Here is a 57,671-nt window from a genome sequence, read left to right as displayed (position 1 = left end):
AAATCGCGAAAATCTCATCGAATTTATGCGAAATAAACAGGATGGCTTTCCCCTCGCGTTTCAGCCGTTCGACAATCTGATAAAACTCGACAATCTCATGCTGCGACAGCGCCGCCGTGGGTTCATCCAGAATCACCACCTGCGCCTCAAACGACAGCGCCCGCGCAATCGCCACCATATGCCGCTGGGCGATGCTCAGGGTTTTCAGCGTCACGCGCGGGTCAATCTGCACGTCAAGGCGGGTGAGGATCTCACGCGCCTGCTGGTGCATGGCGGGCCAGTCGAGCTTTTTGAAAAAACCGCGATAACGGTAGTGGCCGACAAAAATGTTTTCCGTCACCGTGAGCTCATCGAACAACACGGTTTCCTGGTGGATGGCGGTAATGCCGACTTTGTGCGCCGCCTCGGGCGTGGGCAACGTAATCGGAATCGCCTTGTAGAGCAGTTCACCCTCATCGGGCTGATAGATGCCGGTCATCACTTTGACCAGCGTCGATTTCCCGGCCCCGTTTTCACCAATTAACGCGGTGACTTTGCCGGGCCACAGATCCAGTTGTACGTTTTCAAGTGCGCGCACGCCGGGGAAGGTTTTGGTGATCCCCTTAAGCGACAGCAGCGGTGTGGCGATGGTCATGGTGATATTCCCCAGCCAAAAAGCAAAAAGGGCGGCGGCGCACGCCAACCGCCGGTTTCGTTATCAGAAAATTTTGGAGAATTTATCGATGTTGGCAGCGTCGTACACGAACGGTTCCGCCATGGCGCCGCTGCCGTCGGCATCCAGTTTCACTTTGCCGAGTTTGCCCATGCTGGCCTCAGTTTTGGTGGCAGTGCCTTTTACCAGATCGTCAGCCAGATAGGTGGCCGCATAGCCGAGATCAATCGGGTTCCAGATGGCGAAGCTTTTCGATGCGCCGGATTTCACCGCGCCCGCCATTTCCGACGGCAGCCCCAGCCCGGTGACATAGACCTGGCCAATTTTGCCCTGATCTTTTACCGCCTGCGCGGCAGCCACGATCCCGACAGAAGAAGGCGAGACGATCACTTTCAGGTCAGGGTAGGACTTCAGCAGCCCCACGGTTTCACGGTAACTTTTATCAGACAGGTCATCACCATAGGCCACCGTTACCAGGTTCACCGACGGGTATTTCGGCAGCACCTTTTTCATCTCCTCAATCCAGATGTTCTGGTTGGTGGAGGTGGGCGTGGCGCTCAGCACTGCCACATCGCCTTTTTCCAGCTTCAGTGCTTTCAGCGCGTCTGCGGCCAACTTCACGTTGGTTTCGCCGATCAGGGCGTTGTTGGAGGGGTTAAGGTGGATCTGGCGACCCGCTTTCGCTACGCCGGAATCCCAGGAGACCACTTTAATACCGCGCTGCATCGCTTTTTTCAGCACCGGCACCACGGCGTCCGGGTCGTTGGCGGAGATGGCGATGGCATCCACGCCCTGGGCGATCAGCCCGTTGAGCACTTCGATCTGGGCCTCGGCGGTGGTGGTCGTTGGGCCGGTGTAGATGACTTTCACATCCCCGATCTCTTTGGCGGCCTGCTGCGCACCGACGTTGGCCGCTTCAAAAAAGCCATTCCCTAAGGATTTCGCCACCAGGGCAATTTTTACTTCAGCCAGGGCAGAAGCGGATAACGCCAGCGCGGCAAGGGTGAGTGTGCAACCTGCTATTGTTTTCATTTTCATTGTTGGTACTCCACATGTAGGGTCTCGGATTGCAGGGGATATGTTGAGAATTTTTATAGGTAGTTAACGATCTACAGCAGTGGCAAGAGGATTCACGCCGAACGTTTACCGGGGGCGATAAAACCGTAACGCGTTGGCGAAGAGTCAGTATAGAACCCTTCTGAAAATAGTTATCTCCACTCTAGAAAGTAACTGCGCCCGCGACCTTCACGCCAATGACAGCCCCTTTCGGCCACTGGCAAAGAAGTAAAGGTGGGCGTGAGTGAAGTCACAATTTGCTGTTTTGAGAAGGGGAACCAGAGGAACAGGCGAAAACTTTCTGATAAACAGGGCGGGCTGAGTTTGCATCAGGCGGGCGGGCATTTCAGGCAATAAAAAAGCCTGACGCCGGGACAAACCGGCGTCAGGCGGGGTTATCTGTGTCGCTTAGGTTGAGAAAGGCTGCGTCATAAGAGGCGGGGCTACAACTTAAAGCCGTTCACCACGCTCTCCAGTTGCTGCGTCTGCTCCTGCATCGCCTGGGCGGCGGCGGAAACCTGTTCCACCAGCGCGGCGTTCTGCTGGGTGGTGCCGTCGAGCTGGTTAATCGCCAGGTTGACCTGCTCAATGCCGAGGCTCTGCTCCTGGCTGGAGGAGAGGATCTCATTCATCAGCGTGGCCACGTTGTTCACGCCCTGCCGCAGATCCTGCATGGTGTGCCCGGCGGTCGCCACCAGTTCGGTGCCGATGGTGATGTCCGCTACCGAGTCTTCAATCAGTTTCTTAATCTCTCGGGCCGAGGTGGCCGACCGCTGCGCCAGGCTGCGCACTTCCGCCGCAACCACGGCAAAACCGCGCCCCTGTTCACCGGCGCGCGCCGCTTCCACCGCCGCATTCAGTGCCAGGATGTTGGTCTGGAACGCGATGCTGTCAATCACGCTGATGATATCCACAATCTTTTTCGACGAGCGGTTGATCGAGCCCATGGTATCCACCACCTGGCTCACCACGTTGCTGCCTTTTTCCGCCACGCCGGAGGCGTCACGCGCCAGCTGGTTGGCGTGTTCCGCATTACCGGCATTCTGCTTCACGGTGCTGGTAAGCTGCTCCATGGATGCCGCCGTTTCTTCAATCGAGCTGGCCTGATCTTCGGTACGCGCGGACAAATCCATGTTACCGCCGGCAATCTCACGCGCGGCGGAAGCGATGGTCAGGCTGCTTTCCCCCACCTGCCGCAGGATCTGTTGCAGGTGCGCCAGGAAGCCATTGAAGCTGTGGTTGATGGCGTTGAATTCCGGGCTGGTACTCTCCGGCAACCGCTGGGTTAAGTCTGCGCCGCCCGCCGAAAGTGCCGTGATGTTGTCGCGCAAGGCGGCCAGCCGGCGCATAAACAGCCGCAGGGTGATAATCAGAAACGCCAGCAAAATCAGCATTACCGGCACCTGCACCGCGGCCAGGCTCAACAGCACGCTGTTGCTCTGTTTCACCAGCAGGCGGGTGGGCAGGTCGGTGGCAATAAACCATGGGCTGTGTTCAATATTGCGCAGGAACAGGGTGTGCGACTCGCCGTCTGCCTCAAATTCCGCCTCTGTCTGGCGGCGATCGCCGATGTCAGCCAGCATCTGCTTCACCTGGCGGGCCATGGGTGAACTGAGGTCGGCCAGGTTTTTCAGGCCGCCGGACTGCGCCGGGTCACTGCTGCCGACAATTTTGCCGTCCTGCTCCACAATCAGGATGCGGCCGTTAATCACCTGCTCCTGCTCTTTCACCAGGCTGTTAAAGAAGCCGAGCGTGACGTCGATGGTGGAGACGCCCCACGCTTTATCACCTTTATAGATCGCCATCGCGCAGTTGGTACGCGGCTGCGGGCTGGCGCTGTCCTGATACGCTTTTGCCCAGGCGCAGACGCCACGTGAGGCTTTCATGCCGTCGCGGAACCAGGCCTGATCGTAATAATTAGGGGATTTCCCGGCGTTCCAGGTTTCATTGAACACCAGCTTATTATCCGTGCCACGGGCATAAAAGGTGCTGAACTTGTCACGCACCGCATCGCGCATGTAGGGCAGCGGCCAGACACCGCCGCCAAACACATTGCTGTCGCCATACTGGTCAATCAGCCCCGGCAGCAGGGCGTCAATGGAGACGCTGTCCATCAGGGTGGCGGTCTGGGTGATGCTGCGGGCCTGGGTTTCGACCCGGTTCATCCGGTCATTGACCACTGTCGCGATGCGCTCAACATTGCCGGACACCAGCACGCTTTCGCTGTGCTTGAGTTTGGGGGCAATAAAAATCTGGATAACCAACAGCGTAATGATCAGCAATGCGGCAAAAAGCACGCTGATTAACAGAGTAAACCGGGCCTGCGTTGTTTTTAACATGTTCGCGATACTCACCGACAAAGAGCCAAATAGCTGTTCAACGGATATCGGCGGGAATATGCACAACTTTATTTTTGATAGTAAATACTCACTTTCTCTGTAAGCTACTGTAATCAAGGAGATGAGAAGAAAGTGCCAGCAACCTGTTCAGATTTAATTATAATTATGCGAACCCCGTCACCTTTGCCGTGACCCCGCAGGCAGCCGCCGGAGGTAACGTGGTGTTTTTCCTTCTCCGTGGAAATCACCCTGGGTGTTGCCGCGAAACAGTTGGTGATATTCTCGGTCGGATAAAAATTCATGTGCGAACCATTATCAGGGAGTGAACAATGGCGTGCCATTATGCGAAATGGACTCTGTCCGATACCCTGCCGGACCTCCGGCGACTGCCCCCGGAGCTGGTGGATGCCGCAGCGGCTTTCTCGGTGAAACGCCGGCAGCGATACCTGCACGGCCGCGTGTTGCTGGCGGAAATGATGGCCTATTTTTACGGCATTCCCCTGCTGCCGAAAATGATTACCCCGCCCAGTGGACGCCCCTGTTTTGCGGATACCAACCTGCCCGATTTCAGCCTGGCTTACGCCGGTAATACGCTGGGCGTGATGCTGAGCAGCGAGGGAAAGGTCGGGCTGGATATGGAGGTCATCCGGGCGCGCAGCAGCCGCATTTTGCAACTGCACCATACGCACCTCAGCTCGGCGGAACAGGCCTGGGTAGCGGAACAAAACGAGCCGATGGAAGCCTCTACCCAGCTTTGGTGCATCCGCCAGAGCATTCTGAAACTCTCCGGGCTGGGCAACAGCGGGCTGGATACCGTGCGGCTGCATCCGGCGTCTGCCCGGCTGCGCTCCAGTGTGCTGCCCGATGTGCAGGTCGCCAGTGACAGTGACTCCCTGTTTGCCTGGGCGTGCGCGCAATCCCCGACGCTGGGCCGGATGGTGCAGTGGCGCTACCACCCTGACACCGGCTTCAGCCAGATCCAGGAGGGTCTGCCCGCCCAGCAGACGCTCTCCTCGCACTTTATGAAATTGCTCAGCCTGCCCCCTACCCGCTGACCCCGCCTGACCGCCGGAGCCGTTCCTGCTTTCTGCTACGCTTAATCAGGAAACTTCCCCGGCGTGCCGGCTTCGGCCCGCCCTCTTTTCTTTTTATAAGGAGTCCCGGATGTCAGCTCAACCCCTGCATATCGTTACCCTGCTTGGCAGCCTGCGCAAAGGTTCATATAACGCGATGGTGGCGCGCACCCTGCCGAAACTGGCCCCGGAGGGCATGACCATCAGCGCGCTGCCCTCGATTGGCGCGATCCCGGTTTATGATGCTGATTTCCAACAGGAAGAGGGCTTCCCGCAACGGGTTGAGGAGATTGCAGCACAGATCCAGAAAGCGGATGGCGTGATCATTGTGACGCCGGAGTACAACTACTCGGTGCCGGGCGGCCTGAAAAATGCGATCGACTGGATTTCACGCCTGCCGCAACAGCCGCTGGCGAAAAAACCGGTGGCGATCCAGACCAGCTCCATGGGGGCGATTGGCGGGGCGCGCTGCCAGTACCATCTGCGCCAGATTCTGGTCTATCTCGATGCGCTGGTAATGAACAAGCCGGAGTTTATGGGCGGGGTGATTCAGAACAAAGTGGATGAGCAGACTGGTGAAGTCGTTGACCAGAACACGCTCGATTTCCTCAGCGGCCAGCTCACGGCGTTCGGCCAGTATATTCAGAAAGTCAGCGGCTGAGCGCCGTTCACCCGTGATAAAAAAGGCCGATCTGACGATCGGCCTTTTTTATTTCCTCCGCACACGAAAATTGGAGGTAAGGTCACACTGACTTACATTCCACTGCCAGTTCATCGTAATGACTTGTCATTAATAATACGCTCTAATAAACCGTATTAATGGTAATGATTATTGCCAGGAGCACCGGTAAATGGATATTAAATTGAGTCAGGATTTTTTCCTGTCGGACGCCCATGCCTTTTGTCTTTTTAAATTAAATAATCAGGCAATGGCAGATATTCACGGGCATGAGTTTGATGAGCTGGTTATTGTTTGTGGTGGATGTGGCTTTCATGTTGTTAACGATCAGGTTGAACTCATCCATCAGGGCGACTTTTTTTACGTATCGGCCAATGACGTGCATTACTATAATCAGACCAGTCAGTTATCACTTATCAATATATTGATCCACAAACAAAGAACTTTTTATTTTATCTATCATATTGACGACCTGCTGGCTTCGGTAAAAAAATACACCTCTCCCTCTACGCATTATTATCCGTCACTTGATGAAAATGAACTCAATCAGGTGATTGCGGATGCGGCAGCGGTTAGTGAGCGGCGCGATGATTGCTACGATCGCGCCTATTTTGCTCACACGGAATCTCGTCTGCTGAGTATTTTTACCACGTTGTACCAGAGCGTTGAACACGCTGCGCATCGCACCACGCACGGCGGAAACGGTGTGTTATACCTGCTTAATTATATTCGCCAGAACTACTCGCAGTCGATTAACTGGCAGAACCTGTGCGAAATAGCCGGGCTTTCTCCGCGTACTATGTATCGCGCCTTTAACGATCTTACCGGTTCCACCCCGCAAAAATTCCAGCAAATTTACCGTTTATTAAAAGCGCAGGAAAAATTACGCACCACCGATTTACCGGTTAAAACCATTGCCGCGCACTGCGGATTTAGTCATGCCCCACATTTAACCGAAATGTACAAAAAACAATTTTCACGCACGCCCACACAGGAGCGTCAATTAAGCCGTTCTGTCAGCGTTTTATGACGTAATTGTTAATAATAAGGAACTGGAGTGAATGTTATGGGAAAAAATATACAACCGAACCCCTGGTATGTGGGCGTTGTTTCGGGCATGGCATCTTATATCGACTCTGCGGCCATCGTTTCAAATGGCACTGCGCTGGTTATTTATCAAAAAGTTATCGGCACCACCCCGACCGAAATTGGCATTTTGTCGGGCGTATTAACCTTGTGCATTGCGCTGGGGGCGTGTGTCGGCGGGCGTCTGGGGGATCGCATCGGCAGGCGCAACGTGTTTATTGCCACCATGGCGATGATCGTGGTCGGTACGCTGCTGCTGGCGTTCGGCAAAATATTCCCGCTGTTATTTATTGGTACCGCGCTGGTGGGACTGGCCACCGGGGCCGATCTGCCGGTTTCACTCGCCACGATTGCCGAGGCCGCTTGCGATAAAAATCGCGGCAAAATTATTGCCTTGTCGAATTTGCTGTGGACGCTGGGTATTGGTACCACCATGGCAATCTCCGCCGTGGTGGGCGGATGGGGCGCACTGGGGGCGCAAATCATGTATCTGCATGTGTGCCTGGTGGCGGCCACGCTGCTGGTGCTGCGCTGGTCGATTCCGGAATCTGAGATGTGGCTCACCGCGCGCGACGAGCGTTTGCGCGGCGTAAGCACGGTACGGGCGCAAAAAGCGGCGTTTAAAGATCTGTTGCGCGGCAAATATGCATGGCCGTTTTTCGCGCTGTGTCTGTTTTATTCCTTCACCAATCTGGCAGCGAACACCGGCGGGCAGTTCGGCACCTATGTGGCGGTTAACGTCGTCGGTATCAGTGTGGAACAACATTCCCTATGGAACCTGCTCATTATGCCGGTCGGCGTGGTATCCGGCCTGCTGTTTATGAAGGTGGTGGATACGGCGCACAGGATGCGGGTATTTGTGGTGGGTGCCTGCCTTTTTGCCGGCGGATTTTTTATGCCTGTGTTGCTGAGTTTCTCACCACTGTCGTGGTTTTGCTGTCTGCTGTTTACCGGCATCGGCAGCGGCCTGGCGTTCGAGGGCATCATGAAGGTCTGGTCCCAGGAGTCGTTCCCCACTATGTTGCGTGCCACCGCGCAGGGAGCGATTGTCGGCCTGTCACGGCTTTCCTGCGGCATCCTCGCCTTTGTCACCCCGGTGTTGCTTGATGCCGGGCCGGTGGTGCTTTACACCATTTTGTCGTCCATCGTTGCCTCTGGCCTGTTTATCGGCTGGCTATGCTTTCACGGCCAGCGACGCAATGAGTTCAGCCAGGAAGGCGACATGTTACCCACCGAACAGCTTATCGATCTCAAACATGTACAAGGATAAGGAGTCACAACCATGTTGGCAGTAAGCAAAATTACGCTCAATTATGAACACACCCTGACCGGGGTGGATGCGTTCCCTCTGCTCGGCTGGCAGATTGTCAGTGACCGGCAAAATGTGCAGCAGCAAAGCTGGCAATTACAGTGCAGCACCGACGCCGATTTTTCCGCCCTGCTGTATGACAGCGGCGTGGTAACGGATAACGCCTCGGCGAATATCACGCTGCCGGGCATCCCGCTGTCGCCCTCGACGCGCTATTTCTTGCGGGTGTGTATCAGCGATAACGCGGGCGAGCAGAGTGGCTGGAGCCAGGCGGCTGAATTTGTCACGGGCATGATGACCGCGCCCTGGCAGGCGGAGTTTATCTCGGCAGAAACGCCGGAAAACAAGCAGCAGTCGAATGCTACTTTGCTACGTCACACGTTTCAGCTGGCAGACAAGGCCATTGCTGCGGCGTTTGTCCACGTTACCGCGCTCGGGCTTTACCATCTTTATCTCAACGGCGAACGGGTGGGCGATGATGAACTGGCCCCCGGCTGGACCAGCTATGCGCAGCACTTGCTGTATCAGAGCTGGGACGTTACGGCGCAGCTTCGTCAGGGCGACAATGCCATCGGCGCTGAAGTGGGTGCGGGCTGGTTTAAAGGGGATATGGGGTTTATGCGCCACCGCAATTTTTACGGTGAGCAAACGGCGCTGCTGTGTCAATTGGTGGTTCGCTATGAGGATGGCACGCAGGAGATGATCGTGTCTGACGCTGACTGGCGCGCACACACCTCGCCGATCCTCTTTTCCGAACTCTACGACGGCGAAGTGTATGACGCCCGGCTGGTGCAACACGGCTGGGCGAGTACGGCGTTTGATGATCGCGCATGGCATCCGGCCAGCGTAGTCGCCTTTAACAAGCAGGCGCTGACTGCTCAGGGTGCATGTAAAGTTAAGGCGCAGGAAACCCTGCACCCACAGGCTATTATCACCACGCCGCAGGGCGATACGGTGATTGATTTCGGTCAGAACATGAGCGGGTGGGTAGAGTTTCGCGTTAACGGGCAGCGTGGCGACAGGGTGGTGTTGCGTCACTTTGAAACGCTGGATGCGCAGGGAAATGTCTATCTGGACAATCTGCGCAGCGCACAGCAGCGCACGGAATATATCCTTGGCGGCGACGGCGAAGAAGTTTACCACCCGCATTTCACCTTCCAGGGGTTTCGGTATGTGAAGGTGGAGCAGTATCCCGGCCGGGTCGATGCGGAGAATTTTAAGGCGATTGTGCTGCATTCAGACATGCAGCAAACCGGGCGCTTTACCTGTTCGCACCCTGGCCTTAATCAGCTGCATCACAATATTTTATGGGGCCTGAAAGGTAACTTTGTTGATGTCCCCACCGATTGCCCGCAGCGTGACGAGCGGCTGGGGTGGACCGGGGATGCGCAGATCTTCTGCCGCACTGCCAGCTATCTGATGCAGACCCGCAACTTTTTTGCCAAATGGCTGACCGACCTGAAAATTGATCAGACGCCGGAAGGCGGCGTTCCCCATGTGATCCCGGATATTCTCACCGGGCACTGCGAGGCGGATCGTTTTCTGGCTGACGGGGGTACGCATTCATCTTCCGCCTGGGCTGATGCGGCGGTGGTTAATCCGTGGACGCTGTACCTGATGTACGGCGATACCCGCATTCTGGAAAAACAGTATGACAGCATGAAAGCGTGGATCGATTTTATGCATTCCCATGCCGATAACCACCTGTGGCGCTATAAATTGCAGTTTGGCGACTGGGTGGCGCTGGATGCCGAGGAGGGCAGCTATTTTGGGGCCACACCGGACGCGCTGATCTGTACGGCCTGGTATGCGTATTCCACCGGACTCTTTGCCCGCGCGGCGGCGGTAATCGGTCGCCACGATGATGCGGCGAATTACCAGGTGCTGCATCAGGCTATCGTGCAACGCTTTTGCACGGAGTTTTTCACCGCTGACGGCACGATGACGGCCAGAACCCAGACGGCGCATATTCTGGCGTTGTACTTCAATCTTGTCCCTGATGCCTTTCGTCAGCGTACGGTGGATACGCTGGCGGAACTTCTCGCGGAACATGACGGGCATCTGGTCACCGGCTTTGTCGGCACGCCCTATTTTTGCCATGCGCTAAGCCAGAATGGGCGGGTCGACGAGGCGTGGGCGTTGCTGCTGAAAGAGGACTTTCCTTCATGGCTGTATCAGGTCAACGCCGGGGCGACCACCATCTGGGAGCACTGGGACGGTATCAGGCCGGATGGCTCGATGTGGAGCCCGAACATGAACTCCTTTAACCACTATGCCTACGGGGCAGTAGGGGAGTGGTTATATCGCGCCGTGGCGGGTATTGAGGCAGACGAGGCGCAGCCAGGCTTCAAACATGTGATCCTCTCCCCACTGCCGGGCGACGAGGTGAGCTTTGTCGATGCCGGGTATCAATCGCTGTACGGTGAAATCGCCGTGCACTGGCGTCGGGTAGGGGAACGTATCCGGCTGAGCGTGCGTATTCCGGCAAATACCACCGCGACGCTGAAACTTGCCGCCAGAGAGATTGTCGAGGCGGGTGGATTGGCGTTTACGCCAAACGCGTCGCAATGGTGCGCGACAACCGGATCGGGTGAGTATTACGTGGAATATCTGCCTGCTGAATATAAACCCGGCTGAGTGGTACCCTCTGCGCCAGATTCTGGTGTATCCCGATGCGCTGGTGATGAACAAGCCGGAGTTTATGGGCGGGGTGATTCAGAACAAAGTGGATGAGCAAATTGGCGAAGTCGTTGACCAGAACACGCCCGATTTCCTCCGCGGCCAGCTCACGGCGTTCGGCCAGTATATTCAGAAAGTCAGCAGCTGAGCGCCGTTTTCCCGCGATAAAAAAGGCCGATCTGACGATCGGCCTTTTTGTTTTCCGGGGCAGAGCTGCCCTTAGTGCGCGTCAATAAACGCGATTTTCAGCACAAACAGCAGCGCCACCACGATGACGCACGGGTTGATCTCTCTCCAGCGCCCGGTGCCGAGTTTCATCACACAGTAAGAGATGAAGCCCAGGGCGATGCCTTCGGTGATTGAGAAGCTGAACGGCATCATCACGGCGGTGATAAAGGCCGGGACAGCTTCGGTCAGGTCATCCCAGGTGACGCGCGCCAGGCTGGAGGTCATCAATACCCCTACGTAAATCAGCGCCCCGGCGGCGGCATACGCCGGCACCATGCCGGCCAGCGGCGAGATAAAAATCACCAACAGGAACAGAATGCCGACAACGACCGCCGTCAGGCCGGTGCGGCCGCCCACCGAGACGCCGGAGGAGCTTTCGATATAGGCCGTCACCGACGAGGTGCCGACATACGCGCCCACCACCGAGCTGATGCTGTCCACAAACAGCGCCTGCTTCATGCGCGGGAACTTGCCTTTGGCATCTGCCAGCCCTGCTTTGTCCGTCACGCCAATCAGCGTGCCGGAGGAGTCAAACAGGTTCACCAGCATAAAGGAGAAGATTACGCCCGCCAGCCCGAGGTTAAATGCCCCGGCCAGATCGACCTGGCCCACCACAGAGGTGATGCTCGGCGGCAGCGCCACAATCCCGCCATATTTCACATCGCCAATGGCCCAGCCACACAGCGTGGTGATCACAATCGACACCAGCACCGCCGCATGGATATTGCGCGAAGCCAGAATAGCGATAATAAAGAAGCCCAGAATGCCCAGCAGCACGTTATGCGAGGAGAGGTTGCCGATGGTCACAATGGTGTCTGGGTTGGCCACAATAATGCCGGCGTTTTTCAGCCCCATCATGCCGATAAACAGCCCGATGCCGCTGGTGATGCCCACGCGCAGGCTGACCGGGATGTTGGCGATCATCCAGTAGCGGATGCGGAACAGGGTCAGCAGCAGGAAACCGATTGCGCCCCAGAAAATAGCACCCATCGCCACTTGCCATGAAATGCCCATTGCGCCGACCACCACAAACGCGAAGAACGCATTCAGGCCCATCGCCGGGGCCAGTGCCACCGGCAGGTTAGCCAGCAGGCCCATAAAGATGCTGCCGAACGCCGCAATCAGGCAGGTGGTCACAAAGACCGCCCGGACATCCATGCCCGCCACCCCGAGAATCTGCGGGTTTACAAAAACGATATACACCATGGTAAGGAAGGTGGTCAGCCCGGCAATCACTTCAGTACGTGCGGTGGTACCGTGCTGCTTCAGCTTGAATACGCGCTCAAGCAGGCCGTTATCATCAGCCGCGCTTGGTTGTGGTTTGCTCATTTATCTGATTTCCGAAGAGGGAAAAGGAGGGTCGGGGCTATCCTATAACAAAAAATAGGAATTTTGACGCGGCCCTCACACTTTTTTTCGCGGATTTTACCCGCAGGATAACGTTTCCGCCGGGCAAAAAACCGGTAAGCATGGCTGAACCCTTTTTTATTTTCATTGCGGCCGCAGGTGAAATAATGATTTCATTCATGATGCCAAACCGGCCGGAGAACAGGAGCACAAGATGCGCGATACCGGATGTGTGTTTTTTGATTGTGACGGGACGCTGGTGGACAGTGAAGTGTTGTGTAGCCGCGGCTATGTGCAGATGTTCGCGCATTACGGCATCACCTTGACGCTGGATGAGGTGTTTAAAAAATATAAAGGGATCAAGCTTTACGAGATCATTGAGCAGGTCGGGCAGCAACACCGGCTGACAGCGCCGGTTGCCGAGATGGAAGCGCGTTACCGGCAGGACGTGGCGCAACTCTTTGAGCGGGAATTAGTGGCGATTGACGGCGCACGCGAACTCCTGGCGCAGATTCAGGCCCCGGTGTGCGTGGTCTCCAACGGGCCGGTCAGTAAGATGCAGCACTCCCTCGGCCTGACCGGGTTATTGCCTTTCTTCACTGACGGCGATAGTCACCGGTTATTCAGCGGCTATGACATCCAGCGCTGGAAGCCAGACCCGGCCCTGTTGCACCATGCGGCGCAACAGATGGGGGTGGATATCGGCCGTTGCATCCTGGTGGAGGATTCCGTCGCCGGCACACAGGCCGGGATCGCGGCGGGCATCCCGGTGTTCTATTACTGTGCCGACCCGCACAACCCGGTGATTGATCACCCGCTGGTGACCCCGTTCCATGACATGCACGCCCTGCCCGGCCTGTGGCGTGAGCAGGGCTATCGCCTGACGCGCTGAGCCGTGCCGTTACGGCTGCTGTTGCATCGTCAACCGTACCCCGGCGTTGGCTTCCCCATACTGCGCATAGCCGCCGCGCCGCTCCAGCAGCTCGAAGAAGAAGCGCCCGTCCGCCACCGGCCGGGTGTAGGCGTGCAACAGCTCGCCGCCCTGTTCATCGCGATCGTAGAGCACATGGTGCGTTTCTAACTGCTGGAGAAACGCCTGGTCCAGGCCGAAGCGGGCCGCCAGATCCTGATAGTAATTTTCCGGCACCGGCAACAGCGCCTGCCCCAGTTCCCGTGCGGCGCGTACGGCGCTGAAAATATCGTCCGTGGCGAACGCGGCATGTTGCAGCCCCGCGCCCTGATAACGCTGTAGCGTGCGGGCGATCAGCGTTTCGCGGCTCTGGGAGATATTCAGCGGCAGCCGCACCCGGTTTTCCGGGCTGTGGGCCAGCTGGCTGCGCACAATGCCAAACGGATCGTTCATCTCCTGCGTGCTTTCCAGTTCAAAGCCCAGCACGCTGCGCAGGAACATCACCCAGTTCTGGCGCATCGCTTCGGGGATCGCCAGCGCGAGGTGATCGACGCCTTGCCAGCCGGCAGACGGCGGCGGGGCGTCATGCAGGTGGAAATCCTGTGACCAGCTATCCTGCCCGCCCTGCTCAATCAGGTAGATCAGGCTGCCGTCCGGCGTACAAATCGCCGGGATCTCACGCTCGTTGGGGCCGGCCTGCGGCGGAAAAATGGCATAGCCGTAATCCTGCGCCCGCTGCAGCAGACGTTGCGCGCCGTCCACCTTCAGCGCCAGCGCGCACATCGAGAGGCCATGGCGGTCGTGGTAGGCGGCGGCGAAGCTGTCCGGCTGGCGGTTGACGATCACACTGACCGGGCCGTTCTGATACAGCGACACCGCCTTGGAACGGTGATCGCCACGGTGCGCCAGCCCAAGCTGCTGCAACCCGGCTTCCAGCGGCGGCGCGTCGTCCGTTCCGGCGCTGAACTCAATAAATTCCACCCCGTGATAGCGCGGCAGCGGTGCCGAGGTAAACAACGCGTCAGGCAACGTGGGCTGGCTGGCCTGCGCCAGCGCCTGGCGGGTTTGCTCCTCGAGATAGAGCAGCGAGCGGTAGCCGTCCTGCGCGGTGGGGGTGGCCGGCTCTGCGCGGAAGGTGTCGTTGAAAATCTCCAGTGACCACGGCCCGCGGTAGCCTTTTTGCGTCAATTGCGTGGCGAACTTCACCAGCGGCAATTCACCCTGGCCGGGGAAGCAGCGGGAGTGGCGGCTCCACTCCAGCGTGTTCATCTGCAGAATTGGCGCATCGGCCAGTTGCAGGAAGGTGATTTTCTCCAGCGGGATGTCATCGAGTTCATCCAGCGAGTCCCCCAGCGCCAGAATGTGGAAGCTGTCGAGCACGATGCCCATCGCCGGGCTGTCTACCTCACGCACCCGATCCCACGCCTGCCGGTAGCGGTTGACGTGCGCACCCCAGGCCAGCGCCTCATAGCCGATACGGATGCCGCTCTGCTCCGCCAGCGTGGCGAGCCGCGCCAGATCGGCTACCTGTACATCACGCGAGGCGCTGCTTTGTGGCGAGACGTTGCTGCACACCAGCAGCGTATCGCAGCCGAGCTGGTGCATCAGGTCAAATTTCAGGCGCGCGCGCTCAAGGTGGGTCTCCAGCTGGTCACGCGGGTTGCCCTCAAAATTACGGAACGGCTGGAACAGCGTGATCGCAAGCCCCAGATCGGCGCAGCGCTGGCGGATTTCCGCCGGTGAGCCGGGATAGTAGAGCAGATCGTTTTCAAAAATTTCGACGCCATCAAACCCGGCATCAGCAATCGCCTGTAATTTTTCCGGCAACGACCCCGAAACCGAGACCGTGGCGATAGAACGTTGCATACTTTTCCCCTTTTCAGTCAGGCTGATCGGACAACAAAAATCGGCTTACCGGCATCAGGGGGAAGGGCCGCAGAACCTGCGGAAACCGGCAGCATATGCGTTAAGTTTTGAACCAGGAGGTTCATTTAGTCAAGGCGGGGAGGCGTAACAGGCCGTTTCAATTGTATCGCCGGGGCGCAATTGTATCGCCACGGCAGAATCGCTACTCTTGCCCCTGCAAGTTAATCCCCTGCTTGATGTAAGGAGCCTGTTCTGAGCAGCCAAGAGATACCGTCCACCGGGCGGAAAAACGATCCGGTCGGCCTGAAAAAGCGGATTTTTGACAGCGCGCTGGCGGAGTTTGCCGAGTCGGGCCTGAATGGCGCACGCATGGAGAAGATTGCTGAACATGCCGATACCACCAAACGGATGGTGGTATATCACTTCAGGAATAAAGAGGCGCTCTACATCAGCGTGCTGGAGCACGTCTACGGCCAGATCCGCCGCCATGAGATGAGCCTGAACCTGGCCGCGCTGCCGCCGGCCGAGGCGCTGGTGAAGCTGGTGGAAGCCAGTTTTAACTTCCATGTGCAGAATGCTGACTTTATCCGGGTGATCTGCATGGAGAACATGATGCGTGGGCGCTATATCCGCCAGTCCACACAGATCAAAACGCTGAACCGCAGCGCGCTCACGGTGCTGGAGGATATTTTAAGCCGCGGCAAACAGGGTGGGTTGTTCCGGGCGGACGTGGCCGCGCGCGATGTGCACCGGCTGATCAGCAGCATGAGTTTCCATCAGGCTGCCAACCAGTACACCTTCGACACGCTGTTTGAAGGGAATTCCCAGGATGAAAGCTATATCGCCCACTTCCGCCAGATGGCGGTACAGGTGACGCTGCGCTTTGTCACGCTGTAAGGCCCGCGGCGGTCAGGGTCAGGACGGCGAGTTGTCCTTGTCGCCCGCCAGCAGCACATCCAGCGCATCGCCGCCGAGGTGGCGGAAATCCTGCCCTTTCACGAAGTAGAAGATAAATTCGCAGATGTTCTGGCAGCGGTCGCCAATCCGCTCAATTGAGCGGGCGCAGAACAGCGCGGTCAGCACGCTGGGAATGGTGCGGGAATCCTCCATCATGTAGGTCATCAGCTGGCGCACAATGCCTTCATACTCCTGGTCGACCTTTTTGTCTTCGCGGTAAATCCGCACGGCTTCATCCAGATCCATACGCGCAAAGGCATCCAGCACATCATGCAGCATCTGCACCGTGTGGCGGCCCAATGACTCCAGGCTCACCAGCAGGGGCTGGTGCTGGTGGGAAAACTTCTCCAGCGCGGTACGGCAGATTTTATCCGCCACATCCCCGATGCGCTCCAGCTCAGAGATGGTTTTGATGATCGCCATCACCAGCCGCAAATCACTGGCGGTGGGCTGGCGTTTGGCGATGATGCGCACACAGGCCTCATCGATCGCCACTTCCATCATGTTGACCTTGCGGTCGCCCTCGATCACCTGGGTGGCGAGATCGGCGTCCTGATTGTGCATGGCGGTAATGGCGTCAGTGAGTTGCTGCTCCACCAGCCCGCCCATGGTTAATACCTGGGTACGGATATGCTCCAGCTCGGCATTGAACTGGCCGGAGATGTGTTTATTTAAATTCAGATTGTCCATGTGCTTATCCTATTGGCGCTGTCAGCGGATGCGTTGCCGTACCCACGGCGGGATCAACCGTAACGGCCGGTAATGTAGTCTTCGGTCTGTTTCTGAGCCGGCGAGGTAAACAGGGTATCCGTATCACTGAATTCGATCAGCTCACCCAGATACATAAACGCCGTGTGATCGGAGCAGCGTGCCGCCTGCTGCATATTGTGCGTCACGATCACCACGGTGTAATCCTGTTTCAGCTCCGTAATCAGCTCCTCGATTTTCCCGGTGGAGATCGGGTCAAGGGCTGAACAGGGTTCATCCAGCAGCAGCACTTCCGGGCGGATAGCGATGCCGCGCGCGATGCAGAGGCGCTGCTGCTGGCCGCCGGAGAGGCTGTAGCCGCTCTGGTGCAGCTTGTCTTTGGACTCATTCCACAGCGCGGCCTTGGTCAGCGCCCACTGCACGCGCTCATCCATGTCTGCGCGGGAAAGGTTCTCAAACAGCTTCACGCCAAAGGCGATGTTGTCATAAATCGACATCGGGAACGGCGTCGGCTTCTGGAACACCATGCCAACTTTGGCCCGCAACAGGGCGATGTCCTGTTTGTCGGTCAGGATATTTTCGCCATCCAGCAAAATATCCCCTTTTGCCACCTGCTCCGGGTAGAGCTGGTACATCTTGTTGAAGGTGCGCAGCAGGGTCGATTTCCCGCAGCCCGACGGGCCGATAAAGGCCGTTACCTTGTTTTTGGCAATATCCAGCGAGATATTTTTCAGCGCGTGGAATTTGCCGTAATAGAAGTTAAGGTCGCGGACCTTGATTTTGCTCGCAATGGTGTCAGTTGCCATACTCATCACTTTGTCTCTCAGTTTGCCGGCGCGGCCTTCAGGAAGCCCCGCCGGGCGATACGGTGGCCAATCACTGTTTCTTTTTGGCAAAAATGATGCGCGCCACGATGTTCAGCAGCAGAACGCACAGGGTAATCAGCAAGACACCGGCCCACGCCAGCTGTTGCCACTCTGCAAACGGGCTCATCGCAAATTTGAAAATGGTCACCGGCAGGTTAGCGATCGGCTGCATCAGGTCGGTGCTCCAGAACTGGTTGGAGAGCGACGTAAACAGCAGCGGCGCGGTCTCCCCGGCAATACGGGCAATCGCCAGCAGCACCCCGGTGATAATCCCGGAGACGGACGCCTTCACGGTGATGGCCGAGATCATTTTCCATTTCGGGGTGCCCAGCGCATACGCCGCTTCGCGCAGGCTGTCCGGCACCAGTTTCAGCATGTTTTCAGTGGTGCGGATCACAATCGGGATCTGCAACAGCCCCAGCGCCATCACGCCGGCCCAGCCGGAGAAGTGGCCCATCTGTGCCACCACCAGCGTGTAGACAAACAGCCCGACCACAATAGAGGGCGCGGAGAGCAGAATGTCGTTGATGAAGCGGATCACCTCTGCCAGCCAGGATTTGCGGCCATATTCCGCCAGGTAGATCCCGGCCAGGATGCCGAGCGGCGTCCCGACCAGCGTCGCCCAGAGGATCAGCATCCCGCTGCCTAAAATGGCGTTCAACAAGCCGCCGCTGGCGGTGTTCGGTGGCGGGGTCATCTCGGTGAACAGCGCCAGCGACATGCCGTCAAACCCTTTGGTCACGGTGGTCAGCAGGATCCAGCAGAGCCAGAACAGCCCGAACGCCATGGTCGCCATCGACAGGCACAGCGCCAGGCGGTTCTTCTGCCGCCGCCAGGCCTGTTTTTTGCGGCGTGATTCACGCAGCGCCGCGGTTTGTTGCATATCCATCGTCGTCATCTCAGCGGCCCTCGTTTTTCGCCAGGCGCATCACCATCAGCTTCGACAGTGCCAGGACGATAAAGGTAATCACGAACAGAATCAGGCCCAGCTCCATCAGCGCCGCGGTATGCACGCCGGACTCCGCTTCGGCGAATTCGTTGGCCAGTGCGGAAGTGATACTGTTGCCCGGCATGTAAAGCGACGGGCTGTCGAGCTGGTAGGTATTACCGATGATAAAGGTCACCGCCATGGTTTCGCCCAATGCGCGCCCCAGCCCCAGCATCACGCCGCCGATCACGCCGTTTTTGGTGAAGGGCAGCACAATGCGCCAGATCACTTCCCAGGTGGTGCAGCCGATGCCGTAGGCGGACTCTTTCATCATCACCGGCGTCTGTTCGAAGACGTCACGCATAACGGCCGCGATATAAGGGATGATCATAATGGCGAGGATCACCCCGGCCGCCAGGATACCGATGCCGAATGCCGGGCCGGAGAACAGCTCACCGACAATCGGAATACCGGAGAGCACGTCGCCGACCGGCTGTTGGAAGTAGGTAGCGAACAGCGGGGCGAACACAAACAGCCCCCACATGCCGTACACGATACTCGGGATGGCCGCCAGCAGCTCAATCGCCACGCCCAGCGGGCGTTTCAGCCAGTTCGGTGCCAGTTCAGTCAGGAACAGCGCAATGCCGAAACTCACCGGTACCGCAATAATCAGGGCGATCAGGGAGGTCACAATGGTGCCGTAGATCGGTACCAGTGCGCCGAACTGCTCGGCGGGCGCGTCCCACTCTTTCGTCCACAGGAAGGAGAACCCGAATTTCTGCATACTCGGCCAGGACGCCACAATCAGGGAGACGATAATCCCGCCCAGCAGAAATAGGGTAATCAGCGCGGCCAGTTTAACCAGCGCGCTGAAAAGATAGTCACCGTGCTTGCCCGGTGGTTTGATAGCCGGCTTGTACTCAGCCATACGACACTCTTCTCGTTAACGATACTGCCCGGCCGGAGCCGGGCTTGATAACCCGGCAGCGCCGGGTCGCGGCAAACGGATCAGAACAGGGATTTTCCGTTGCTGTCTTTGATGTTCTCTTTCCAGGACGCACGGATTTGCGTGACCACCGCGTCAGGCAGGGTGGCGTAATCCAGATCGTTGGCGACCTGATTACCGTTTTTGTACGCCCAGTCAAAGAACTTCAGCACTTCAGCACCTTTCTGGGCGTTCGGCTGGTTCTTGTAGATCAGGATGAAGGTGGTGGACGTGATCGGCCATGCGTCACCGCCTTTCTGGTTGGTCAGGTCCTGCGCGAAGGATTTGGTCCAGTCTGCGCCTTTCGCCGCGGCACTGAAGGCCTCTTCCGTCGGGCTGACTGCCTGGCCGTCGGCGTTCACCAGTTTGGTGTAGGCCAGATTGTTCTGTTTGGCGTAGGCGTATTCTACGTAGCCGATTGACCCCGGCAGACGCTGCACGAAAGCGGCGACGCCGTCGTTGCCTTTACCGCCCAGACCAGCCGGCCAGTTAACGGTGTTGCCCGCGCCCACTTTCTCTTTCCAGGTCGCATTGACTTTCGCCAGGTAGCTGGTGAAGACGAAGGAGGTACCGGAGCCGTCCGCGCGGCGAACCACGGCGATGTTCTGATCCGGCAGTTTTACGCCCGGGTTCAGCTTAACGATGGCCGGGTCATTCCACTTTTTGATGTTCCCCAGGTAGATGTCACCCAGTGTCTGGCCGTCCAGCGTCAGCTCACCGGATTTCACGCCCGGCAGGTTAACCGCCAGCACCACACCGCCGATCACGGTCGGGAACTGGAACAGGCCGTTGCTGTTGAGCTTGTCTTCTGCCATTGGGGCGTCAGACGCGCCGAAGTCCACGGTTTTGGCGATGATCTGTTTCACGCCGCCGGAGGAGCCGATCCCCTGATAGTTGACCTGATTCCCGGTCTCTTTCTGATAGCTGTCCGCCCATTTGGCATAAACCGGCGCCGGGAAGGTGCCGCCGGCACCGGTGAGGCTGGCGGCGGCAAATGCTGACATCGTGGTTAACGAAAAGGTGGCTGCCACAATACCGGCGACGGTGGTACGCATCAGTTTCATAATTTCTCCTGGGGGAAATGGCACTCCGGCTTAAGCCGTTTTTTGAGTATGTGAATTGCTGCTGATGGCAAAATAGGACAGTTTGGTGACAGTAAAATGTAGTTAATATGACAGTTTTATGACATCCCAGACACAGGGTTCTCTGCCCCCTGAGTGGCGGATCAAATAGGGAGCGGATTACCTGCTTTATGGGCGTTATTACGGGGAAAAGTAATAAATTTACGCTATTCCATAAAGGATACAGGGCTAATTGATTTCTCACTTTATTAAGCAAATAAAATATAAAACGGCCTGATTACTCCGGCCCCAGGGATGGCAATTTCTATTGCCCGTCCCGGTTAAATTATTCATCATATAAATATATAACTTAATAATATCACTATAAAATATCTCTCTCCTCCCTGCCCCTGCTTTATTTCCCGCTATTCCCTGCTTACCGTCATTATATTGACGTTCATCATAGTGAGCGCCCATGGGGCTTTATAGGCTCTTTCCTTTTTTTGGATAGAGCCTATGTCAACGCGAAAAATTCCCGGATCCGATCCGGCCCCTCTGGGTGGCCCGTCGCTGAGCCGACGGCAGTTTGTTCAGGCCGGCAGTGCCCTGATGGCGGTGCCTTTTCTTGCCGGGCGCAGCGTCTCTGCTGAGGCAATTAATACCGCTGCCCCCTCCCCGGCGGTGCCTGCGGCGCAGATCGTACCGACCTGCAGCACCTTTGACTGCGGCGGCAAATGTGACATCCGCGCCCATGTTGAACAGGGCATGGTGACGCGCATCTCCACCCGCCCGGACAGCGCACTGGACCCGCAGATGCCGATTATGCGCGCCTGCGTGCGCGGCCGCGGCTACCGGAAATTTGTTTACCACCCGGATCGGCTGAAATACCCGATGAAACGGGTCGGCAAACGGGGCGAAGGCAAGTTTGAGCGCATCAGCTGGGACGAAGCCACCACAATGATCGCCGATAACCTGACGCGCATCACTGCCCAATATGGCCCGGCGGCGCGTTTCGCCCATACCAATACCGCCGTCAGCGGCGGCACCTTCTCCGGCGACAAAATGCTGCGCCGCCTGTTTAACCTGACCGGCGGTTATCTGGAGCACTACCACTCCGTCAGCATGGGCAACACCGCCGCAGCCACGCCTTATACCTACGGCACCGCCGCCAGCGGCAGCACCCTGGACACGCTGGCCGATACCAAACTGGTGATCCTCTGGGGACATAACCCCAATGAAACGGTGTTCGGCCACACCAACCACTACTACCAGCAGATGAAAGCCAACGGCACACGCTTTGTGGTGGTTGACCCGCGCTACTCCGACACCGCCGCCTCGCTGGCTGACGAGTGGATCCCGCTGCTGCCGACCACCGACAACGCCCTGATGGACGCGATGATGTACGTCATCATCAGCGAAAACCTGCACGACCGCGCATTCATTGACCGCTACACCCTCGGCTTTGATGAGGCGTCCATGCCTGAGGGCGTGCCGCCGAATGAGTCGCTGGTGGCTTACCTGTTCGGACTGAAAGATGGCATCGAAAAAACGCCGCAATGGGCGGAAAAAATTACACGCGTCCCAGCGCAGACAATTCTTCAGCTTGCGCGCGATTACGCCACCACCAAACCCGCTGCCCTGATCCAGGGATGGGGGCCGCAGCGCCATAACAGCGGTGAACGCGCGGCGCGTGGCTCCACCCTGCTGGCGTCAATCACCGGCAATGTCGGCGTACGCGGCGGCTGGGCGGCCGGTTATGGCGGCATCGGCAACCGTAAATTCATGACCGGCCCGGAGTGCCCGGACAACCCGGTAGCGGCCAAAATTTCCATCATGAACTGGGTGCAGGCTGCGGATGACGCCACAAAAATCACGCCGGAAATGGGGCTGAAAGGCGCGGATCGGCTACAGAGCAACATCCGCATCCTGTTCTCACTCGGCAGTAACTACCTGGCGAACCAGAACCCGGATCTGTTGCAGGCGGTAAGCGTGCTGGAAGATGAGTCGCGTATTGAATTTATCGTCGCCAGCGATCTCTACCTGACCCCCAGCGCACGCTATGCTGACCTGTTGCTGCCGGAAACCAGCTTTATGGAGCGCTGGAATATTGGCGAAACCTGGGGTACCGGCAACTATGTCATCCTTTCTGAGAAGCTGATTGAACCGGACTTTGAGCGCCGCTCTGATTATGAGTGGCTGCGCGAGGTGGCGGCAAAACTTGGCGTCGAACCGCAGTTCAGTGAAGGCCGCTCGGAAAAAGCGTGGATCGCCCACATTGTCGAGACCACCCGCCAGGCGATGCCGGACGAGAATTTCCCGACCTTCGAAGAGCTTTGCGTTAAGCGGCAACATCTGTTCAAAGGCGCGCCGCATATCGCGTTTGAGAAAAATATCAACGACCCGGCCAATAACCCGTTCCCGACGCCGTCCGGCAAAATTGAGCTGTTCTCCAAACGGCTGTATGAGATGCAGCACCCGGAAATCCCCGCCCTCTCCCACTATGTGCCTGCCCATGAGGGGCCGGAAGATGCGTTACGTCAACGCTACCCATTGCAGCTGATCACCTGGAAAGGGAAAAACCGCGCCAACTCGACCCAATACCCGAACCCGTGGATGCAGGAAGTGCAGGAGCAGGTGCTGTGGATTAACCCGCAGGATGCCGGACGCCGCGGTATCCGGCAGGGCGACACTATCCGCATCTTTAACGATCGCGGCGTGATGGCGATTCCGGCCCACCTGACCGCGCGCATTATGCCCGGCGTGGTGGCGCTTCAGGCCGGGGCCTGGTGGCAACCGGATGAACACGGCGTGGATCGCGGCGGCTGCCCAAATGTCTTGACCTCGGCCCGCATCACCCCACTGGCAAAAGGCAACTCCCACCAGACGCTGTTGGTTGAGGTAAGCAAAGCATGAGTGCATTTCAGGAATTCCCGCCGGTCAGCGATCGGCAATTAGGCTTTTTTATCGACTCCTCGCGCTGCTCCGGCTGCAAAGCCTGCCAGGTCGCCTGTAAGGATAAAAACAACCTCGAAGTCGGGCGGCGCTTCCGCCGGGTGTATGAGGTGCAGGGCGGCGGCTTTATCCCGACCGGTAACGGCGGGCTGCGCAATAACGTCTTCGCTTACACCCTGTCGATTTCATGCAACCACTGCAGCGACCCGGTCTGCACCAAAAACTGCCCCACCACGGCGATGCACAAACGCCCCGGTGACGGCATTGTCCGGGTCAACACCGATAAGTGCGTGGGCTGCGGCTATTGCGCCTGGTCCTGCCCTTACGGTGCGCCCCAGCTCAATACCGAAACCGGGCAGATGTCGAAGTGCGATTTCTGCATCGATCTGCAAGCCAATGGCGAGGTGCCGGTCTGTGTGGCGACCTGCCCGCTGGGCGCCATTAAATTCGGCCCGATTGATGAACTGCGCGCTAAGTACGGCACGCTGAGTGACGTTAAGGGCCTGCCTGACTCCACGCTGACCCGGCCCAATCTGGTGGTCAGGGCGCATCAGGGCGCACAACAAGAGGTAAATAACGATGAATGAGTGGCCGTTACTGGTATTTACCCTGCTGGTGCAGGCATCGATAGGGATGGCGCTGATCGGCGCGCTGGGCGGCTACTGGCTGCGCCGGGCGCTCACCACAGAGCAGTGCTTTCTGGCGCTGCGCCCGCTGTTGCTGCTCGCCCCTATGCTGGCGGCTGGCGGGCTGTTGGTCTCGGTGGCGCACCTTGGTTATCCGCTGAATGCGTTCCATGCGCTGCGTCATGTGGCCAGTTCGTGGCTGAGCCGGGAGATTCTGCTGGCCAGCCTCTACCTCGGCATCGTGGGCCTGGTTGCCCTGCTGGCGTTGCTGACCCGCCGGGTTTATCCGTCACTGCTGCTGCTGGGCGGGCTGGTGGGACTGGCGGATGTGGGCTGTATGGCCGGCATTTACATCAACAGCGCCGTGGTGACCTGGATGCACCTGAATACCGCCGTCGCATTTTACGGCACGGTGTTTACGCTGGGCGTGATGCTGGGTGTGGTCACGCTGTGCCGGGGGCCGGTCAGCCAGCCGCTGATGCAGCGTCTGTTACTCACCGCCCTGCTGAGCTGTGTTGCAACGGCGGCAGCCCACTGGCTGGTGACGCCCGGCTACCTGGATTTTCTGGCACAGGCCGCCCGGCCGGTCACGCTGCCGTTTGATGCGGTGGCCGCGTTCCTGCGCAGCGAACCGTTGCGGATGGCCAGCGCAGCCCTGCTGATGGCAGCGATCGCGCTGATGGTGCTGTTGCTCTACCCGACCCGTCAGCGCGTTACTGTTCTGTACCGCAGCGGCATTGCGGTTGCCGCGTTGCTGGTGCTGCTGGCGCAAACCGGCAGCCGTTATGCCTTCTTTATACTTCACTGATATGCGTATCTTGCCTTTCATCTCTCCGCTGATGCCGCCCGGCATCAGCGGCCATTGCATCCGCAATAAAACCCAGAACGGCGGTTGTTCCGCCTGCGCGACAGCCTGCCAGACCGGTGCGATCTCTCTAGCAGCACGCCAGCCGGTGCTGGATGTGGAAAAGTGCCTGGGCTGTGGCGATTGTTTGTTCGCTTGCCCCGCTGATGCCATTGACTCCCTATCCCCAATAGAGAGGAAATACCAGGACAACACCCTGTCCGGCAAGGGGAATCGCTTTGTGCCCTCGGTGAACGAGTTACTGATGTGGCATGCATTACGTGGGATCCGGCGGGTCTCGCTCGATCGTGGTAACACCGCCTGGCAGGCTGCGGTGGTCGCGCTGAATTGTGTGCTTGCCCGCATTGGTGAGCCGATCTGGCAGATCGTTCACCCTGACGGTGAACAGGTCGATCATTCCCGCCGCCGCTGGCTCGGCCGCCCTTTTAACCAGGATCAATCTTCCGGCCGTATGCCTGCCGGTCAGCGGGCCGTACGCGCGGCCTTCCCGGCGATCAGCTGGTTCCAGGTGTCGGTTGATACCGAGGGCTGTACGCTGTGTGGTGCCTGTAGCCGCCTCTGCCCGGAGCAGGCGGTTACGCTTACCGGTACCCATCTTCAGATTGATGCTGCCCGCTGTACCGGCTGCCTGGCCTGCGAGGGCGTCTGCTTTCCCCGGGCGATCCATATAAAGCCGTGGGCGGCATCTGCTCATCCGCGCCTGCTGCCGGTAACGGCCTGCCAGTGCCGGGATTGCCGCACGGCCTTTGTCAGCTTTTCCGCCGATGAGACACGCTGCCCGCTCTGCCGTCGACATACACACGGTATGCGCGCCTTAACCTGATGAGATATCCCATGCGTATTGAATTACCGACGCTTTCCCGGCAGCTGAACCTGCTGGGCTGCGGCTTTCGTTTACCGCCCGACCACCCTGATATGGCCGGAGTGCTGGATCTGTTCGCCTCGCCAGACTGGGCCGCACATTGGCCGGGCGTTGCTGATGCCGACCTGTCGCGGTTGGCTGTACAGCTTATTCCGGCGGATCGTCATACAATCGCACTCGCCTGGCAGCGCCTGTTTGCCGGGCCGGGCGCGCAGCCTGCGCCGCCGTGGGGATCGGTCTACCTCGACCCGGAACACGTGCTGCGCGGCTGCTCCACGGTGGCCCTCAGCCACTTTCTGCAACGTGAACACCTGCAACTGCATACGGAGTCACCGGAGCCGCCCGACCATCTGGGGCTGATACTGTTTCAGGCGGCTGTACTGGCGGCAGAAGGGCGTGAGGCAGCGTTAATTACGTTGCTGGAAGATCACCTGCTGAGTTGGTTGCCGCTGTTCGTCCACCCGCTCGAACAGGCTGAACAGCGGGGTTTTTATCCGGCGCTGGCCGGGTTAACGCTGCTGACCGTACAGGGTGCCGTGGCCGCCCTGAAAAACCGGCCGGAACCGGTATAGAGGGCCGATCACCGTTATCCTTACCAGACGTCAGGCTTTAGGGAGGAAGTATGGCCTGGCATGCCGCATCGCCTGCACCTTCTTGTGGAGGAAGGCATAAAAAAATCCGCGATGCCGGTTGAACAGCATCGCGGATTTTTCATTCACTTTCTCTGTATGGCATTAAGAACGAATGAAGGCGAGCAGATCAGCGTTGATCACCTCGGCATGGGTCGTATGCATACCGTGCGGATAACCGGCATACACTTTAAGCGTGCTGTCAGGCAGTAATTTATCCTGAAGTAACGACGCCACTTTATAAGGCACCACCTGATCGTCGTCACCCTGCATGACCAGCGTCGGCACGGTGATTGCCTGTAAATCTTCCGTCTGATCGGTTTCGGAAAACGCTTTGATGCCTTCATAATGCGCCTTGGCACCGCCCATCATGCCTTGCCGCCACCAGTTTTGAATGGTGCCCTGGGAAACCTGCGCGCCTTCCCGGTTAAAGCCATAAAATGGCCCGGCCGCGACATCAAGATAGAACTGGGCACGGTTGGCGGCCAGCGCTGCACGGAAGCCATCAAATACTTCACGCGGCGTGCCGTCAGGGTTGTTTTCCGTTTTCACCATCAGGGGCGGAACCGCGCTGATCAGCACCGCTTTCGCCACACGCCCCTGTGGCTGCCCATGTCTGGCGACATAACGGGCCACCTGGCCGCCGCCGGTGGAATGGCCAACATGTATCGCATTATAAAGATCCAGATGTTCAACCACTGCTGAAGCGTCGGCCGCATAATGATCCATGTCATGGCCGTCACTGACCTGATCCGAGCGGCCATGGCCGCGCCGGTCAATCGCGATCACCCGGAACCCCTCTGTCAGGAAGAACAGCATCTGGTTATCCCAGTCATCGGCGCTTAACGGCCAGCCATGGTGAAAAACAATGGGTTGCGCATCTTTTGCGCCCCAGTCTTTGAAGTAGATATTGACGCCATCTTTCGTCGTTACAAATGCCATAGCACAAACTCCTCATGTAATAGAAAAACAACGGGGGTTGTTATTAATACGTGTAGAGCCTAGAGGGCGTTAACAGCCGGAAAATCAACGTCGGTATCATTGACGCGGTTGAACATATTGGTAAACAGAATTGCCGTCACTACACCGATAGTTTCAACCACTTGCTGGTCAGTGAATCCCGCTGACCTAAAGGCATTAACATAGCCCGGTGCTACTGTGCCACGCGTAGTGACCAGAATCTGCACAAATTTAACCAGCGCATCAATTTTGGTATTTTCCTCAAAATATCCCTGGCGCAATTGCAGGGTCTGGGCTTCCGAGTAACCCGCTTTGCGGGCCAACGGTGTATGCGCCGCGAGGCAGTAATCACAGCCGCTCTCTTCACTGACAATGAGATTAATCGCTTCACGTTCACGCGCATTCAGGCTGCTTCTGGCCAGCGCGACGTTAAGTTGCAGCGTTTGGGCCAGAATATCGGGCGCGTGGCTGCCAATGGCTAAATAAGCATTAGGCACCCGGCCCATGACATTTTTAATATTGCCAAACACCTCAGCGGTTTTTCCGGTAGCTTCTTCTGCTGTGGGGGCAGGTAAACGGCTCATGTGATTCTCCATGTCATGCTATTGATAGGGTGGAAAAATTGGCGTCATTCAGCGGTGAGATAACGTGATGCCGGGCTGTTATGGGAGAAATCACTGATAATAGCCTGCCGCGCCTGCTCCCAGTTTTTCAGCCGGGTTTCATCGTGAAGAGAAGGAATCGTGATGAGCTCACCCTGCCGGAACCCGGCCAGCGCCGCATCGACCATATCCTGGGCATTCATCACGATTGCCGGATCAACCTTATCCAACGACAGCCCGCCGTTTTCCCAGAAAGGGGTGGCCGTGGCACTGGGTAAAACAGCCTGAACCTGAATCCCCTTTCCGGCCAATTCATGCTGTAAGGACTGGCTGAATGCCAGGACATACGCCTTACTGGCGCCGTAAACCCCATTCAGCACCTCAGGGGCGATGCCGACAATCGACGCGATGTTGATGATCGCCCCTTTACCGCGCGCAATAAACCCCGGTACCACGGCGTAGGTCAGGCGTGTCAGGGCCGTTATGTTGAGGTTGATCATGGCCGTCATCTTGTCCACGTTGCTCTCAACCAATGAGGTGTGGGTGCCAATCCCGGCGTTATTGACCAATAGCGTGATGCTGAGATCGTCGCGCAATTTCGCTTCCAATCCTGCCAGCGCATGCGGATCGCCCAGGTCAGCCACAACCACTTCCACATTCCGCCCGGTGTCGGTGGTGATATGGCCGGCCATTTGGTTTAGCCGGTTGTGATTGCGGGCAATAATAATCAGGTCATACCCCATCTTTGCCAGTTTGGCGGCATAAATCGCGCCCATCCCGGTGGATGCGCCGGTTACCACAGCCGTACCTTTAACGTCACTCATCGTGTTCACCTCTTGACTATATGTATTGGATGAACCCAGATTACGGGATGTCGGATGGCGAAAAATGACGCATAAGGGCGTCATTTCAGACATCCTGCCTCGTCGTTTTGGTCGGGGGTGAAGAGCAGCAGAGGCCAACGCATCCTATGCAGGGATGGGTTTAACGTTAACGTAACGCACGCCGGATGTTGATATGCACAAAGTAGGACTTTTGATTGCCGATCAGTTCCAGTCGCTGGCGCTGTCGACACTGAGCATTTTCGAGTTCGCGAATTTAGTCATTGCGGAGCCTTTCTATCAATGCACTGTTTACTCGGAGTCTGGCGGGCCGGTCTCCTCCTCTTATGGCATCAGCGTGGGGAGCCTGGCGCTGTCGGAGAACGTGGAAGCGGATACCTGGCTGGTGGGTGGGGTGCTGATGCCGGTGAAATTCCCGGCCACTGACGGCGTTATCCACTTTCTCCAGACGTCAGCACGGCGTGCGCGGCGGGTCGCGGGCATTTGTACCGGCGCATTCGTGCTGGCGCAGGCCGGGCTACTGGCGGAGCGGCGCGCCACCACGCACTGGGCCTATGCGCAGAGCATGAAAGCCCTGCACCCCACGGTAAAAACGGAAGATGACAGGATCTATATCATTGACGACCAGATCTGGACTTCCGCCGGTATGACGGCCGGGCTGGATATGGTGCTGGCGATGGTAGAAAAAGATCTGGGGGCAGAAGTCACCAGAAGTGTGGCGCAACGGATGGTAATGAATCAGCGGCGGGCCGGCGGGCAGCGGCAGCATTCAGAGCTGCTGGCGTATACCCCACAAAGCGACCGTTTGCAGACGGCGCTGGCATTCATCCGGAACAACCTCACTAAGACCCTGTCCGTTGAGCAGGTGGCTGATGCGGTTTACCTCAGTGCGAGGCAGCTCAACCGCTTATTTCTGGCGGAAACCGGAAAGTCACCCGCCCGGGCCATTGAAAGTATCCGGCTGGAAGCCGCCCGGCTGATGATTGAGAAAAGCCGCCTTTCGCTGGAGGTTATCGCCCGTGAAGCCGGGTTCAGGGATCGGCGGCATATGCGTGATGTTTTTATGCGCGGGTACGGCATTCCGCCGCAGGCTCTGCGAACCGGAAAAAGCGTAAATGTTGCCGGATGACCGCACGGGTACAGCAATGAAAAGCCCCGGTTCCGGTTTTACATAAAACCGAAACCGGGGCTAAGACGCGAGGGAATTACTCGACGGTGACCGATTTCGCCAGGTTACGCGGCTGGTCGACGTCGGTGCCTTTGATCAGCGCCACGTGGTATGCCAGCAACTGCAACGGCACGGTGTAGAAGATCGGGGCGACAATCTCTTCCACATGCGGCAGAGGGATAATCTTCATGCCTTCGCTGTCACTGAAACCGGCATCCTGATCGGCGAATACATAGAGCAGGCCGCCACGGGCGCGCACTTCCTCGATGTTGGATTTCAGCTTCTCCAGCAGCTCGTTATTCGGTGCGACCACAATCACCGGCATATCGGCATCAATCAGCGCCAGCGGGCCATGTTTCAATTCACCGGCGGCGTAGGCTTCCGCGTGGATGTAAGAGATCTCTTTCAGCTTCAGCGCCCCTTCCATCGCGATCGGGTATTGATCGCCACGGCCGAGGAACAGCGCGTGATGCTTATCGGAGAAGCCTTCAGCCAGCGGCTCGATCGACTTGTCCAGCGAGAGCATCTGCTCAATACGTGCCGGCAACGCCTGCAACGCATGAACAATCTCATGCTCGATGCTCTCGTTCATCCCTTTCAGGTGGCCCAGACGCGCCACCAGCATCAGCAGCACGGTTAACTGCGTGGTAAAAGCTTTGGTAGACGCCACGCCAATTTCGGTGCCCGCTTTGGTCATCAGCGCCAGATCGGACTCACGCACCAGTGAGGAGCCGGCCACGTTGCACACCGCCAGCGAACCGAGGTAGCCCAGCTCTTTGGAGAGGCGCAGCGCGGCCAGCGTATCGGCGGTTTCACCGGACTGGGAAAGCGTGATGATCAGGCTGCCCGGGCGCACCGCGGATTTGCGGTAGCGGAATTCGGAAGCGATCTCGACATCACAAGGCACGCCCGCCAGCGACTCAAACCAGTAACGCGCCACCATGCCGGAGTGGTAAGAGGTACCACAGGCGATGATCTGCACATGCTGCACGCGTGCCAGCATATCGTCGGCCTGCGGGCCAAGCTCGCTCAGGTCAATCTGCCCGTGGCTGAAACGACCGGCCAGGGTGTTTTTGATCGCCTGCGGCTGCTCGTAGATCTCTTTCTGCATATAGTGGCGATACGCGCCTTTGTCACCGGCATCGTACTGCACCTGGGATTCAATCTCCGGGCGCATGGCCGGGTTGCCCTGCTTGTCGAAAATGGTCACGCTGCGACGGGTCACTTCCACCACGTCGCCCTCTTCCAGGAACTGGAAGCGGCGGGTCACCGGCAGCAGGGCCAACTGGTCAGAGGCGATGAAGTTTTCGCCCATGCCGCGGCCAATCACCAGCGGGCTGCCGGAGCGGGCCGCCACCAGCACGCCCGGGTCACGGCTGTCCATGACGACGGTGCCGTAGGCCCCGCGCAGCTGGGGGATCACCCGCTGGACGACGTCCAGCAGCGAACCGCCCTGTTGCAGCTCCCAGTGCACCAGATGCGCAATCACTTCGGTGTCGGTTTCTGACACAAAGCGGTAGCCGCGTTCCATCAGGATTTCACGCAGCGGCTCATGGTTTTCAATAATGCCGTTGTGCACCACGCTGACGTACTCAGACACATGCGGGTGTGCATTCGCCTCAGAAGGCTCGCCGTGCGTTGCCCAACGGGTATGGGCGATGCCGGTGCCGCCGGTCAGCGGTTCAGCCTCTACCGCTTCCGCCAGCTTCTGGACTTTACCAACCCGGCGTACACGTGCCATATGGCCCTGGCTATCCACGACCGCCAGGCCCGCGGAGTCATAACCGCGATACTCCAGACGACGCAACCCTTCGATCAGGATCTCAGCAATATCACGTTGCGCTACTGCGCCAACAATTCCACACATGGATGTTAATTCCTATTAAGGCCACTTGATGGCCTACGATGTCTTCGACCTGATATCCCGGTGTTTCCGGGGTCCCCGAGCCTTGTAGAGTGCGGGGTTATTATGTTTTGCCCTGTGCTCGCGGCAGAACACAGGGCAAAACAGAGTCGGGAGCCGCGCCCCCAACTCAGGGTTCTCAGCGCTTTTTCATCAGCGCTTTTTCAATCAACGTTTTTTCACGGGACGCTGCCAGTCCGGTTTGTGCTGCTGTGGTACACGGCTGATCAGCAGGCCGTTGTCCGGCACATCACGCGTGACGGTGGTACCGGCGGCGATGGTGACGCGGTTACCAACGCTGACCGGTGCCACCAGCTGGGTATCAGAGCCGACAAATACATCATCCCCGATCACCGTTTTATGTTTGTTTGCGCCATCGTAGTTACAGGTGATGGTGCCTGCACCGATGTTCACGTTGCTGCCGATGTCGGCGTCACCCAGGTAGGAGAGGTGGCCGGCTTTAGTGCCTTTGCCCAGGCGGGCTTTTTTCACTTCAACAAAGTTGCCGACATGCACGCTCTCCGCCAGCTCACTGCCGGGGCGCAAGCGGGCAAACGGGCCGACGGTACACGCGGCCGCCAGCGTGGCATCTTCAATCACCGTGTAGGGGCTGATTTCGCTGTCATCGCCGATTTCGCAGTTTTTCAGCACGCAGCCCGCCGCAATCTTCACCCGGTTACCGAGCTTGACCCGGCCTTCGATAATCACATTGGCGTCGATCACCACATCGCGGCCATGCTCCAGCGTGCCGCGCAGGTCAAAACGTGCCGGATCAAGCAGCATCACCCCGGCCAGCAGCAACTTCTCTGCCTGTTCGGCCTGATAAATGCGCTCCAGGCGGGAGAGTTGCAGGCGGTTGTTCACGCCTTCCACTTCACTCAACCGTTCAGGGTGTACGGCAGCGATGGTATGGCCTTCCGCATGCGCCAGCGCGATGATGTCGGTGATATAGTATTCGCCCTGCGCGTTATTGTTCGACAGGCGGCCCAGCCAGCGTTTGAGATCGCCGCCGTTAGCCACCAGAATGCCGGTGTTCACTTCCGTGATCGCGCGCTGTTCCGGCGTGGCATCTTTCTGCTCAACGATCCCGGTTACCTCACCACCTTCGCGCACGATGCGGCCGTAACCGGTTGGGTCGTCCAGCTTCACCGTCAGCAGGCCGATGCCGCCTGCGGGTTTGGCCTGCAGCAGCTGTTGCAGCGTGGTCACCGAGATTAACGGCACATCGCCGTACAGCATCAGGATATCTTCATCATCAGCAAAGTGCGGGGCCGCCTGCTGCATGGCGTGGCCGGTGCCGAGCTGTTCTGCCTGTAACACCCAGTTAAGTGGGCTATGCGACAGGCGCTCTTTCAGCAAGTCACCACCATGGCCGTAAACCAGATGCACCTGCGCGGCACCCAGTTGCGTTGCGGCATCAATCACATGCTGAACCATGGGCTTGCCGGCCAAAGGGTGCAGAACTTTTGGGAGATCGGAATACATGCGCGTTCCCTTGCCGGCAGCAAGGATCACAACGCTCAATGAGCTGTTCGACATAAGCAATCTGATAGCCTTATTAAGAAGTGAAAAGTAAACCTGTTCGCTGAACCAAATACTACATATTTTTCAGTGAAAATGCTGCGTAAGCCGCACCGGGCAAGGCTTACCTGCTTATTACTCACCATAACGAATTTTGGCGTGAAGCGCCGGGAAAGCGGGGGATTTTTTCAGGGAATCTGTGGGTTTTATCGTCGGGGCCAAAGAAACGCCCGGCTTTTTTAAAGGTAAAAAAAAAGCGACCCTAAGGCCGCTTTCTTATTGACGCGATTACGGTGGTGGTTTATCCCCGCTCTCGCGGGGAACACGCAATTACATCGCTTTTCTGGTCAACTCGATGACGCGCAGTTTCGCGATCGCTTTGGCCAGTTCAGCCGATGCCTGAGCATAGTCGACGTCACCGTGAGAGCTATGGATATGTTCTTCCGCCTTGCGCTTAGCTTCCAGCGCGCGAGCTTCGTCAAGATCCTGCCCACGAATGGCGGTGTCAGCCAGAACGGTTACCGCACTCGGTTGCACCTCAAGGATGCCGCCGGAGAGGTAGATATACTCTTCTTCACCGTGCTGTTTAACAATACGCACCATGCCAGGCTTAATGGCAGTGAGCAGCGGCGCATGGCCAGGGAAAATACCCAGCTCACCTTCGCTACCCGTCACCTGGATTTTTTGCACCAGACCGGAAAACATCCGTTTTTCAGCACTGACGACATCCAGATGGTAAGTCATTGCAGCCATGTCACCCTCCTCTCAAAGCGTTACAGTTTCTTGGCTTTTTCCACTGCTTCATCAATGGAGCCAACCATGTAGAACGCCTGCTCCGGCAGGTGGTCGTAATCACCGTCCATAATGCCTTTGAAGCCGCTGATAGTGTCTTTCAGGGAGACGTATTTGCCCGGTGCACCGGTGAATACTTCTGCCACGAAGAACGGCTGGGACAGGAAGCGCTGAATCTTACGGGAACGGGCAACCACCAGCTTGTCTTCTTCAGACAGCTCGTCCATACCCAGAATCGCGATGATGTCTTTCAGCTCCTGGTAACGTTGCAGCAGAGACTGCACGCCACGCGCCACATCATAGTGTTCCTGACCAACAACCAGCGGGTCCAGCTGACGGCTGGTGGAGTCGAGTGGGTCAACCGCCGGGTAGATACCCAGAGAAGCGATTTGACGGCTCAGTACCACGGTAGCATCCAGGTGGGCGAAGGTGGTCGCCGGAGACGGGTCAGTCAAGTCATCCGCAGGGACGTAAACGGCCTGTACGGAAGTGATAGAACCGGTCTTGGTTGAGGTGATACGTTCCTGCAGAACGCCCATCTCTTCCGCCAGGGTCGGCTGGTAACCTACTGCAGACGGCATACGGCCGAGCAGTGCGGATACTTCAGTACCGGCCAGGGTGTAACGGTAGATGTTATCGACGAACAGCAGAACGTCACGGCCTTCGTCACGGAATTTCTCAGCCATGGTCAGGCCGGTCAGTGCAACGCGCAGACGGTTACCCGGCGGCTCGTTCATCTGGCCATACACCAGGGATACTTTGTCGATAACGTTGGAGTCGGTCATTTCGTGGTAGAAGTCGTTACCTTCACGGGTACGCTCGCCCACGCCTGCAAACACGGAGTAACCGGAGTGCTCGATCGCGATGTTACGGATCAGCTCCATCATGTTTACGGTTTTACCTACACCCGCACCACCGAACAGACCGACTTTACCGCCCTTAGCGAACGGACACATCAGGTCGATAACCTTGATGCCGGTTTCCAGCAGTTCCTGGGAGCTGGACAGCTCTTCGTAGCTTGGTGCCGCGCGGTGGATAGCCCAACGCTCTTCTTCACCAATGTCGCCTTTCATGTCGATTGGTTCACCCAATACGTTCATGATACGGCCCAGGGTTGCTTTACCCACCGGTACTTCGATCGGGTGTTCCAGGTTGATAACCTTCAACCCGCGGCGCAGGCCGTCGGAGGTACCCATTGCGATACAACGGACAACACCGCCACCCAGCTGTTGCTGAACTTCCAGCACCAGTTTGGACGCGCCGTTGTCAACCTCAAGTGCTTCGTACACGTTTGGTACGGCATCCTGAGGGAACTCGACGTCCACTACGGCGCCGATTACCTGGATAATCTTTCCAGTAGCCATCTTGAATCCTCTACGTAATTCGTAAACCTAGCTTAAACCGCAGCGGCCCCCGAGACGATCTCGGTAAGTTCTTGAGTGATGCTGGCCTGACGGGCTTTGTTGTATACCAACTGAAGCTCTTTGATCAGGCTACCGCCGTTATCGGTTGCGGCTTTCATCGCGACCATTCGTGCGGCCTGCTCGCTGGCCAGGTTTTCCACGACGCCCTGATAAACCTGTGATTCCACATAGCGGCGCAGCAGGGTATCCAGCAGCGCTTTCGGATCGGGTTCATACAGGTAATCCCAGGATTTCTTCTCCAGAACGCCATCTTCCGCAGGCGGAAGCGGCAGCAGTTGAAGAACCTGCGGAACCTGGGACATCGTATTGATAAACTTGTTACTGACGATGTAAAGCTTGTCCAGACGACCTTCGTCGTAGGCTTGCAGCATTACTTTCACCGGGCCAATCAGATCAGACAGGGAAGGTTTATCCCCCATGCCGGTGACCTGGGCAACCACGTTGCCGCCTACGGCGCCAAAGAAAGAGGCCGCTTTCGAACCAATCACAGCCAGATCGGCCTGAACGCCTTTATCGGACCAACCTTTCATGTCTGCCAGCAGTTTCTTGAACAGGTTAATGTTCAAGCCGCCGCACAGACCACGGTCAGTAGACACCACCAGATACCCAACGCGCTTCACATCGCGGTCGTCCAGGTAGGGGTGTTTGTATTCCAGATTACCCAACGCAAGGTGACCAATCACGTTGCGCATGGTCTCTGCATAAGGACGGCTGGCTGCCATGCGCTCCTGCGATTTACGCATTTTGGAGGCGGCGACCATCTCCATCGCTTTTGTGATCTTCTGCGTGTTTTGCACGCTTGCGATCTTACCACGTATCTCTTTTGCGCCGGCCATCTCTGCTTCTCCTCATTGCCAGACGGCCTGCTGTTCTTTCAAACAGCAGGACCGTTCAGCGTTACCAGGACTGGGTTGCTTTGAAGGTATCCAGCAGGCCTTTCAGCTTGCTTTCAATCTCATCGTTGTAACCGCCAGTTTGGTTGATTTGGTTCAGCAGATCACCGTGTTCGCGATCGGCGAAGGCCATCAGGGCAGCTTCGAAGCTCACCACTTTGGACACTTCGACGTCTTCCAGATAACCACGCTCAGCAGCAAACAGCACCAGGGCCTGTTGAGCAACGGACATCGGCGCGTATTGTTTCTGTTTCAGCAGCTCGGTCACTTTCTGACCGTGGCTCAGCTGTTTACGCGTCGCGTCATCCAGATCGGAAGCGAACTGAGAGAACGCAGCCAGTTCACGGTACTGTGCCAGTGCGGTACGGATACCACCGGACAGTTTTTTCATGATCTTGGTCTGTGCTGCACCACCCACACGGGATACGGAGATCCCTGGGTTAACCGCAGGACGGATACCGGAGTTAAACAGGTTGGATTCCAGGAAGATCTGACCATCGGTAATCGAGATTACGTTGGTCGGAACGAACGCGGAAACGTCACCCGCCTGCGTTTCAATCAGCGGCAGCGCGGTCAGGGAACCGGTTTTACCTTTCACTTCACCTTTGGTGAATGCTTCAACGTAGTCAGCGTTAACACGCGCTGCACGCTCCAGCAAACGGGAGTGGAGGTAGAACACGTCACCCGGATAGGCTTCACGGCCCGGCGGACGACGCAGCAGCAGGGAGATCTGACGGTAAGCAACAGCCTGTTTGGACAGGTCATCGTAAACGATCAGGGCATCTTCGCCGCGGTCACGGAAGTATTCGCCCATCGCACAACCGGCATACGGCGCCAGGTATTGCAGTGCAGCGGATTCAGACGCGGTTGCCACAACCACAATGGTGTTGGCCAGTGCGCCGTGCTCTTCCAGTTTACGTACCACGTTAGACACGGTAGACGCTTTCTGGCCGATAGCCACGTAGATACATTTGATGCCGGAGTCGCGTTGGTTGATGATCGCATCGATCGCCAGCGCGGTTTTACCGGTCTGACGGTCGCCGATGATCAGCTCACGCTGGCCACGGCCGATTGGAATCATCGCATCCACGGATTTGTAACCGGTCTGAACCGGCTGATCAACGGATTGACGGGCGATAACGCCCGGTGCGATAGCTTCAACCGGGGAGAAGCCGTCGTTGTCGACCGGCCCTTTACCATCGATAGGTGCGCCCAGGGTGTTCACTACGCGGCCCAGCAGGCCACGGCCAACCGGAACTTCCAGGATACGGCCGGTGCATTTCACCTTCATGCCTTCAGCCAGGTCCGCATACGGACCCATGACCACAGCACCGACAGAGTCGCGTTCCAGGTTAAGTGCGATAGCGTAACGGTTGCCGGGCAGGGCGATCATCTCACCCTGCATGACATCGGCCAGGCCGTGTACGCGGATAATCCCGTCACTGACGGAAACGATAGTACCTTCATTGTGAGCTTCGCTCACTACATTGAACTGAGCAATGCGCTGCTTGATCAGTTCGCTGATTTCGGTGGAATTCAGTTGCATGCTCCAGTCCCCTTAAGACTGCAAGACGTCTGCCAGGCGATCCAAACGACCGCGTACGCTGCCGTCAATCACCATATCGCCTGCGCGGATTACTACGCCGGCCATTACAGACTTATCAATTTTGCAATTCAGCTTAACTTTGCGTGACAGACGTTTTTCCATCGCAGCGGTAATTTTTACCAGCTGGGCATCATTCAGTGTGGTGGCGGAAATCACTTCGACTTCGACCGTGGCCTCGAGGGAGGCGCGCAGTGCAATGAACTGCTCTAACACTTCAGGAAGGACGGATAAACGGTTGTTCTCAGCCATCACCTTAATCAGGTTCTGGCCGGCTTGGTCGAGTTGATCACCACATACGGCAATGAACGTTGCAGACATGGTTTCCGGTGCAACAGCACCGGAAAGCAAGGCTTTAATCTGTTCGTTGCGCGTCACTTCAGCGGTAAACGCCAGCATCTGCTGCCAGCGGTCGATGCATTGGTGCTCAACGGCAAAGTCAAATGCTGCTTTGGCGTAGGGGCGAGCTACCGTGACAAATTCAGACATCGGCCCCTCCCTCCTTACAGTTCAGCGACCAGTTTATCAACGATGTCGCTGTTAGCAGCTTCATCCACGGAACGTTCAATGATCTTCTCGGCGCCAGCAATTGCCAGTACAGCGACTTGCTTACGCAACTCTTCACGAGCGCGTTTACGTTCGGCTTCGATCTCAGCCTGTGCTTGCGCCACGATTTTGTTACGTTCCTGCTCTGCTTCGGCTTTTGCGTCCTCGACAATCTGAGAGCCACGCTTGTTGGCTTGCTCAATGATCACCTGGGCTTCGGCCTTGGCTTTTTTCAGCTGGTCGGTCGCATCGGCTTGCGCGAGGTCCAGATCTTTTTTGGCACGTTCTGCTGAAGCAAGACCGTCAGCAATTTCTTTCTGACGCTTCTCGATGGCAGCCATAATTGGCGGCCATACATACTTCATGCAGAACCAGACAAACAGGACGAACGCGATGGCCTGGCCGAGGATTGTTGCGTTAAGATTCACAGCACAATGCCTCTTTCAAAGTTAATAGTTTGATGTGATCCACTGTAGAGAAAAATCTCTACTACGCGACCGCAAACATCACGTACAGGCCCAGACCAACAGCGATCATCGGGATGGCGTCAACCAGGCCCATAACGATGAAGAATTGTGTACGCAGCAGAGGAATCAGGTCAGGCTGACGTGCAGCGCCTTCCAAGAATTTACCACCCAGGATGCCGATACCGATCGCAGCACCGATTGCCGCCAGGCCCATCATCACAGCGGCAGCCATGTACAGCAGATCCATACTCAGGTTTTCCATGACAGTCTCCAGTTTGTTTCAGTTAAACGCAGTAGTGTTGAAAGAAAATCAGTGTTCTTCAGACGCCATCGACAGATAAACAATCGTCAGAACCATGAAAATAAAGGCTTGCAGCGTAATGATCAGGATGTGGAAAATGGCCCACGGCACACTCAGAACCCACTGTGACCACCACGGCAGCAAACCGGCAATCAGGATGAAGATCAACTCACCCGCATACATGTTGCCGAACAGTCGCAGACCCAGAGAAACAGGTTTGGACAGCAGGCTGACACCTTCCAAGATCAGGTTGATTGGAATGAATACCGGATGGTTGAACGGCTGCATCGTCAATTCTTTAACGAAGCCGCCAACCCCTTTCATTTTGATGCTGTAGAACAGAATCAGAATGAATACGCCCAATGCCATCGACAATGTGATGTTCACATCAGCGGTAGGCACCACACGCAGGGCAGGAAGCCCGAGGACATGTTCACCGAGATAAGGCAGCAGGTCGATAGGCAGCAGGTCCATCATGTTCATCAGGAAAACCCAGACGAAAACGGTGAGCGCGAGCGGTGCAATCACTTTGCTCTTGCCGTGATACATATCACGGACACTGCTGTCGACAAACCCGACAACCAGCTCAACGGCTGTTTGCAGTTTGCCAGGGACGCCACTGGTGGCGTTTTTTGCTACTTTACGGAAAATAACCAGAAAGAGCAGACCGAGGACCACGGAGAAAAACATCGAATCGATGTTTATCGACCAGAATCCCGTCCCCACCTGCAGCTGAGTCAGATGGTGACCGATATACTCTTGAGGAGTAGAGATTTCTCCAGATGCAGACATGATGCCTCTTACCCTTTTGTAGTTAGATACAAAAACCGCTAGGCGCGGTAACTGTTAATCACGGCTGGTGCCAGTATCTGCGTGAGCAACACCGATAGATAGGTTATGCCGAGCGGGATGAACACCGCCTTAAGCACACCCAGGGCGATTACCACCAACGCAATGGTGATGACAACCTTCAACGCTTCTCCGATGGCGAACGACCAGGCGACTCGGCCAGAGAGCGGCGTATTTGCCTGGTGACGCCACGCAAACAGCATAAACAGTGCATTCGGTAACCAGGCGGCAAACCCGCCGGCTAAAGCAGAAACACTCCATTCCAGGCCTTTGAGCCCAAAGACGGCACTGAGCAGAACAAAGGTCAATAACTGCACTGACAGCAGTTTTCCGGCAACCTTCCCGCTGTAAAGGGATGCAGACATGACGTTTGTTCTCTCCGTAACTCAGTGGAGGTATGCTGAGTGTCGTATAAAACTGCCTTTGTACGACCGAGTCAAGCAGCAAAAACCGAGCAAATTATACGGTTCACTCAAGCGAATTCAATCGATAAGTAGCGAAAAGGTGAACAATTATTTAAATTTAATTCTGTAGGGCTATTTTCCTAAGGAAACTATCCCTGAAATGACAAGATAATAATTGTCTGATTATTCCACTACCATTCATATAAGTGTGCACAAGATCACACAAAATAGTTGTGCCCGCTCCGGCAAATGCACGCTCAGCGCGGATGGAGCAGCAGATTGATTTTTAAACCTTATAAAAATCAATCTGCTAAATTGTTTGGTGTCAAAAAGAAGACGAACACTTAATTCAAACCTTTTTTTGACATTTTACCCCGAAAATAAGCAACAAAAATATTACATTTAATATATTTGTTTGAGAATGAATCTCATTACCACGTCGACCTATTTTCAGGTTTTTACGCAGTGATTCAAATAACCATGCTACAACTCTGTGAAATATTGGTAACCGTTGCGCATATTGGCCCCATATAATTAGCAGGCTTATGTTAACGTCCGAAACGGCCAGATGATTTATCCTTTTTTGATAAAGCGCAAAATCCTACGCTTTTAAAATCACTGCACTTTCAAAATCACCAGATGACGTTCACCGTCAAGTTCAGGAACCGTCAGTTTCACCACCTGCTCCACCCCTACCCTCTCCGGCAATGTGGCAAGTTCATCATCAGGGCGCACCCCTTTCAGGGCGTAGAAGCGCCCCTGGGCCGGCTCCGGCAGATGGCGGCACCAGGAGACCATGTCCTGCAAGGAGGCAAACGCACGGCTGATGACGCCGTCAAACGGCGGCTCAGCGGAGAATTCCTCAACACGGCTCTGTACCGGCGTAATGTTAGTAAGCCCTAACTCATGCTGTACCTGCCGTAAAAAGCGGACGCGTTTGCCCAGGCTGTCCAGCAGGGTGAAATGTGCATCAGGGCGGACAATGGCCAATGGAATGCCGGGTAACCCCGGCCCGGTGCCCACATCAATAAAACGGCTGCCCTGCAGGTGAGGGTTAACCACAATACTGTCAAGAATGTGGCGTACCAGCATCTGGCGCGGATCGCGCACTGAGGTCAGATTATAGGCTTTGTTCCATTTATCCAGCATCCCCACGTAAGCCAGCAGTTGGTGCTTCTGCTGATCGGGCAACACAATGCCGGCCTGGTTAAGCAACGCGTCGAGTTTTTGCAGCACAGGAAATTCCTTTGGCACAGCATGACTGCTGTGGTTAATCATTATTCAGGGAACGTAAAGCGAGAGAGAAGCCGCCAGCCCGCAGGCTGACGGCTCCGGTGATAAGGCTCAGGCGCTGCGACGCAGCAGGCCCTGTTTTTTCAGCCAGATCAGCAAAATAGAGATAGCAGCCGGTGTCACGCCTGAAATGCGTGATGCCTGGCCGATTGAGCTGGGCTTGTGATCGTTGAGTTTGGCGATCACCTCATTCGACAGGCCGGACACCTGATGGTAGTCCAGATCCACAGGCAGCACGGTATTTTCATTGCGCTGCTGCTTATTGATCTCATCCTGCTGGCGGGCGATATAGCCTTCGTACTTGACCTGGATCTCCACCTGCTCCGCCGATTGCGGATCGCTCAGCCCCGGCGCGAACATCGGCATCCCGATCATCTGCTGGTAGGTCATCTCCGGGCGACGCAGCAGTTCTTCACCGCTGGCCTCACGTGAAAGCGGCGCTTTCAGCAGGGCATTGACCTGTTCCACCTGTTCCGAATGCGGGTGAACCCACAGGCTGCGCAGACGCTGGCGCTCCTGCTCAATCTGTTCAACCTTCTCACAGTAGCGCGCCCAGCGCAGATCATCCACCAGGCCAAGCTCACGCCCTTTTTCGGTCAGGCGCAGATCGGCATTGTCTTCACGCAGCATCAGGCGGTACTCCGCCCGTGAGGTAAACATGCGGTACGGTTCTTTGGTGCCCAGCGTGCTGAGGTCGTCAACCAGCACGCCCAGGTAAGCCTGATCGCGGCGCGGTGACCAGCCTTCGTCCTCATTGGCGTAACGCCCGGCATTCAGGCCTGCCAGCAGCCCCTGGGCTGCTGCTTCTTCGTAGCCGGTGGTGCCGTTGATCTGCCCGGCAAAGAACAGGCCCTGGATGAATTTGCTTTCCAGTGTGGGTTTCAGATCGCGCGGATCGAAGAAATCGTACTCGATCGCATAACCCGGACGCACAATGCGCGCATTTTCCATGCCGCGCATGGAACGGACAATCTGCATCTGGACGTCAAACGGCAGGCTGGTAGAGATGCCGTTTGGATAAATTTCGTTACTGGTCAGCCCTTCAGGTTCAAGGAAGATCTGATGCGCGTTACGATCGGCAAAGCGCATTACTTTGTCTTCGATCGACGGACAATAACGCGGGCCAATCCCTTCGATGATCCCGGCGTACATCGGACTGCGATCCAGGTTCTGGCGGATCACCTCATGGGTCTGCTCGTTGGTATGTGTGATGTAGCACGGGATCTGCCGCGGGTGCTGTGACGCATTGCCCATGAACGAGAACACCGGTGCCGGGTTATCGCCATGCTGTTCATCCAGCACGCTGAAATCGATGGTGCGTGCGTCGATCCTTGGCGGTGTGCCGGTTTTCAGACGATTTACCCGCAGCGGTAACTCACGCAAACGGCGTGACAACGAGATCGCCGGAGGATCGCCTGCGCGGCCCCCACTGAAGTTTTCAAGGCCAATGTGGATCTTCCCATCAAGGAAGGTCCCCACGGTCAGCACCACGGCTTTGGCGCGGAATTTGAGGCCCATCTGGGTCACTGCACCCACGACCCGATCGTTTTCCACGATCAGATCGTCAACCGCCTGCTGGAAGATCATCAGGTTCGGCTGGTTCTCCAGTGCAGTACGGACAGCCTGGCGGTAGAGCACCCGGTCAGCCTGGGCACGGGTCGCCCGCACGGCCGGCCCTTTGCTCGCGTTTAGTATCCTAAACTGAATCCCCGCATGGTCGATGGCCGTGGCCATTAACCCGCCGAGGGCGTCCACTTCTTTAACCAGATGTCCTTTTCCGATGCCACCGATCGCCGGGTTACAGGACATTTGTCCAAGCGTATCAATGTTATGCGTTAATAATAGGGTTTGACGTCCCATCCGGGCAGCCGCCATGGCAGCCTCGGTACCGGCATGGCCTCCGCCGATAATGATGACGTCAAAATGGTCTGGATAAAACATGGTACTGCACCTCGCGGTTATGCGAATGATCGTGGTTTGCCCTGGGGTGGGGGATTCTACTGAAGTTTAGCCGTGCAACCAAGCAGCTTAGGATCGCAGGTAATTAAAAGAAGATCTTTTTATTTAAAGATCTCTTTATTAGATCTCTTATTAGGATCGCGATCCTCTGTGTATAACCCTGAATTCTCTATTTGATCCAAGGTATTATCACGGATCATTAGCTGTGAATGATCGGTGATCCTGTGGCGTATAAGCTGGGATCAGATCGGCACTTTATACACAGGCCTCGACGGGTGCCAAGGTTGTTATAGGGATAACTACCGGTTTTACCCAGCTTTAAAGGGTAGTTATCCACAACTGATCGCGCGATCTTTGACCTTATTTGAGTAAATTAATCCAGTTTTTCACCCATTCTTCGGCGGGGTCTTCCGGGATCTCATGTTGGGTCACGTCGATCTCAAGGCGATCACCGATCTTTTTAGCCCCTTGAGCGATCAATGCAGCCTCGATCGTTTTGATCGCGCCACAGAAGGTATCGTATTCGCTGCTGCCAAGCCCAATGGCACCAAAACGGACCTGGGAGAGATCCGGCTGCTGGGCGTCGATCGCGTCCAGCAAGGGTTGCAGGTTATCAGGCAGTTCCCCAGCACCGTGTGTTGAGGTGACAAGCAGCCAGATCCCGTCAGGGCTCAGCTCATCAAGCTCTGCGCCGTGCAGGGTTTCCGTTGAAAAACCCGCCTCTTCCAGTTTTTCAGCCACATGTTCAGCCACATACTCGGCACTGCCAAGCGTACTGCCGCTGATCAAGGTAATGTCAGCCATAATGATCCCACCTGATATAAAGAGGGCGTATTGTACGCTGTGAATCAGCTGGGATCTACCTGTGGACAATATGGGTATGGCTTTTTTACGATCAGGGTGAGATCGCCCGCATGATGGGGTTTTGCAAGGAGATTAACGTCTCGGTTGACTGGATTTCATCAATGGTCTGGATCTTGTTGATAAGTACCTGTTGCAGGGCATCAATGGATCGGCACATCACCTTAATAAAGATGCTGTAGTGCCCGGTGGTGTAATAGGCTTCGACCACCTCTTCCAGGCTCTCGAGTTTTTTCAGGGCAGAAGGATAATCTTTGGCACTTTTCAGGATGATGCCGATAAAGCAGCAGACATCATACCCAAGTTGTTTGGGGTTCACCTGCACGCAGGCACCGGTAATAATGCCGGCCTGCTTCATCTTCTCTACCCGCACATGGATGGTACCGGGGCTGACGTTAAACACCTTGGCCAGTTCTGCGTAGGCGGTACGCGCGTTCTCCATCAGGGCATTCAGGATGCCGCGATCAAGATCATCGATCTGATAAACTTCTGTCACTTTTTCCACCTCAGCGTCGGGACATGCAATGCCCAGAAGATAGAGGATCTCCTGCGGCGGAACCAGGGGTATTGGCTGAGAAAGGGGAGCCGGTGGGCGTTAACGGCGTATACGGCGCAGCAGCCGGCTTTTCAGCCCGGTATCAAAGCGCCAGATGTGGTCGAAGATGCGCATGATCCCCGGCTTGCCATAGGCTGACATCGCCACGGCATGGAAACGTTGCTGATGGATCTGGCGGTGCTGGCGGATCTGCTCCACCACCGGATCGGGCAGCCGCTGGGCGATAAAATCGGAAATGACCACGGCATCGGCATCAAACCAGGCGCGATCCTCCATTTTTTTCAGCGTTGCCGACAGGCAGGCCGCCAGATCGGTACCGCCGCGGAAATGCTGGCTAAGGAAACGGATCGCCTGCTCGATCCCGCTGCCGGCGGTTAACTCGTACTGCACGATCTCGGTGGTAAACAGCATAATGAAGCAGCGGCGTTTGTCTGCCAGCGCAATCCGTAACAGGGCCAGGCAAAAGGCTTTGGCGCACTGTTCATTGAAGCCGCCCATTGAACCTGAGGTATCCACACAGACAATAAAGGGCCCGCGCGGCTGCTCCTCCTGCTGATGGTGGGTGACCGGGCGCATCATGATCCGTTCATGCCAGGCGTCCCCCTGCAACCGGTAGGTCATCAGCTGTTTTTCCAGTAACCGCCGGTAAAACTCAAACTCCAGCTCACTTAGCCCCAGCATGGCCAGCTCAGTAGGCAGCAACCTTAAGATGTCATCACTTTGATGAATACCGCTGACCTGCTCCGGCACGGTAGCCGGCTCGCGTACTAATGTACGGTAAGGCTCCATTGCCGCATTATCCTGTGGAATGCTTTTTGCCGCCTGGCTGCGCCCCAGCTGTTCCGCCAGCCGGTTCAGTTCCGGTTGCTGTTGCAGGAATGCTCCATAATCCAGCAATTGCCGGTAATTACCGGCATAGAGTTCACCGCGGCTCATATCCCAAAGGCGCCCGGCGGCGCTGTCATTTTCTGCCAGCATCGGGGCCAGTGCGCCGCTCATTGCCAGCCGCTGCTGGAGATCGGCCAGCAACTGTTCGCGTTCCTGCTCCAGCAACTGATGATGCAAGGTGATCGCCTGCAAGGTCAGGCTCAGGCGCCAGCGCTGGATAAACAGGGTCTGCAGGCTGTCGCCGGGTGGGTGGCTGAGCCCGGTACTCTCCACCAGCGTTTGTGCTTCTGGGGCGAAGGGGGAATCCATGGCGTTAAGATCCCGCACGATGCCGGGCAGGTGCTGGTAAAAGGTGGCGGGGCTTTCGGTCATGCTGCGCTGATAAAAGTAGAACTCTTTCGCCAGCGCCGGGGGAACCATCGATTCATTAATACGCCTGGATAACGTCTGTTTCCAGGCAGGAAGATCTTTCAGCAGGGCGCGCTTCAGCCGGGGGAATTTCTCAAAAAACACCACCAGCTGCGGCGTCGCCAGTAAGCTGATGATGATCTCCTCAATCAAATCGCCCTGATTGATGGCCAGCAGCATATCCAGCGTATGCAGACTCATCATGATCTATTTACCGCGGAAGGTCTGCTGCTGCTGTTTTATCTGCTCAGCGACCTGCATCAGGCTGGCTTCAATTTTAGCCAGCCAGACCGCAGGCACAAACAGGCAGGGCTGATGCGAGGCGAAAAGGCGGCGCTGTTGGGCCAATTTTTCCGCCAGGGTGTCAAGCTGCGCCATGATCTCGGGCGGCACTGTGGTCTGCTGCTGTTCCCCCGGAAGGGAGAGCACCGACCGCTGGCGGCTGACGTCCAGCACTGACAGCTGGAGTTTTTCATCCACTTCCAGTTCCACATACTGGGCAAAACCGATCCCGTTAAGTTTTGCGCGTGCCTGGCCGCCTTTTTGGAGCCAGGTATCCAGCTCAGTACGCTCCATCAGCAGGTGTGTGACCTGAATGTCGTGCAGGTGCAATGGTGTATGCAGCAGCAGCATCAGCGTTTTCTCGCTGTTTTCCAGCGCCAGTTCGTAATGGGGTGACCGGCTGAACATGGCTGCCTTTTTGCTGACCTTGATCGCCTGGCTGTCGCTGAGTTTCTGCTGTTCACGCAGCCATTGCTGGTGAAGTTGGTGAACCTGCAGGATCAGCGTTTGCTGCTGATACGCCTGAGTAGTCAGCAACTGTTCAAGCTGCTGCTGGAACAGCGTATAGGTATTGAGATCGTGCCACAGGCAATCTTTGAGCAGAATCAGATCCACCGGCGAAATAACGGAGCGGCCGCTGAAGAAGGCACTGGCCTGCAACAGGCGCAGCGCCTTCTTCCAGCGGCGGTCAGAGACATAAGGGGCATTTTCCTGCGCGCCCAGTTGCTCACGCAGCTGGAAAATCAATTCGAAACAAGCGTCCGGCAGAGTCACCGCGTTGATGTCACGCTGCCATTGGTGGAATTCCTCGTCGGTGATGCTGAGGCTCTCCGGTACCGGGTTCTCATTTTCACCGGAGCGGTGGGTCAGCAGGGCACGGAAATTTTGCTTTTCCTGTACCTTGTCCAGCCACAGGCGGATCAACATCCGGTCATACAGCGCTTCGAGGCTGCTGTCCGCTTCCGGCAATTCGTTAGAGGCGGTGACCAGCAGCCGCAGTGGGATGGCGGCTTCATCTTCGCCATTACGGAAACGACGCTCGTTGATGGCGGTCAGCAGGGTATTCAGAATTGCCGGCCCGGCTTTCCAGATCTCATCCAGAAAGACGATTTCCGCCTCCGGCAGGTAGCCGCGCGTCAGGCGCTGGTAACGCCCTTCATCTTTCAGTGCCTGAATAGAGAGCGGCCCAAAGACCTCCTCCGGTGTGGAGAAGCGGGTCATCAGGTATTCAAAGGCCCGGGCATGGCGGAACGCATATTTGAGCCGGCGGGCGATCAGGCTTTTCGCGATGCCCGGCGGCCCGAGCAGGAAAACACTTTCACCACACAGCGCCGCCAGCAGACAGAGCCGGATGGCATCCTGGCGTTCATACAGACCACTCTCAAGTGCATTGCTGAGCCGTGCGATACGGTCAGCCAATCCTGTTGCGTTCACCATGATTACTCTTCGTTTTCTTTCAGTTAACGCATTCTGGTTTGCGGTATAAGAATAATCCACACTTATTTTTTGCTGCGTTAGCTTGTTGATTCCCGGTAATTTTCTATCATCAGTAAATCCCGGCACGCGGTCGTGGGCGGGCATTTAAGGATAGGCAATCATGTTAAATCATGCATACTGTGCGGTTTTGGGTGGGCGTAACGGCATCAGCGTACGCGTCGCTTATGGATGTTCCAGCAAAAGAAACGAGTTATGAGCACAGAGCATAAACAGTCATTGTCAGCCATGACCCTGGCCGCTATCGGGGTTGTCTACGGTGATATTGGTACCAGCCCTCTCTATACCTTAAGAGAGTGTTTTTCCGGCCATTATGGTTTTGACGTTCAGCCCGACGTGGTATTTGGGTTTCTCTCCCTGATTTTCTGGATGCTGATCCTGATTGTTTCCCTGAAATATCTTTCGTATGTCATGCGGGCTGATAACGCCGGGGAAGGCGGGATTTTGACATTGATGTCACTGGCGGGGCGTAATACCTCTGCCCGTACCACGGCGGTGCTGGTGATCCTCGGGTTGATTGGCGGCAGCTTCTTCTATGGCGAAGTGGTGATTACGCCGGCCGTGTCGGTGTTGTCTGCGATTGAGGGGCTGGAGATCGCGGCGCCGTCGCTTGACCCTTATATTGTCCCCTGTTCGATTGCCGTGCTGACGCTGTTGTTTATGATCCAGAAGCACGGCACCGGCAGCGTCAGTAAACTGTTCGCCCCGGTGATGCTGGTCTGGTTCCTGGCGCTGGCGGTGCTGGGGGGGCGCAGCATTATGGATAACCCACAAGTGTTGCAGGCACTGAACCCCGCCTGGGCGATTAACTTCTTTGTGGCCCACAAAGCCGCCTCGTTCTTTGCGCTGGGTGCGGTGGTGCTGTCGATTACCGGGGTAGAGGCGCTGTATGCCGATATGGGCCACTTCGGGAAATTCCCGATTCGTCTGGCATGGTTCAGTGTGGTCTTGCCCTCGCTGGTACTGAATTACTTCGGCCAGGGCGCCCTGCTGCTGAAGAACCCGGAAGCGATTAAGAACCCGTTCTTCCTGCTGGCACCTGACTGGGCGCTGATTCCGCTGATGCTCCTGGCGACGCTGGCCACGGTTATCGCCTCGCAGGCGGTGATCTCCGGCGTATTCTCCCTGACGCGCCAGGCGGTGCGCCTGGGGTATCTGCCGCCGATGCGCATTATTCACACCTCAGAAATGGAGTCCGGGCAGATCTATATCCCGGTGATTAACTGGACGCTCTACGTGGCGGTGGTGATCGTGATCGTCAGCTTTGAGCACTCCAGTAACCTGGCCGCAGCATATGGTATTGCGGTAACCGGCACCATGGTGCTGACCAGTATCCTCTCCTGCACCGTAGCGCTGAAAAACTGGCACTGGAACGTGGTGTTGGTAGGCGCGCTGATGGTGGTATTGCTGATAATTGATGTGCCGATGTTTGCTGCCAACGCAACCAAACTCTTCTCCGGTGGTTGGTTGCCGCTGATGCTGGGGCTGGTGATGTTCGTGATTATGACGACCTGGAAAAGCGAGCGGTTCCGCCTGCTGCGCCGTATGCATGAGCACGGCAATTCCCTGGACGCGATGATCGCCTCACTGGAGAAATCGCCGCCGGTACGGGTACCGGGCACCGCGGTCTATATGTCGCGCGCCACGAATGTCATCCCGTTTGCCATGCTGCACAACCTCAAGCACAACAAGGTGTTGCATGAGCGTGTGGTGTTGCTGACCCTGCGTACGGAAGATGCGCCGTTTGTCCATAACGTCCGCCGTGTGGCCATTGAGCAGCTCTCGCCCACCTTCTGGCGTGTGGTCGCCAGTTATGGATTTAAAGAGACGCCTAACGTCGAGGAAATTTTCCACCGCTGCGGCCTTGAAGGCCTGCCGTGCCGGATGATGGAAACTTCCTTCTTTATGTCCCATGAATCGTTGATTGTGGGCAAACGCCCCTGGTACCTCCGGTTGCGCGGCAAACTGTTTGTCACGCTCAGCCGCAATGCCCTGCGGGCACCGGATCAGTTTGAGATCCCACCGAACCGGGTGATTGAACTCGGTACCCAGGTCGAGATCTGACAATAAAGGGCTTCTTCGGAAGCCCTTTTTCTTTGCCTTTCTGGCCTGCCAGCGAAACGTTTCGATGGCGATCACATTTCTCTCTCTTTCCTTTTGCCTTCTTCCGCGGTTTTTTTACACTGCTGGCAGCGAAACGTTTCGCTGACGGAGCCTAGCCATGAAAAAAGCCGCCTTACTGAATGCTGAACTCTCTTATGTGATTGCGAAACTCGGGCATACCGATCAGGTCGTCATTGCCGATGCCGGGCTGCCGATCCCGGCCACCACACAGCGCATTGATCTGGCGCTGACCCACGGCGTGCCGGGGTTTATGGCAGTGCTGAACGTGGTCACCCAGGAGATGCAGGTAGAACGCGTGCTGCTGGCAGAAGAGCTGGAAGCGCAAAACCCGGCGATTCACCAGCAACTGTGTGAACATCTGGCACAGCTGGAGGCGCGGCAGGGCAACACGATTGAGGTTAGCTATATCCCTCATGCTGCATTCAAAACCCAAAGCGCGCAGAGCCGGGCAATTGTGCGTACCGGCGAGTGCTCGCCGTATGCCAATGTCATTCTCTGTGCCGGCGTGACGTTCTGAGGCCCCCTTATGCAAGCGTTGCTGGAACTAAAAGGCATTGAGAAATCCTTCCCCGGCGTCAAAGCCCTGTCGGGTGCGGCGCTCTCGGTCTACCCCGGCCGCGTGATGGCGCTGGTCGGGGAGAATGGGGCGGGTAAATCCACCATGATGAAAGTGCTGACCGGCATCTACCAGAAAGAAGCCGGCAGCCTGAAATTCCTGGGGAAAGAAACGGTATTCGCCGGGCCGAAAGCCTCGCAGGAAGCGGGGATCGGCATCATCCATCAGGAACTTAACCTGATCCCCCAGCTCACCATTGCCGAAAACATCTTTTTAGGCCGCGAGTTTGTAAACCGGTTCGGTGGCATCGATTGGAAGAAAATGCACGCTGAAGCCGGCAAGTTGCTGGCACGGCTCAATGTGCGCCATCGCAGTGACCGGCTGGTGGGGGACCTGTCGATTGGCGATCAGCAAATGGTGGAAATCGCCAAGGTGCTGAGCTTTGACTCCCGCGTCATCATCATGGACGAGCCCACCGATGCCCTGACCGATACCGAAACGGCCTCCTTGTTCAGCGTGATCCGTGAGTTGCGCGCACAGGGGTGCGGCATTGTGTATATCTCTCACCGGATGAAAGAGATCTTCGACATTTGCGATGACGTTACGGTGTTCCGTGACGGGCAGTTTATCGCGGAGCGTGCGGTGAGTGCGCTGGATGAAGATTCGCTGATTGAGATGATGGTCGGCCGCAAACTGGAAGACCAATATCCCCGGCTGATCTTACCCCAGGGCGAATGCCGCATGCGGGTACGTAATCTTAGTGGGCCGGGCGTGGAGCGGGTCAGCTTTGCCCTGCATCGCGGTGAGATCCTCGGCGTTTCCGGTTTAATGGGGGCAGGCCGCACCGAGTTGATGAAAGTGCTGTATGGCGCCCTGCCCCGCGTTGGCGGTTCCGTGGAGATCGACGGGCGTGACGTCACGGCCCGTTCCCCCCAGGAAGGGCTGGCCAACGGCATCGTCTATATCTCCGAAGACCGCAAACATGACGGGCTGGTGCTCGGCATGTCCGTTAAAGAGAACATGTCCCTGACCGCGCTGCGCTATTTCAGCAAAGAGGTCGGGCGGCTGCGCCATGCCGATGAGCAGCAGGCAGTCAGTGACTTTATCCGCTTGTTCAATATCAAAACCCCCTCCATGGAACAGCCGATCGGCCTGCTCTCCGGCGGCAACCAGCAAAAAGTGGCGATTGCCCGCGGCCTGATGACCCGGCCAAAGGTGCTGATTCTGGATGAGCCGACCCGCGGCGTTGATGTCGGCGCCAAGAAAGAGATCTACCAGCTTATCAACCAGTTTAAGCAGGATGGCCTCAGCATCATTCTTGTCTCTTCCGATATGCCGGAAGTGATGGGCATGAGCGATCGCATCCTGGTGATGCATGAAGGGCGCATCAGTGGCGAATTCACCCGCGAACAGGCGACCCAGGAAGTGCTGATGGCAGCCGCCGTCGGCAAACTCTATGGCGCAACACAGGAATTAACTCATGAGTAGTCACGTATTGCCGGCCAAGCGCTGGTTCAACAAAGCCTGGTGGCTGGAGCAGAAGTCACTGATTGCGCTGGCGGTGCTGATCGCCGTGGTGTCATCAATGAGCCCGAACTTCTTCAGCCTGAATAATCTGTTCAACATCCTGCAGCAGACCTCCGTCAACGCCATTATGGCCGTGGGCATGACGCTGGTGATCCTCACCTCCGGCATTGATTTGTCTGTCGGGTCTCTGCTGGCGCTGACCGGCGCGGTGGCGGCCTCGCTGGTGGGTATGGAGACCAACGCCTTCCTGGCCGGAGCCGCTGCACTGGGGCTGGGAGCACTGATTGGTGCCGGTACCGGGGTGATTGTGGCAAAGGGCAAGGTGCAGGCATTTATCGCCACCCTGGTGATGATGTTGCTGCTGCGCGGCGTGACGATGGTCTACACCAACGGCAGCCCGGTAAATACCGGCTTCTCCGGGGTGGCAGACACTTTTGGCTGGCTCGGCATCGGCCGCCCGCTTGGCGTCCCGACGCCGGTCTGGCTGATGGCGGTAGTATTTCTCGCCGCTTGGTACATGCTGCATCACACCCGCCTGGGGCGTTACATCTATGCGCTGGGCGGGAATGAAGCGGCGACCCGTCTTTCCGGCATCAGCGTCAATAAAGTCAAAATCATCGTCTATGGACTGAGCGGCCTGCTTTCCGCGCTGGCCGGCCTGATCGAAGTGGCGCGCCTCTCCTCGGCACAGCCTACGGCAGGGACAGGTTATGAGCTGGATGCGATTGCGGCCGTGGTGCTGGGCGGCACCAGCCTGGCCGGCGGCAAAGGGCGAATCGTCGGCACGCTGATTGGCGCGCTGATCCTCGGGTTCCTGAATAACGGGCTGAATCTGCTCGGCGTCTCTTCTTACTACCAGATGATCGTTAAAGCCGTGGTGATCCTGCTGGCGGTACTGGTGGATAACAAAAGCAGCAAATAATTTTCCGATTACCTTTTTAAAGGACGCTTACCATGATGATGAAAAAATTGGCTACGCTGGTCTCTGCGGTTGCGCTGACCGCCACCTTCAGTACGAATGCACTGGCAAAAGATACCCTGGCGCTGGTGGTCTCTACCCTGAATAACCCCTTCTTTGTTTCCATGAAAGAGGGCGCGCAAAAAGAGGCCGATAAACTGGGCTATAACCTGGTGGTGCTGGATTCACAAAACAACCCGGCGAAAGAGCTGGCCAACGTACAAGACCTGACCGTGCGCGGCACTAAACTGATGCTGATTAACCCAACCGACTCCGATGCTGTCGGCAATGCGGTGAAAATGGCGAATCAGGCCAATATTCCGGTGATTACCCTCGACCGTGTGGCGACCCATGGCACCGTCGTCAGCCATATCGCTTCTGACAACCGCGCCGGTGGCGCAATGGCCGGGGAGTTTATTGCCAAAAAACTGGGCAATGGCGCTAAGGTAATCGAATTGCAGGGCATCGCCGGGACGTCAGTGGCGCGTGAACGCGGCGAAGGCTTCAAACAGGCGCAGGAGAAGAACCACTTTACCCTGCTGGCCAGCCAGCCGGCCGATTTCGACCGCACCAAAGGGCTGAACGTGATGCAGAACCTGCTGACAGCCCACCCGGATGTGCAGGCGGTATTCGCACAGAATGATGAAATGGCACTCGGCGCGCTGCGTGCCCTGCAAACGGCCGGCAAAAGTGATGTGCTGATCGTCGGGTTCGACGGCACGGCTGACGGCATTAAAGCCGTTCAGGGCGGCAAACTGGCGGCGACCGTGGCACAGCGTCCTGATCAAATCGGGGTGATCGGCGTGCAGACCGCAGATAAAGTGCTGAAGGGCGAAAAGGTCGCGGCGATCAATCCGGTTGATTTGTCGCTGGTTACGCAATAAACCTGCGGGTATCCAGGACAATGCGCCGCCGCAACCAGGGCGGCGCGCTTTTACCAGAGACGGGCTCAGGAAGAACAGCGATGAAGAAAGGCAAGCTAGTGGTGCTCGGCAGTATCAATGCCGATCATATTCTGAATACGGCACATTTCCCGCGTCCCGGTGAAACGGTGATCGGTTCCCAGTATCAGGTCGCCTTTGGCGGCAAAGGGGCGAACCAGGCCGTCGCGGCCGGGCGCAGTGGCGCGGATATTACCTTTATTGCCTGTGTTGGGGCGGATGATATTGGCGAGCGTGTCCGGCAGCAGCTGGCCGCTGACAATATTGATGTCCGGCCGGTTGAGGTTGTGCCTGATACCACCACCGGCGTGGCGCTGATTATGGTTAACGGCGAGGGGGAGAATGTGATCGGTATTCATGCCGGTGCCAATGCTGCCCTGACGCCCGACACCCTTTCCCGCTATCAACAAGAGGTGGCCGATGCCTCGGCGCTGCTGATGCAACTGGAATCTCCCCTTGATACAGTGATGGCAGCCGCGAAACTGGCGAAAGCGCATCAGACCCGCGTGGTGCTCAACCCCGCTCCGGCTTGTGCCCTGCCGGATGCGTTACTGGCCTGCGTTGATATGATTACGCCCAATGAAACCGAAGCCGAGGCACTCACTGGTATCACTGTCAGTAACGATGACGACGCTGCCCGCGCAGCCGCCTGGTTGCATGATAAAGGCGTGGCAAACGTGCTGATTACGCTGGGCAGTCGTGGCGTCTGGTTAAGTGAAAAAGGAGCAGGGCAGCGTATTCCCGGCTTCCGTGTGGATGCCGTGGACACCATTGCCGCCGGTGACACCTTTAATGGCGCACTGATAACCGCGTTGCTTGAGCAGCAACCTATGGCTGAAGCTGTACGCTTCGCTCATGCTGCGGCAGCGATTGCCGTCACCCGGCCGGGTGCCCAGCCTTCCGTCCCGTGGCGTAATGAAATTGATGCCTTCTTACAACAACAGGGGTGATGTTTGGCCACAATGAAAGATGTCGCCCGGCTGGCGGGCGTTTCTACCTCAACCGTCTCTCACGTCATTAATAACAACCGTTTTGTCAGTGACAGCATCCGTGAAAAAGTGCTGGTGGCAATTGAAACACTGAATTATGCCCCTTCCGCTCTGGCGCGTAGCCTGAAGATTAATCAGACCCATACTATTGGTATGCTGCTGACCGCCAGCAGCAACCCGTTTTATGCGGAGCTGGTGCGGGGGGTTGAGCGCAGTTGTTATGAACGCGGCTACAGCCTGATTATCTGTAATACCGAGGGTGATGTGGAGCGCATGAACCGTAACCTGGAAATGCTGCTGCAAAAGCGCGTTGATGGCTTACTGCTGATGTGCACAGAAACACACATTCCCTCTCAGGACGCCCTGCGCCGCTACCCTTCACTGCCGATTGTCATGATGGACTGGGCACCCTTCGGGGATGCCAACGACATCATTCAGGATAACTCGCTGCTGGGCGGAGAAATGGCGACGCGCTACCTGCTCAGCCAGGGTTACCAGCGTATCGCCTGCATCGCCGGGCCGCAGGATAAAACCCCGGCCCGGGCGCGGCTGGCGGGTTTCCAGCGTGCGATGCAACAGGCGGGCCTGCCGGTACCGGAAGAGTACATCATCTATAGTGATTTCGAATTCCAGGGCGGTATGACCGCCATGTCACAACTTCTGGCCTTGCCGCACCCGCCGGAAGCCGTCTTTACCAGCAATGATGCGATGGCGGTCGGCGTGTATCAGGCACTTTATCAGCATGGCCTGACGATTCCGGCGGATATGGCAGTGATCGGGTATGACGATATTGAACTGGCGCAATATATGACACCGCCGTTAACTACTGTGCATCAACCTAAAGATGATCTGGGCGAACTGGCGATTGATACGCTGTTACACCGGTTGACTAATCCTGCGGCAGAACCCCAGATATTGGTATTGACCCCGGAATTGCGTGTCCGTGATTCCGTCAGCGCCCGCTGATCAGCCGGCATCCGTCAACAGTGCCAGGCAGGCTGAACGTGCCGCCGGGCCATCCGATGCCAGGATAGCCGAGACAATAGCGTGGTGGTGGTGCAGTTTAATGACTTCATTTCCGGTTATCGTTTGGAAATACCGGTGATAGACCGAGCTGAATAAATTGGCAAATGACGTCAGGAATGGGTTGGCGCTGGCTTCATAGATCAACCGGTGGAACTGGCCGTCCACCGTAATCCACCGTTCACGATCGAACACTTCATCCAGCGCCCGCATCTCCCCCATATAGAGAGAGAGTTGATGCTTCTGTTCCGGGGTGGCCTGCGTAGCAGCCAGAAAGCAGGCCTGAGGTTCCAATGACGTGCGCATAATAAGGAAATGCTGCATCACTTCATTACTGTTCTCCCGGTTCATCCACCATGCCAGTAACTCCTGATCGAGAAAATTCCAGTTGGTTTGCTGCATAACACGCGTGCCAATACGCGGACGCGGCAAGACCATGCCTTTAGCGGCCAGGATCTTAATCGCTTCGCGTACCGCAGTACGGCTGACGCTATAGATTCCCGCCAGTTCCATTTCGCCCGGCAGGATACTCCCTTCTTTATAATGCCCTGACAGCAGCTGTTGAGCGATTTTCTCTGCGAGAAGGTAGGAAAGATTGCGCTGGGCAGCTTGTTGCTGCGCATTAATCGGCATGATGGTTGTCCTGAATAGCGGCTACGGTACAGCTTGTACTTTAGCGATTATGAGCAAAACCGGCCCCGGAAAGGAATAAAAAGCAGGAAATTGCCGGTTTAAACCGCGCTTTGGTTAAACATTCGTCGGTTGAATAATTTTTTGAATTTAGGGGTTGCAGCCTGTCAGGAACTCCCTATAATGCGCCTCCACTGACCGGGAACAACGACCAACACGTCGCCGGGTCAGAGAGAGGTAAGCA

Annotated in this window: 51 protein-coding genes and 1 pseudogene (1 of these 52 running past the window's edge); 21 read left to right on the top strand and 31 right to left on the bottom strand. The window is 56.8% G+C overall.

All coding sequences use genetic code 11. The features are described from left to right. The 3 genes from CYR55_RS09175 to CYR55_RS09165 all read right to left on the bottom strand — a co-directional run. A protein-coding gene (locus CYR55_RS09175; protein WP_101815961.1) for a sugar ABC transporter ATP-binding protein crosses the window boundary here: on the bottom strand, positions 1-634 show its start. It extends 878 nt beyond the left edge of the window; only the first 634 of its 1,512 coding nucleotides appear in the window; its start codon is at positions 632-634; its stop codon lies beyond the left edge, outside the window. Between the two features lie 63 nt (positions 635-697). Next, a complete protein-coding gene (gene rhaS / locus CYR55_RS09170) occupies positions 698-1,684 on the bottom strand; it encodes a rhamnose ABC transporter substrate-binding protein (RefSeq protein ID WP_165699563.1) in 987 nt (328 codons plus the stop codon). A gap of 467 nt (positions 1,685-2,151) precedes the next feature. After that, the gene (locus CYR55_RS09165; RefSeq protein WP_101815841.1) at positions 2,152-4,047 is read right to left on the bottom strand and encodes a methyl-accepting chemotaxis protein; all 1,896 of its coding nucleotides are present in this window, start codon (positions 4,045-4,047) and stop codon (positions 2,152-2,154) included. Between the two features lie 329 nt (positions 4,048-4,376). Here CYR55_RS09165 and CYR55_RS09160 point away from each other — a divergent pair, with 329 nt between their 5' ends. From CYR55_RS09160 to CYR55_RS09135, 6 genes and pseudogenes are all read left to right on the top strand, one after another. Beyond that, positions 4,377-5,102: a 4'-phosphopantetheinyl transferase family protein gene (locus CYR55_RS09160; protein ID WP_101815840.1), complete on the top strand. Its 726-nt coding sequence runs from the start codon at positions 4,377-4,379 to the stop codon at positions 5,100-5,102. A 109-nt stretch (positions 5,103-5,211) separates the two neighbouring features. After that, the gene (locus tag CYR55_RS09155) at positions 5,212-5,781 is read left to right on the top strand and encodes an NADPH-dependent FMN reductase (protein WP_101815839.1); all 570 of its coding nucleotides are present in this window, start codon (positions 5,212-5,214) and stop codon (positions 5,779-5,781) included. Positions 5,782-5,971: 190 nt separating this feature from the next. Beyond that, a complete protein-coding gene (locus CYR55_RS09150; protein WP_101815838.1) occupies positions 5,972-6,829 on the top strand; it encodes a helix-turn-helix domain-containing protein in 858 nt (285 codons plus the stop codon). Positions 6,830-6,865: 36 nt separating this feature from the next. Next, positions 6,866-8,155: an MFS transporter gene (locus CYR55_RS09145; protein WP_101815837.1), complete on the top strand. Its 1,290-nt coding sequence runs from the start codon at positions 6,866-6,868 to the stop codon at positions 8,153-8,155. Positions 8,156-8,167: 12 nt separating this feature from the next. Then, complete coding sequence (locus CYR55_RS09140) at positions 8,168-10,831, top strand: glycoside hydrolase family 78 protein (protein WP_101815836.1); 2,664 nt, start codon at positions 8,168-8,170, stop codon at positions 10,829-10,831. A gap of 4 nt (positions 10,832-10,835) precedes the next feature. Further along, a pseudogene (locus CYR55_RS09135) lies at positions 10,836-11,021 on the top strand (hypothetical protein); the annotation flags it as partial. A gap of 71 nt (positions 11,022-11,092) precedes the next feature. On the opposite strand, the gene CYR55_RS09130 reads toward CYR55_RS09135, so the two are convergent. Next, positions 11,093-12,430 carry an NCS2 family permease gene (locus tag CYR55_RS09130; protein WP_101815835.1) on the bottom strand — a complete coding sequence of 446 codons (1,338 nt, stop codon included), beginning with the start codon at positions 12,428-12,430 and terminating at the stop codon, positions 11,093-11,095. 232 nt (positions 12,431-12,662) lie between these two features. Between CYR55_RS09130 and yieH the strand changes: the two genes are divergently transcribed. Further along, on the top strand, positions 12,663-13,340 hold the full coding sequence (gene yieH, locus CYR55_RS09125; RefSeq protein ID WP_101815834.1) for a 6-phosphogluconate phosphatase: 678 nt from the start codon (positions 12,663-12,665) through the stop codon (positions 13,338-13,340). 9 nt (positions 13,341-13,349) lie between these two features. Here the strand turns inward: yieH and CYR55_RS09120 are convergent, their stop codons facing one another. Next, entirely contained in the window at positions 13,350-15,224 is a 1,875-nt protein-coding gene (locus CYR55_RS09120; protein ID WP_101815833.1) for a bifunctional sugar phosphate isomerase/epimerase/4-hydroxyphenylpyruvate dioxygenase family protein, read from the bottom strand. A gap of 252 nt (positions 15,225-15,476) precedes the next feature. Between CYR55_RS09120 and CYR55_RS09115 the strand changes: the two genes are divergently transcribed. Beyond that, positions 15,477-16,121 (top strand): TetR/AcrR family transcriptional regulator, encoded by a 645-nt coding sequence (locus tag CYR55_RS09115; RefSeq protein WP_101815832.1) that lies wholly within the window; start codon positions 15,477-15,479, stop codon positions 16,119-16,121. An 18-nt stretch (positions 16,122-16,139) separates the two neighbouring features. Here CYR55_RS09115 and phoU read toward each other — a convergent pair whose 3' ends face one another. From phoU to pstS, 5 genes are all read right to left on the bottom strand, one after another. Continuing rightward, positions 16,140-16,871, bottom strand: coding sequence for a phosphate signaling complex protein PhoU (phoU, locus tag CYR55_RS09110; protein WP_101815831.1), 732 nt, complete (start codon positions 16,869-16,871; stop codon positions 16,140-16,142). A gap of 53 nt (positions 16,872-16,924) precedes the next feature. After that, positions 16,925-17,701: a phosphate ABC transporter ATP-binding protein PstB gene (pstB, locus tag CYR55_RS09105; RefSeq protein ID WP_101815830.1), complete on the bottom strand. Its 777-nt coding sequence runs from the start codon at positions 17,699-17,701 to the stop codon at positions 16,925-16,927. A 64-nt stretch (positions 17,702-17,765) separates the two neighbouring features. Next, a complete protein-coding gene (pstA, locus tag CYR55_RS09100) occupies positions 17,766-18,653 on the bottom strand; it encodes a phosphate ABC transporter permease PstA (RefSeq protein WP_101815829.1) in 888 nt (295 codons plus the stop codon). Position 18,654: 1 nt separating this feature from the next. Then, positions 18,655-19,611: a phosphate ABC transporter permease PstC gene (gene pstC / locus CYR55_RS09095; protein ID WP_101815828.1), complete on the bottom strand. Its 957-nt coding sequence runs from the start codon at positions 19,609-19,611 to the stop codon at positions 18,655-18,657. 80 nt (positions 19,612-19,691) lie between these two features. Beyond that, positions 19,692-20,732 carry a phosphate ABC transporter substrate-binding protein PstS gene (gene pstS, locus CYR55_RS09090; RefSeq protein WP_101815827.1) on the bottom strand — a complete coding sequence of 347 codons (1,041 nt, stop codon included), beginning with the start codon at positions 20,730-20,732 and terminating at the stop codon, positions 19,692-19,694. Between the two features lie 513 nt (positions 20,733-21,245). On the opposite strand from pstS, the gene CYR55_RS09085 reads away from it, so the two are divergent. From CYR55_RS09085 to CYR55_RS09065, 5 genes are read left to right on the top strand one after another with little or no spacing between them, the layout of a single operon-like run. Next, positions 21,246-23,642 (top strand): DMSO/selenate family reductase complex A subunit, encoded by a 2,397-nt coding sequence (locus CYR55_RS09085; RefSeq protein WP_101815826.1) that lies wholly within the window; start codon positions 21,246-21,248, stop codon positions 23,640-23,642. Beyond that, positions 23,639-24,268 carry a DMSO/selenate family reductase complex B subunit gene (locus tag CYR55_RS09080; RefSeq protein ID WP_101815825.1) on the top strand — a complete coding sequence of 210 codons (630 nt, stop codon included), beginning with the start codon at positions 23,639-23,641 and terminating at the stop codon, positions 24,266-24,268. Before CYR55_RS09085 ends, CYR55_RS09080 begins: the two co-directional genes overlap by 4 nt. Then, on the top strand, positions 24,261-25,115 hold the full coding sequence (locus CYR55_RS09075) for a dimethyl sulfoxide reductase anchor subunit family protein (RefSeq protein ID WP_101815824.1): 855 nt from the start codon (positions 24,261-24,263) through the stop codon (positions 25,113-25,115). Before CYR55_RS09080 ends, CYR55_RS09075 begins: the two co-directional genes overlap by 8 nt. Positions 25,116-25,125: 10 nt before the next feature. Next, complete coding sequence (locus CYR55_RS09070; protein WP_165699559.1) at positions 25,126-25,995, top strand: 4Fe-4S binding protein; 870 nt, start codon at positions 25,126-25,128, stop codon at positions 25,993-25,995. A gap of 11 nt (positions 25,996-26,006) precedes the next feature. After that, positions 26,007-26,606 (top strand): molecular chaperone TorD family protein, encoded by a 600-nt coding sequence (locus CYR55_RS09065; protein WP_241522116.1) that lies wholly within the window; start codon positions 26,007-26,009, stop codon positions 26,604-26,606. A 162-nt stretch (positions 26,607-26,768) separates the two neighbouring features. Here CYR55_RS09065 and CYR55_RS09060 read toward each other — a convergent pair whose 3' ends face one another. From CYR55_RS09060 to CYR55_RS09050, 3 genes are read right to left on the bottom strand one after another with little or no spacing between them, the layout of a single operon-like run. Beyond that, on the bottom strand, positions 26,769-27,605 hold the full coding sequence (locus tag CYR55_RS09060) for an alpha/beta fold hydrolase (protein ID WP_101815822.1): 837 nt from the start codon (positions 27,603-27,605) through the stop codon (positions 26,769-26,771). Positions 27,606-27,664: 59 nt separating this feature from the next. Further along, positions 27,665-28,207, bottom strand: coding sequence for a carboxymuconolactone decarboxylase family protein (locus tag CYR55_RS09055; protein ID WP_101815821.1), 543 nt, complete (start codon positions 28,205-28,207; stop codon positions 27,665-27,667). Positions 28,208-28,251: 44 nt separating this feature from the next. Beyond that, positions 28,252-29,049 (bottom strand): SDR family NAD(P)-dependent oxidoreductase, encoded by a 798-nt coding sequence (locus CYR55_RS09050; RefSeq protein ID WP_101815820.1) that lies wholly within the window; start codon positions 29,047-29,049, stop codon positions 28,252-28,254. Between the two features lie 193 nt (positions 29,050-29,242). On the opposite strand from CYR55_RS09050, the gene CYR55_RS09045 reads away from it, so the two are divergent. Continuing rightward, complete coding sequence (locus CYR55_RS09045) at positions 29,243-30,196, top strand: GlxA family transcriptional regulator (protein ID WP_101815819.1); 954 nt, start codon at positions 29,243-29,245, stop codon at positions 30,194-30,196. 76 nt (positions 30,197-30,272) lie between these two features. Here CYR55_RS09045 and glmS read toward each other — a convergent pair whose 3' ends face one another. From glmS to ravA, 17 genes are all read right to left on the bottom strand, one after another. Continuing rightward, on the bottom strand, positions 30,273-32,102 hold the full coding sequence (gene glmS, locus CYR55_RS09040) for a glutamine--fructose-6-phosphate transaminase (isomerizing) (RefSeq protein ID WP_101815818.1): 1,830 nt from the start codon (positions 32,100-32,102) through the stop codon (positions 30,273-30,275). Positions 32,103-32,306: 204 nt separating this feature from the next. After that, entirely contained in the window at positions 32,307-33,677 is a 1,371-nt protein-coding gene (gene glmU / locus CYR55_RS09035; protein WP_101815817.1) for a bifunctional UDP-N-acetylglucosamine diphosphorylase/glucosamine-1-phosphate N-acetyltransferase GlmU, read from the bottom strand. A gap of 312 nt (positions 33,678-33,989) precedes the next feature. Beyond that, positions 33,990-34,412: a F0F1 ATP synthase subunit epsilon gene (locus CYR55_RS09030; protein WP_101815816.1), complete on the bottom strand. Its 423-nt coding sequence runs from the start codon at positions 34,410-34,412 to the stop codon at positions 33,990-33,992. 20 nt (positions 34,413-34,432) lie between these two features. Further along, positions 34,433-35,815: a F0F1 ATP synthase subunit beta gene (atpD, locus tag CYR55_RS09025; protein ID WP_101815815.1), complete on the bottom strand. Its 1,383-nt coding sequence runs from the start codon at positions 35,813-35,815 to the stop codon at positions 34,433-34,435. Between the two features lie 32 nt (positions 35,816-35,847). Further along, positions 35,848-36,711: a F0F1 ATP synthase subunit gamma gene (gene atpG / locus CYR55_RS09020; RefSeq protein WP_101815814.1), complete on the bottom strand. Its 864-nt coding sequence runs from the start codon at positions 36,709-36,711 to the stop codon at positions 35,848-35,850. 61 nt (positions 36,712-36,772) lie between these two features. Next, on the bottom strand, positions 36,773-38,314 hold the full coding sequence (gene atpA, locus CYR55_RS09015; protein ID WP_101815813.1) for a F0F1 ATP synthase subunit alpha: 1,542 nt from the start codon (positions 38,312-38,314) through the stop codon (positions 36,773-36,775). A 12-nt stretch (positions 38,315-38,326) separates the two neighbouring features. Beyond that, entirely contained in the window at positions 38,327-38,860 is a 534-nt protein-coding gene (gene atpH, locus CYR55_RS09010) for a F0F1 ATP synthase subunit delta (protein ID WP_072927853.1), read from the bottom strand. A gap of 14 nt (positions 38,861-38,874) precedes the next feature. Next, positions 38,875-39,345 carry a F0F1 ATP synthase subunit B gene (gene atpF / locus CYR55_RS09005; protein ID WP_072927854.1) on the bottom strand — a complete coding sequence of 157 codons (471 nt, stop codon included), beginning with the start codon at positions 39,343-39,345 and terminating at the stop codon, positions 38,875-38,877. Between the two features lie 61 nt (positions 39,346-39,406). Beyond that, on the bottom strand, positions 39,407-39,646 hold the full coding sequence (atpE, locus tag CYR55_RS09000) for a F0F1 ATP synthase subunit C (protein ID WP_004093904.1): 240 nt from the start codon (positions 39,644-39,646) through the stop codon (positions 39,407-39,409). 48 nt (positions 39,647-39,694) lie between these two features. Next, the gene (atpB, locus tag CYR55_RS08995) at positions 39,695-40,477 is read right to left on the bottom strand and encodes a F0F1 ATP synthase subunit A (protein WP_072927856.1); all 783 of its coding nucleotides are present in this window, start codon (positions 40,475-40,477) and stop codon (positions 39,695-39,697) included. A gap of 38 nt (positions 40,478-40,515) precedes the next feature. Then, the gene (gene atpI / locus CYR55_RS08990; protein WP_101815812.1) at positions 40,516-40,899 is read right to left on the bottom strand and encodes a F0F1 ATP synthase subunit I; all 384 of its coding nucleotides are present in this window, start codon (positions 40,897-40,899) and stop codon (positions 40,516-40,518) included. Between the two features lie 654 nt (positions 40,900-41,553). Further along, positions 41,554-42,174: a 16S rRNA (guanine(527)-N(7))-methyltransferase RsmG gene (gene rsmG / locus CYR55_RS08985; protein WP_101815811.1), complete on the bottom strand. Its 621-nt coding sequence runs from the start codon at positions 42,172-42,174 to the stop codon at positions 41,554-41,556. A 108-nt stretch (positions 42,175-42,282) separates the two neighbouring features. Beyond that, positions 42,283-44,172 (bottom strand): tRNA uridine-5-carboxymethylaminomethyl(34) synthesis enzyme MnmG, encoded by a 1,890-nt coding sequence (gene mnmG, locus CYR55_RS08980; RefSeq protein WP_101815810.1) that lies wholly within the window; start codon positions 44,170-44,172, stop codon positions 42,283-42,285. 378 nt (positions 44,173-44,550) lie between these two features. Then, entirely contained in the window at positions 44,551-44,994 is a 444-nt protein-coding gene (gene mioC / locus CYR55_RS08975; RefSeq protein ID WP_101815809.1) for an FMN-binding protein MioC, read from the bottom strand. 91 nt (positions 44,995-45,085) lie between these two features. Beyond that, positions 45,086-45,547 carry a transcriptional regulator AsnC gene (gene asnC, locus CYR55_RS08970; RefSeq protein ID WP_101815959.1) on the bottom strand — a complete coding sequence of 154 codons (462 nt, stop codon included), beginning with the start codon at positions 45,545-45,547 and terminating at the stop codon, positions 45,086-45,088. Between the two features lie 99 nt (positions 45,548-45,646). Next, positions 45,647-47,107, bottom strand: a complete 1,461-nt coding sequence (viaA, locus tag CYR55_RS08965; RefSeq protein WP_101815808.1) for an ATPase RavA stimulator ViaA — start codon at positions 47,105-47,107, stop codon at positions 45,647-45,649. Between the two features lie 3 nt (positions 47,108-47,110). Next, positions 47,111-48,622, bottom strand: coding sequence for an ATPase RavA (gene ravA, locus CYR55_RS08960; protein ID WP_101815807.1), 1,512 nt, complete (start codon positions 48,620-48,622; stop codon positions 47,111-47,113). Between the two features lie 252 nt (positions 48,623-48,874). On the opposite strand from ravA, the gene kup reads away from it, so the two are divergent. From kup to rbsR, 7 genes are all read left to right on the top strand, one after another. Further along, a complete protein-coding gene (kup, locus tag CYR55_RS08955; protein WP_101815806.1) occupies positions 48,875-50,743 on the top strand; it encodes a low affinity potassium transporter Kup in 1,869 nt (622 codons plus the stop codon). Between the two features lie 157 nt (positions 50,744-50,900). Continuing rightward, a complete protein-coding gene (gene rbsD / locus CYR55_RS08950; RefSeq protein ID WP_101815805.1) occupies positions 50,901-51,320 on the top strand; it encodes a D-ribose pyranase in 420 nt (139 codons plus the stop codon). 9 nt (positions 51,321-51,329) lie between these two features. Further along, the gene (rbsA, locus tag CYR55_RS08945) at positions 51,330-52,847 is read left to right on the top strand and encodes a ribose ABC transporter ATP-binding protein RbsA (RefSeq protein WP_101815804.1); all 1,518 of its coding nucleotides are present in this window, start codon (positions 51,330-51,332) and stop codon (positions 52,845-52,847) included. After that, on the top strand, positions 52,840-53,808 hold the full coding sequence (gene rbsC / locus CYR55_RS08940) for a ribose ABC transporter permease (protein WP_101815803.1): 969 nt from the start codon (positions 52,840-52,842) through the stop codon (positions 53,806-53,808). Before rbsA ends, rbsC begins: the two co-directional genes overlap by 8 nt. Before the next feature lie 32 nt (positions 53,809-53,840). Further along, positions 53,841-54,728, top strand: coding sequence for a ribose ABC transporter substrate-binding protein RbsB (gene rbsB / locus CYR55_RS08935; RefSeq protein ID WP_101815802.1), 888 nt, complete (start codon positions 53,841-53,843; stop codon positions 54,726-54,728). Between the two features lie 80 nt (positions 54,729-54,808). Then, complete coding sequence (gene rbsK / locus CYR55_RS08930; protein ID WP_101815801.1) at positions 54,809-55,735, top strand: ribokinase; 927 nt, start codon at positions 54,809-54,811, stop codon at positions 55,733-55,735. A gap of 3 nt (positions 55,736-55,738) precedes the next feature. After that, positions 55,739-56,740 (top strand): ribose operon transcriptional repressor RbsR, encoded by a 1,002-nt coding sequence (gene rbsR, locus CYR55_RS08925; protein WP_101815800.1) that lies wholly within the window; start codon positions 55,739-55,741, stop codon positions 56,738-56,740. Here the strand turns inward: rbsR and CYR55_RS08920 are convergent, their stop codons facing one another. Next, positions 56,741-57,430: a FadR/GntR family transcriptional regulator gene (locus CYR55_RS08920; protein WP_101815799.1), complete on the bottom strand. Its 690-nt coding sequence runs from the start codon at positions 57,428-57,430 to the stop codon at positions 56,741-56,743. Between the last annotated feature and the right edge of the window lie 241 nt (positions 57,431-57,671).

Source organism: Chimaeribacter californicus (genome assembly GCF_002858675.1).
Classification (GTDB): Bacteria; Pseudomonadota; Gammaproteobacteria; order Enterobacterales; family Enterobacteriaceae; genus Chimaeribacter; species Chimaeribacter californicus.
This window is presented reverse-complemented; position numbering and strand designations above follow the sequence as displayed.

Excerpts from the sequence above, each read along its gene's own strand:
- rhaS (WP_165699563.1), bottom strand. The coding sequence starts at position 1,684 with ATGAAAACAATAGCAGGTTGCACACTCACCCTTGCCGCGCTGGCGTTA.
- CYR55_RS09165 (WP_101815841.1), bottom strand. The coding sequence starts at position 4,047 with ATGTTAAAAACAACGCAGGCCCGGTTTACTCTGTTAATCAGCGTGCTT.
- CYR55_RS09160 (WP_101815840.1), top strand. The coding sequence starts at position 4,377 with ATGGCGTGCCATTATGCGAAATGGACTCTGTCCGATACCCTGCCGGAC.
- CYR55_RS09155 (WP_101815839.1), top strand. The coding sequence starts at position 5,212 with ATGTCAGCTCAACCCCTGCATATCGTTACCCTGCTTGGCAGCCTGCGC.
- CYR55_RS09150 (WP_101815838.1), top strand. The coding sequence starts at position 5,972 with ATGGATATTAAATTGAGTCAGGATTTTTTCCTGTCGGACGCCCATGCC.
- CYR55_RS09145 (WP_101815837.1), top strand. The coding sequence starts at position 6,866 with ATGGGAAAAAATATACAACCGAACCCCTGGTATGTGGGCGTTGTTTCG.
- CYR55_RS09140 (WP_101815836.1), top strand. The coding sequence starts at position 8,168 with ATGTTGGCAGTAAGCAAAATTACGCTCAATTATGAACACACCCTGACC.
- CYR55_RS09130 (WP_101815835.1), bottom strand. The coding sequence starts at position 12,430 with ATGAGCAAACCACAACCAAGCGCGGCTGATGATAACGGCCTGCTTGAG.
- yieH (WP_101815834.1), top strand. The coding sequence starts at position 12,663 with ATGCGCGATACCGGATGTGTGTTTTTTGATTGTGACGGGACGCTGGTG.
- CYR55_RS09120 (WP_101815833.1), bottom strand. The coding sequence starts at position 15,224 with ATGCAACGTTCTATCGCCACGGTCTCGGTTTCGGGGTCGTTGCCGGAA.
- phoU (WP_101815831.1), bottom strand. The coding sequence starts at position 16,871 with ATGGACAATCTGAATTTAAATAAACACATCTCCGGCCAGTTCAATGCC.
- pstB (WP_101815830.1), bottom strand. The coding sequence starts at position 17,701 with ATGAGTATGGCAACTGACACCATTGCGAGCAAAATCAAGGTCCGCGAC.
- pstA (WP_101815829.1), bottom strand. The coding sequence starts at position 18,653 with ATGACGACGATGGATATGCAACAAACCGCGGCGCTGCGTGAATCACGC.
- pstC (WP_101815828.1), bottom strand. The coding sequence starts at position 19,611 with ATGGCTGAGTACAAGCCGGCTATCAAACCACCGGGCAAGCACGGTGAC.
- pstS (WP_101815827.1), bottom strand. The coding sequence starts at position 20,732 with ATGAAACTGATGCGTACCACCGTCGCCGGTATTGTGGCAGCCACCTTT.
- CYR55_RS09085 (WP_101815826.1), top strand. The coding sequence starts at position 21,246 with ATGTCAACGCGAAAAATTCCCGGATCCGATCCGGCCCCTCTGGGTGGC.
- CYR55_RS09080 (WP_101815825.1), top strand. The coding sequence starts at position 23,639 with ATGAGTGCATTTCAGGAATTCCCGCCGGTCAGCGATCGGCAATTAGGC.
- CYR55_RS09075 (WP_101815824.1), top strand. The coding sequence starts at position 24,261 with ATGAATGAGTGGCCGTTACTGGTATTTACCCTGCTGGTGCAGGCATCG.
- CYR55_RS09065 (WP_241522116.1), top strand. The coding sequence starts at position 26,007 with ATGCGTATTGAATTACCGACGCTTTCCCGGCAGCTGAACCTGCTGGGC.
- CYR55_RS09060 (WP_101815822.1), bottom strand. The coding sequence starts at position 27,605 with ATGGCATTTGTAACGACGAAAGATGGCGTCAATATCTACTTCAAAGAC.
- CYR55_RS09055 (WP_101815821.1), bottom strand. The coding sequence starts at position 28,207 with ATGAGCCGTTTACCTGCCCCCACAGCAGAAGAAGCTACCGGAAAAACC.
- CYR55_RS09050 (WP_101815820.1), bottom strand. The coding sequence starts at position 29,049 with ATGAGTGACGTTAAAGGTACGGCTGTGGTAACCGGCGCATCCACCGGG.
- CYR55_RS09045 (WP_101815819.1), top strand. The coding sequence starts at position 29,243 with ATGCACAAAGTAGGACTTTTGATTGCCGATCAGTTCCAGTCGCTGGCG.
- glmS (WP_101815818.1), bottom strand. The coding sequence starts at position 32,102 with ATGTGTGGAATTGTTGGCGCAGTAGCGCAACGTGATATTGCTGAGATC.
- glmU (WP_101815817.1), bottom strand. The coding sequence starts at position 33,677 with ATGTCGAACAGCTCATTGAGCGTTGTGATCCTTGCTGCCGGCAAGGGA.
- CYR55_RS09030 (WP_101815816.1), bottom strand. The coding sequence starts at position 34,412 with ATGGCTGCAATGACTTACCATCTGGATGTCGTCAGTGCTGAAAAACGG.
- atpD (WP_101815815.1), bottom strand. The coding sequence starts at position 35,815 with ATGGCTACTGGAAAGATTATCCAGGTAATCGGCGCCGTAGTGGACGTC.
- atpG (WP_101815814.1), bottom strand. The coding sequence starts at position 36,711 with ATGGCCGGCGCAAAAGAGATACGTGGTAAGATCGCAAGCGTGCAAAAC.
- atpA (WP_101815813.1), bottom strand. The coding sequence starts at position 38,314 with ATGCAACTGAATTCCACCGAAATCAGCGAACTGATCAAGCAGCGCATT.
- atpH (WP_072927853.1), bottom strand. The coding sequence starts at position 38,860 with ATGTCTGAATTTGTCACGGTAGCTCGCCCCTACGCCAAAGCAGCATTT.
- atpE (WP_004093904.1), bottom strand. The coding sequence starts at position 39,646 with ATGGAAAACCTGAGTATGGATCTGCTGTACATGGCTGCCGCTGTGATG.
- atpB (WP_072927856.1), bottom strand. The coding sequence starts at position 40,477 with ATGTCTGCATCTGGAGAAATCTCTACTCCTCAAGAGTATATCGGTCAC.
- atpI (WP_101815812.1), bottom strand. The coding sequence starts at position 40,899 with ATGTCTGCATCCCTTTACAGCGGGAAGGTTGCCGGAAAACTGCTGTCA.
- mnmG (WP_101815810.1), bottom strand. The coding sequence starts at position 44,172 with ATGTTTTATCCAGACCATTTTGACGTCATCATTATCGGCGGAGGCCAT.
- mioC (WP_101815809.1), bottom strand. The coding sequence starts at position 44,994 with ATGGCTGACATTACCTTGATCAGCGGCAGTACGCTTGGCAGTGCCGAG.
- viaA (WP_101815808.1), bottom strand. The coding sequence starts at position 47,107 with ATGATGAGTCTGCATACGCTGGATATGCTGCTGGCCATCAATCAGGGC.
- ravA (WP_101815807.1), bottom strand. The coding sequence starts at position 48,622 with ATGGTGAACGCAACAGGATTGGCTGACCGTATCGCACGGCTCAGCAAT.
- kup (WP_101815806.1), top strand. The coding sequence starts at position 48,875 with ATGAGCACAGAGCATAAACAGTCATTGTCAGCCATGACCCTGGCCGCT.
- rbsD (WP_101815805.1), top strand. The coding sequence starts at position 50,901 with ATGAAAAAAGCCGCCTTACTGAATGCTGAACTCTCTTATGTGATTGCG.
- rbsA (WP_101815804.1), top strand. The coding sequence starts at position 51,330 with ATGCAAGCGTTGCTGGAACTAAAAGGCATTGAGAAATCCTTCCCCGGC.
- rbsC (WP_101815803.1), top strand. The coding sequence starts at position 52,840 with ATGAGTAGTCACGTATTGCCGGCCAAGCGCTGGTTCAACAAAGCCTGG.
- rbsB (WP_101815802.1), top strand. The coding sequence starts at position 53,841 with ATGATGATGAAAAAATTGGCTACGCTGGTCTCTGCGGTTGCGCTGACC.
- rbsK (WP_101815801.1), top strand. The coding sequence starts at position 54,809 with ATGAAGAAAGGCAAGCTAGTGGTGCTCGGCAGTATCAATGCCGATCAT.
- CYR55_RS08920 (WP_101815799.1), bottom strand. The coding sequence starts at position 57,430 with ATGCCGATTAATGCGCAGCAACAAGCTGCCCAGCGCAATCTTTCCTAC.